This is a genomic window from uncultured Treponema sp. (assembly GCF_934725225.1).
Classification (GTDB): Bacteria; Spirochaetota; Spirochaetia; order Treponematales; family Treponemataceae; genus Treponema_D.
The window spans coordinates 1-57671 of the sequence record NZ_CAKVAM010000006.1; the positions used below are offsets into that span (position 1 = coordinate 1).

At 39.6% G+C, this 57671-nt stretch carries 51 protein-coding genes, 2 tRNA genes and 1 pseudogene (1 of these 54 running past the window's edge); 13 read left to right on the plus strand and 41 right to left on the minus strand.

Annotated elements, in window-relative coordinates; genetic code table 11:
* Positions 1-122 precede the first annotated feature (122 nt).
* On the plus strand, positions 123-539 hold the full coding sequence (locus tag Q0H92_RS09570) for an EamA family transporter (protein ID WP_296014771.1): 417 nt from the start codon (positions 123-125) through the stop codon (positions 537-539).
* Positions 540-553: 14 nt separating this feature from the next.
* On the opposite strand, the gene Q0H92_RS09575 is transcribed toward Q0H92_RS09570, so the two are convergent.
* From Q0H92_RS09575 to Q0H92_RS09615, 9 genes are all read right to left on the minus strand, one after another.
* Positions 554-1537, minus strand: coding sequence for an SAM-dependent methyltransferase (locus tag Q0H92_RS09575; protein WP_296014366.1), 984 nt, complete (start codon positions 1535-1537; stop codon positions 554-556).
* The gene (locus Q0H92_RS09580; RefSeq protein ID WP_295795937.1) at positions 1534-1923 is read right to left on the minus strand and encodes a PilZ domain-containing protein; all 390 of its coding nucleotides are present in this window, start codon (positions 1921-1923) and stop codon (positions 1534-1536) included. Before Q0H92_RS09580 ends, Q0H92_RS09575 begins: the two co-directional genes overlap by 4 nt.
* 1 nt (position 1924) lies before the next feature.
* The gene (gene ilvB, locus Q0H92_RS09585) at positions 1925-3658 is read right to left on the minus strand and encodes a biosynthetic-type acetolactate synthase large subunit (protein ID WP_296014367.1); all 1734 of its coding nucleotides are present in this window, start codon (positions 3656-3658) and stop codon (positions 1925-1927) included.
* 110 nt (positions 3659-3768) lie between these two features.
* Positions 3769-5460, minus strand: a complete 1692-nt coding sequence (gene ilvD / locus Q0H92_RS09590; protein ID WP_296014377.1) for a dihydroxy-acid dehydratase — start codon at positions 5458-5460, stop codon at positions 3769-3771.
* Between the two features lie 178 nt (positions 5461-5638).
* Positions 5639-6676, minus strand: a complete 1038-nt coding sequence (tsaD, locus tag Q0H92_RS09595) for a tRNA (adenosine(37)-N6)-threonylcarbamoyltransferase complex transferase subunit TsaD (protein WP_296014379.1) — start codon at positions 6674-6676, stop codon at positions 5639-5641.
* A 27-nt stretch (positions 6677-6703) separates the two neighbouring features.
* On the minus strand, positions 6704-7873 hold the full coding sequence (locus tag Q0H92_RS09600) for a divergent polysaccharide deacetylase family protein (protein ID WP_296014382.1): 1170 nt from the start codon (positions 7871-7873) through the stop codon (positions 6704-6706).
* Between the two features lie 28 nt (positions 7874-7901).
* Positions 7902-8855, minus strand: coding sequence for a ParB/RepB/Spo0J family partition protein (locus Q0H92_RS09605; RefSeq protein ID WP_296014384.1), 954 nt, complete (start codon positions 8853-8855; stop codon positions 7902-7904).
* On the minus strand, positions 8848-9603 hold the full coding sequence (locus Q0H92_RS09610) for a ParA family protein (protein WP_296014386.1): 756 nt from the start codon (positions 9601-9603) through the stop codon (positions 8848-8850). The genes Q0H92_RS09605 and Q0H92_RS09610 overlap by 8 nt, the downstream gene beginning before the upstream one ends.
* Before the next feature lie 84 nt (positions 9604-9687).
* Entirely contained in the window at positions 9688-11046 is a 1359-nt protein-coding gene (locus Q0H92_RS09615) for an MATE family efflux transporter (protein ID WP_296014388.1), read from the minus strand.
* A gap of 104 nt (positions 11047-11150) precedes the next feature.
* Between Q0H92_RS09615 and Q0H92_RS09620 the strand changes: the two genes are divergently transcribed.
* The 4 genes from Q0H92_RS09620 to Q0H92_RS09635 all read left to right on the plus strand — a co-directional run bounded on the left by Q0H92_RS09620 (position 11151) and on the right by Q0H92_RS09635 (position 16306).
* Positions 11151-12347 carry an SAM-dependent methyltransferase gene (locus Q0H92_RS09620; RefSeq protein WP_296014392.1) on the plus strand — a complete coding sequence of 399 codons (1197 nt, stop codon included), beginning with the start codon at positions 11151-11153 and terminating at the stop codon, positions 12345-12347.
* Between the two features lie 59 nt (positions 12348-12406).
* On the plus strand, positions 12407-14188 hold the full coding sequence (locus Q0H92_RS09625) for a phospho-sugar mutase (protein ID WP_294423283.1): 1782 nt from the start codon (positions 12407-12409) through the stop codon (positions 14186-14188).
* 62 nt (positions 14189-14250) lie between these two features.
* Positions 14251-14901: a 3'-5' exonuclease gene (locus Q0H92_RS09630; protein WP_296014397.1), complete on the plus strand. Its 651-nt coding sequence runs from the start codon at positions 14251-14253 to the stop codon at positions 14899-14901.
* A 49-nt stretch (positions 14902-14950) separates the two neighbouring features.
* A complete protein-coding gene (locus tag Q0H92_RS09635) occupies positions 14951-16306 on the plus strand; it encodes an MATE family efflux transporter (protein ID WP_296014401.1) in 1356 nt (451 codons plus the stop codon).
* A 26-nt stretch (positions 16307-16332) separates the two neighbouring features.
* Here the strand turns inward: Q0H92_RS09635 and Q0H92_RS09640 are convergent, their stop codons facing one another.
* From Q0H92_RS09640 to Q0H92_RS09655, 4 genes are read right to left on the minus strand one after another with little or no spacing between them, the layout of a single operon-like run.
* Complete coding sequence (locus Q0H92_RS09640) at positions 16333-17205, minus strand: LysM peptidoglycan-binding domain-containing protein (RefSeq protein WP_296014406.1); 873 nt, start codon at positions 17203-17205, stop codon at positions 16333-16335.
* A 47-nt stretch (positions 17206-17252) separates the two neighbouring features.
* The gene (gene dapB / locus Q0H92_RS09645) at positions 17253-18044 is read right to left on the minus strand and encodes a 4-hydroxy-tetrahydrodipicolinate reductase (RefSeq protein WP_296014410.1); all 792 of its coding nucleotides are present in this window, start codon (positions 18042-18044) and stop codon (positions 17253-17255) included.
* Positions 18045-18062: 18 nt separating this feature from the next.
* The gene (locus Q0H92_RS09650; protein WP_296014415.1) at positions 18063-19388 is read right to left on the minus strand and encodes an aspartate kinase; all 1326 of its coding nucleotides are present in this window, start codon (positions 19386-19388) and stop codon (positions 18063-18065) included.
* A gap of 14 nt (positions 19389-19402) precedes the next feature.
* A complete protein-coding gene (locus tag Q0H92_RS09655) occupies positions 19403-20722 on the minus strand; it encodes a DUF1015 domain-containing protein (RefSeq protein WP_296014417.1) in 1320 nt (439 codons plus the stop codon).
* A gap of 86 nt (positions 20723-20808) precedes the next feature.
* Here Q0H92_RS09655 and Q0H92_RS09660 point away from each other — a divergent pair, with 86 nt between their 5' ends.
* The gene (locus Q0H92_RS09660; RefSeq protein ID WP_296014421.1) at positions 20809-22242 is read left to right on the plus strand and encodes a hypothetical protein; all 1434 of its coding nucleotides are present in this window, start codon (positions 20809-20811) and stop codon (positions 22240-22242) included.
* A gap of 93 nt (positions 22243-22335) precedes the next feature.
* Here Q0H92_RS09660 and Q0H92_RS09665 read toward each other — a convergent pair whose 3' ends face one another.
* A complete protein-coding gene (locus Q0H92_RS09665) occupies positions 22336-22626 on the minus strand; it encodes an HPF/RaiA family ribosome-associated protein (protein WP_013702196.1) in 291 nt (96 codons plus the stop codon).
* Positions 22627-22808: 182 nt separating this feature from the next.
* On the opposite strand from Q0H92_RS09665, the gene Q0H92_RS09670 reads away from it, so the two are divergent.
* A complete protein-coding gene (locus tag Q0H92_RS09670) occupies positions 22809-23123 on the plus strand; it encodes a hypothetical protein (RefSeq protein ID WP_296014424.1) in 315 nt (104 codons plus the stop codon).
* Positions 23124-23201: 78 nt separating this feature from the next.
* Here Q0H92_RS09670 and Q0H92_RS09675 read toward each other — a convergent pair whose 3' ends face one another.
* The 6 genes and pseudogenes from Q0H92_RS09675 to earP all read right to left on the minus strand — a co-directional run bounded on the left by Q0H92_RS09675 (position 23202) and on the right by earP (position 29822).
* Positions 23202-24866 carry a Na/Pi cotransporter family protein gene (locus tag Q0H92_RS09675; RefSeq protein WP_296014426.1) on the minus strand — a complete coding sequence of 555 codons (1665 nt, stop codon included), beginning with the start codon at positions 24864-24866 and terminating at the stop codon, positions 23202-23204.
* A gap of 142 nt (positions 24867-25008) precedes the next feature.
* Positions 25009-25554, minus strand: coding sequence for an NlpC/P60 family protein (locus Q0H92_RS09680; RefSeq protein ID WP_296014429.1), 546 nt, complete (start codon positions 25552-25554; stop codon positions 25009-25011).
* Between the two features lie 187 nt (positions 25555-25741).
* Positions 25742-27610: pseudogene (locus Q0H92_RS09685) on the minus strand (phosphoenolpyruvate carboxykinase (GTP)); the annotation flags it as partial.
* 235 nt (positions 27611-27845) lie between these two features.
* Positions 27846-27920 (minus strand) — tRNA-Arg (locus tag Q0H92_RS09690).
* A 45-nt stretch (positions 27921-27965) separates the two neighbouring features.
* Complete coding sequence (efp, locus tag Q0H92_RS09695) at positions 27966-28538, minus strand: elongation factor P (protein ID WP_273465922.1); 573 nt, start codon at positions 28536-28538, stop codon at positions 27966-27968.
* Between the two features lie 93 nt (positions 28539-28631).
* Positions 28632-29822, minus strand: a complete 1191-nt coding sequence (earP, locus tag Q0H92_RS09700) for an elongation factor P maturation arginine rhamnosyltransferase EarP (protein ID WP_296014432.1) — start codon at positions 29820-29822, stop codon at positions 28632-28634.
* 97 nt (positions 29823-29919) lie between these two features.
* On the opposite strand from earP, the gene Q0H92_RS09705 reads away from it, so the two are divergent.
* Complete coding sequence (locus Q0H92_RS09705; RefSeq protein WP_296014436.1) at positions 29920-31485, plus strand: YifB family Mg chelatase-like AAA ATPase; 1566 nt, start codon at positions 29920-29922, stop codon at positions 31483-31485.
* 31 nt (positions 31486-31516) lie between these two features.
* On the opposite strand, the gene Q0H92_RS09710 is transcribed toward Q0H92_RS09705, so the two are convergent.
* A tRNA-Leu gene (locus Q0H92_RS09710) sits at positions 31517-31599 on the minus strand.
* Positions 31600-31798: 199 nt separating this feature from the next.
* On the opposite strand from Q0H92_RS09710, the gene Q0H92_RS09715 reads away from it, so the two are divergent.
* Entirely contained in the window at positions 31799-33361 is a 1563-nt protein-coding gene (locus tag Q0H92_RS09715; protein ID WP_296014439.1) for an ATP-dependent DNA helicase RecQ, read from the plus strand.
* 3 nt (positions 33362-33364) lie between these two features.
* Here Q0H92_RS09715 and Q0H92_RS09720 read toward each other — a convergent pair whose 3' ends face one another.
* The 13 genes from Q0H92_RS09720 to Q0H92_RS09780 all read right to left on the minus strand — a co-directional run bounded on the left by Q0H92_RS09720 (position 33365) and on the right by Q0H92_RS09780 (position 50142).
* Positions 33365-35053, minus strand: a complete 1689-nt coding sequence (locus Q0H92_RS09720) for a HEAT repeat domain-containing protein (RefSeq protein WP_296014443.1) — start codon at positions 35051-35053, stop codon at positions 33365-33367.
* Between the two features lie 34 nt (positions 35054-35087).
* The gene (tgt, locus tag Q0H92_RS09725; protein ID WP_296014447.1) at positions 35088-36224 is read right to left on the minus strand and encodes a tRNA guanosine(34) transglycosylase Tgt; all 1137 of its coding nucleotides are present in this window, start codon (positions 36222-36224) and stop codon (positions 35088-35090) included.
* A 24-nt stretch (positions 36225-36248) separates the two neighbouring features.
* The gene (locus tag Q0H92_RS09730; RefSeq protein WP_296014451.1) at positions 36249-37319 is read right to left on the minus strand and encodes an LptF/LptG family permease; all 1071 of its coding nucleotides are present in this window, start codon (positions 37317-37319) and stop codon (positions 36249-36251) included.
* Entirely contained in the window at positions 37316-38470 is a 1155-nt protein-coding gene (locus tag Q0H92_RS09735; RefSeq protein ID WP_296014455.1) for an LptF/LptG family permease, read from the minus strand. Before Q0H92_RS09735 ends, Q0H92_RS09730 begins: the two co-directional genes overlap by 4 nt.
* A 194-nt stretch (positions 38471-38664) precedes the next feature.
* On the minus strand, positions 38665-39108 hold the full coding sequence (gene dut / locus Q0H92_RS09740; protein ID WP_296014459.1) for a dUTP diphosphatase: 444 nt from the start codon (positions 39106-39108) through the stop codon (positions 38665-38667).
* A complete protein-coding gene (locus Q0H92_RS09745) occupies positions 39093-40379 on the minus strand; it encodes a pitrilysin family protein (RefSeq protein WP_296014464.1) in 1287 nt (428 codons plus the stop codon). The genes dut and Q0H92_RS09745 overlap by 16 nt, the downstream gene beginning before the upstream one ends.
* 104 nt (positions 40380-40483) lie before the next feature.
* Positions 40484-42574 (minus strand): polyribonucleotide nucleotidyltransferase, encoded by a 2091-nt coding sequence (pnp, locus tag Q0H92_RS09750; protein ID WP_296014467.1) that lies wholly within the window; start codon positions 42572-42574, stop codon positions 40484-40486.
* Positions 42575-42780: 206 nt separating this feature from the next.
* On the minus strand, positions 42781-43050 hold the full coding sequence (gene rpsO / locus Q0H92_RS09755) for a 30S ribosomal protein S15 (protein ID WP_013702212.1): 270 nt from the start codon (positions 43048-43050) through the stop codon (positions 42781-42783).
* A 163-nt stretch (positions 43051-43213) separates the two neighbouring features.
* On the minus strand, positions 43214-45067 hold the full coding sequence (truB, locus tag Q0H92_RS09760; protein WP_296014470.1) for a tRNA pseudouridine(55) synthase TruB: 1854 nt from the start codon (positions 45065-45067) through the stop codon (positions 43214-43216).
* The gene (gene rbfA / locus Q0H92_RS09765; protein ID WP_296014471.1) at positions 45045-45449 is read right to left on the minus strand and encodes a 30S ribosome-binding factor RbfA; all 405 of its coding nucleotides are present in this window, start codon (positions 45447-45449) and stop codon (positions 45045-45047) included. Before rbfA ends, truB begins: the two co-directional genes overlap by 23 nt.
* 11 nt (positions 45450-45460) lie before the next feature.
* Positions 45461-48190, minus strand: a complete 2730-nt coding sequence (gene infB / locus Q0H92_RS09770; RefSeq protein ID WP_296014473.1) for a translation initiation factor IF-2 — start codon at positions 48188-48190, stop codon at positions 45461-45463.
* A gap of 18 nt (positions 48191-48208) precedes the next feature.
* Entirely contained in the window at positions 48209-49663 is a 1455-nt protein-coding gene (gene nusA, locus Q0H92_RS09775) for a transcription termination factor NusA (protein ID WP_296014474.1), read from the minus strand.
* 11 nt (positions 49664-49674) lie between these two features.
* Entirely contained in the window at positions 49675-50142 is a 468-nt protein-coding gene (locus Q0H92_RS09780; RefSeq protein ID WP_296014475.1) for a ribosome maturation factor, read from the minus strand.
* Between the two features lie 207 nt (positions 50143-50349).
* Here Q0H92_RS09780 and cyaB point away from each other — a divergent pair, with 207 nt between their 5' ends.
* The 3 genes from cyaB to sppA are packed head-to-tail and all read left to right on the plus strand — an operon-like array spanning position 50350 to position 52687.
* Positions 50350-50937 (plus strand): class IV adenylate cyclase, encoded by a 588-nt coding sequence (gene cyaB / locus Q0H92_RS09785; RefSeq protein ID WP_296014476.1) that lies wholly within the window; start codon positions 50350-50352, stop codon positions 50935-50937.
* A 39-nt stretch (positions 50938-50976) separates the two neighbouring features.
* On the plus strand, positions 50977-51624 hold the full coding sequence (locus Q0H92_RS09790) for a DUF975 family protein (protein ID WP_296014477.1): 648 nt from the start codon (positions 50977-50979) through the stop codon (positions 51622-51624).
* 31 nt (positions 51625-51655) lie between these two features.
* Complete coding sequence (gene sppA, locus Q0H92_RS09795) at positions 51656-52687, plus strand: signal peptide peptidase SppA (protein ID WP_296014481.1); 1032 nt, start codon at positions 51656-51658, stop codon at positions 52685-52687.
* On the opposite strand, the gene Q0H92_RS09800 is transcribed toward sppA, so the two are convergent.
* From Q0H92_RS09800 to Q0H92_RS09830, 7 genes are all read right to left on the minus strand, one after another.
* A complete protein-coding gene (locus tag Q0H92_RS09800) occupies positions 52678-53256 on the minus strand; it encodes a regulatory protein RecX (protein ID WP_296014485.1) in 579 nt (192 codons plus the stop codon). The two genes, sppA and Q0H92_RS09800, sit on opposite strands and share 10 nt — an antisense overlap.
* Before the next feature lie 38 nt (positions 53257-53294).
* The gene (rpsI, locus tag Q0H92_RS09805; protein ID WP_295795612.1) at positions 53295-53687 is read right to left on the minus strand and encodes a 30S ribosomal protein S9; all 393 of its coding nucleotides are present in this window, start codon (positions 53685-53687) and stop codon (positions 53295-53297) included.
* Positions 53688-53701: 14 nt separating this feature from the next.
* Positions 53702-54130, minus strand: a complete 429-nt coding sequence (rplM, locus tag Q0H92_RS09810) for a 50S ribosomal protein L13 (RefSeq protein ID WP_013702223.1) — start codon at positions 54128-54130, stop codon at positions 53702-53704.
* Positions 54131-54318: 188 nt separating this feature from the next.
* Entirely contained in the window at positions 54319-54540 is a 222-nt protein-coding gene (locus Q0H92_RS09815) for a hypothetical protein (protein WP_296014489.1), read from the minus strand.
* Between the two features lie 198 nt (positions 54541-54738).
* Positions 54739-55275, minus strand: a complete 537-nt coding sequence (gene rbr / locus Q0H92_RS09820) for a rubrerythrin (RefSeq protein ID WP_288604332.1) — start codon at positions 55273-55275, stop codon at positions 54739-54741.
* Between the two features lie 108 nt (positions 55276-55383).
* Positions 55384-55716: an AzlD domain-containing protein gene (locus tag Q0H92_RS09825; protein WP_295795622.1), complete on the minus strand. Its 333-nt coding sequence runs from the start codon at positions 55714-55716 to the stop codon at positions 55384-55386.
* A complete protein-coding gene (locus Q0H92_RS09830) occupies positions 55713-56468 on the minus strand; it encodes an AzlC family ABC transporter permease (RefSeq protein WP_296014493.1) in 756 nt (251 codons plus the stop codon). The genes Q0H92_RS09825 and Q0H92_RS09830 overlap by 4 nt, the downstream gene beginning before the upstream one ends.
* Before the next feature lie 239 nt (positions 56469-56707).
* Here Q0H92_RS09830 and Q0H92_RS09835 point away from each other — a divergent pair, with 239 nt between their 5' ends.
* Positions 56708-57671, plus strand: partial view of an ABC transporter ATP-binding protein gene (locus Q0H92_RS09835; RefSeq protein WP_296014498.1) — the 5' portion only. Its footprint extends 227 nt past the window's final position; 964 of the gene's 1191 nt are visible here — the first part of the coding sequence; the start codon lies at positions 56708-56710; its stop codon lies beyond the right edge, outside the window.

Here is a 57671-nt window from a genome sequence, read left to right on the forward strand (position 1 = left end):
ACCCGCATAGCGGGTGGTTATCTGTGAAAATATTCCGCTTCGCTTCATATTTTCACCGGCTCACGAGCCGTAATAATATAAAAGAGATTGCTTTCAAAAGCAGTCTCTTTTTTTTAATGAAAATTATGTGGTTAATTTTTGCAATTTTATCTTCCGTATTTGCCGCGTTAACTTCAATTCTTGCAAAGATAGGAATTGACGGCGTAAACTCAAATCTTGCAACAGCAATAAGAACTGCGGTTGTTCTTGCGATGTCTTGGCTCATGGTGTTTGTAACTGGCGCGCAATCCGGCATTTCTGAAATAAACAAAAGAAGCTGGATGTTTTTAATTTTTTCAGGGCTTGCAACGGGAGCTTCCTGGCTATGCTATTACAAGGCGCTTCAAATCGGGGAAGCTTCAAAAGTTGTTCCAATCGACAAAATGAGTGTTGTGCTTACATTGATTCTTGCGTTTATTTTTCTGCATGAACAGTTCACGGCAAAGACACTGGCAGGCATGATTCTTTTGACCGCCGGAACAATTCTTATGATAAAATAATTTTCAAAATTTTTTCAGTCTTTCTGGCAGTGTATAAAAGTCAGCTCGTGCTTGTTGTAATTCAAATGCACAACTTTGCTGTCAGGAATTTCTTCAAACTTTGAAATCAGATTCCAGTCGGCTTTTCCTTGCATTTTTATTGTGCAAATCATTTTTTTAGTTTTTCCGCTTTCAAGCCACATTTTTATCCATTCAAGAAGACGCTCAGGATAGCAAATCACATCGCTGAAAACCCAGTCGAATTCTCCAAGTGATTCAGGCTTCAATGTAAAAGCGTCATGCGCCAAAAATTCCACAAGCGGATTTTTCATTAACGACGGAACAAGCTCGCTTCTGTCAACTGCAAAAACTTTTGCGCCTAAATTCACAAGAACATAAGTCCAGCCGCCGGGACACGCTCCAGCTTCAAAACACCTTGAAGAAGCAGAAGGAAGCCCGCAGCCAAAAATGCTGTCTGCAACAGAAAGGCTTTCCTGAATTTTTAAATACGCGCGGCTCGGAGGATTTTCGTGATCTTCTATAAATGAAATTTTTCCGGCAGGAAGCGGACTGGAAGTTTTTGCGGAAGCAATCATCATGTTTTTATCAAGCAAGCAAAAAAGTCCGATTTCTGATGCAGGAAGTTTTACAGGAAAATTTTTCGGCTTGAAATTTATATACGGAAGTTTTTCTTGAATCAATGCGGCTCTTCTAAAACAAGTTGAACTGCAAGAAGCCCAGGAACGTTGAATTTTTTTCAGTTCGCTGGCGGCTTCTCCAATTGAATCGAATTTCAAAATGAAAGGTTCAAGCATCGCGCTTCTGCAAAAGTAAGGAACTTTAAAAGTTCCGTCAGAATTTTTTACGTTGTAGTCAGGAATGTAAAGAAGTTCTCCGTAAGCAACAGCATTTTTCATAGAAACAGAAAAACGTTCTTTTAGCTCGTCTCTTAGAATTCCATCCATTTCTGGAAAAGGAAGAAACGCCGCGCCTGAAATTTTTTCTATTGAAGTGCTCATTTTACAAATTCCGCTTCTGGGGAAATAATCATGTCAGCAAGATCAGGATTTTCCTCGGAACTTTCCTGAAGGCTGTTTATAAAAGAAGCCAATGCAGGAGAATCCGGAGAACGCAAAATTTTAAATCCAATTTCAGTTTCACTTTCGTCTTCTTTTTTCCATTTTGGAACACAGACAAATTCAAGCGGACGTGAAAAATCCTGCCGAGAAAAAGTTATAAAAACAGTATACTCATCTTCCGTATCTACAAAGACAGGATTTGGAAAATGCGCACTGAATCCAGACATACTTATATCTTCAAGGACTCCGGGCAAGGCGCAGATACGTTCGCAATCAATGCGCCCAATTTCATTAAAACGCTCTTCCCCTCTGAGCTCCTTTTTCATATCAGTTCATATCCTCTTCGCTGAGTTTCATAATCATGTCGTAGATTGGTTTTCCGCCCGGAACCATAGGAAGAACCATTTCGTCAATGTCAACTTCAGCATCGATTACAGCCGGTTTTTTTGCATCAAAAGCTTCCTTGAAAACTTTTTCAAATTCCTTTGCATTGCTCGCCTTGTAACCTTTAATTCCGTAAGCATCGGCAAGCTTGCACCAGTCAGGTCCAAAGTCAAGAGTTGTCTGGCTGAATCTTTTTCCGTAGAAAAGACGCTGCCACATTCTTACATTTCCGAGCGCGTGATTGTTCACAACAATAATTACAATCGGAAGATTATAATGCTGAATTGTCGCAAGTTCGTTGCAGTTCATGCGGAATGAGCCATCGCCTGCAATATGAACAACGCAGTTATTTTTGTCCGCAAACTGAACTCCCATCGCAGCACCAGTTCCAAATCCCATTGTTCCAAGTCCGCCGGAAGTTATAAAAGTTCTAGGCTTTGTAAATGGATAAAACTGAGCAGTCCACATCTGATGCTGCCCAACTTCAGTTGTTATAAATGTATTTTCGCCTGCAATCTTGTTTATACATTCGCAGATAAATTTTGGATTTATAGAATGCTCTGGCTTTTTGTCGTAACATTCAGGATATTCTTTTTTCCACGCCTGAATTTGCTCAATCCATTTCTTGCGTTCTTTTTTTTCAACGGAAGGAATAAGGCGGTTAAGAATCTGCTTTAAATCTCCAACAAGAGATGTGTAAGCCGGAATATTTTTATTAATTTCCGCAGGGTCAATGTCAATGTGGACAACTTTTGCATTCTGCGCAAATTTAGAAGAATCCAAAATAACACGGTCGCTGAATCTTGAGCCAAGTGAAATCAAAAGGTCGCATTCTGTAACGCCCATATTGCTTGCTTTTGTTCCGTGCATTCCAATCATCCAAGTACATAGCGGATGATTTGCCGGGAACGATGAACGTGCCATGAGACTTTCACTTACAGGAATGTTCGCTTTTTCCGCAAGTTCCAGAAGTTCTTTTTCCGCGCCGCTTATTCCAATTCCGCCGCCAGCATAAATAAAAGGACGCTCCGAATTATTTATAAGCTCTGCAACTTTTTTTATGTTCTCTTCTGAAGGAATATTTATTTCAGCAATTCTTTTTAAATTTGAATGATTTTCTATAAGAATGTCGTTTCTTTCGTTTTCTTTTGAAAGCGGCTCAAATTCAACTTCCGCAGCAGTAACGTCTTTTAAAATATCAATCAGAACAGGACCGGGACGGCCAGTCTTTGCGATGAAAAATGCTTCACGGATAGTTTTTGCCAAATCCTTTACATCGCGAACCATGAAATTCTGCTTTGTAATCGGCATAGTTACGCCTGTAATGTCGATTTCCTGAAACGTGTCTTTTCCCAAAAGATTGTTTGGAACGTTGCAAGTTATTGCGACAATCGGGCTTGAATCCATGTACGCAGTTGCGATTCCTGTAACAAGATTTGTAGCACCCGGACCGCTTGTTGCCATGCACACTCCGACTCTTCCTGTTGCGCGCGCATACCCATCCGCGGCATGGGCAGCACCTTGTTCATGCGCAGTCAATATGTGATTTATTCTGCCTGAATTTTTATAAAGAGCGTCATAAATGTTAAGAATATTTCCGCCCGGATAACCAAAAACAGTATCAACTCCCTGCTCTATAAGGCATTCTATAACAACTTGTGAACCTGTAATTTTCATTTTTCAATATTCCTTTCTATTTTTTATTTACTGAAGAATTGCACCTTTGTCCGGCCGCAGCCTGCGGCTGCTTACCGAGTTTGCCATTCGGCAAACTCGCAGAACATTGGCTACTGTAGAATCGCTCCCTTATCGGCACTGGAAACAAGTTTAGCATAGCGTGCCAGGTAGCCGGTTTTTACTTTCGGCTCCGGGGCAATCCACTTTGCCTTGCGTGCGGCAAGCTCCTCGTCGCTTACTTCAAGATGGATTTTGTAGTTGTTTATGTCCAAAGTGATTTTGTCGCCTTCCTGAACAAGCGCAATCGGACCGCCGACAGCCGCTTCAGGCGAACAGTGTCCAAGAGAAGCGCCACGTGTAGCACCGCTGAATCGCCCATCGGTGATAAGCGCAACTTGCTTGTCCAAGCCCTGACCTGCAAGAGCCGCTGTAACCGCAAGCATCTCACGCATTCCAGGACCGCCTTTTGGACCTTCATAGCGGATTACAACAACATCGCCCGGCTTAATCTGGGATTTCTGGACAGCTTCCATTGCCTCGCTTTCATCGTTGAACACGCGCGCAGGTCCAGTGTGGTGCATAAGTTCTTTTGCGCAGGCTGAACGTTTTACAACTGTTCCGTTCGGGGCAAGATTTCCAAACAAAATTGCAATTCCGCCGTTGTCGCTGAACGGATTTTCAATCGGGCGAAGAATTTCAGGATTGCGGTTTTTAACGCCGGCAATATTTTCTGCGATTGTTTTTCCTGTGGCGGTAATCAAAGATGTATTTATAAGGTTCTTTTTTGCAAGTTCAGCCAAAACCGCCTGCACACCGCCCGCATCATCCAGCTCGCACATAAAAGTGTGCCCTGCAGGAGCCAAGTGGCAAAGATTTGGAGTCCGCTCAGAAATTTTATTAACCTCGTGCAAGTCAATGTCAATTCCAGCCTCGTGCGCAATAGCCGGAACGTGCAGCATTGTGTTGGAAGAGCAGCCGAGCGCCATGTCCGCAGTCAACGCATTGCGGAAATTTTCAGCCGTCATCATCTGTCGCGCGGTAATTCCTTTTTTATACAAATTCATAACAGCCATACCAGCGTGCTTTGCAAGCGCGATTCGTTCACCTGTTACGGCAGGAATTGTTCCGTTTCCAGGAAGTCCAAGCCCCAAAACTTCAGTAAGGCAGTTCATTGAGTTCGCGGTGAACATTCCAGAGCAAGCTCCGCAGCCCGGACAAGCGCGGTGCTCCATTTCCTTAAGCTGTTCCTCGGTGATTTTTCCAACAGCAAGACCGCCAACCGCCTCAAACATATCAGTAAGCGAAAGATTCTTGCCCGAATAAGGATTCGACTTGTCATTTCCAGGAAGATGTCCCGGCATCATCGGACCGCCAGAAACAAAAACGGTCGGCAAATCAAGGCGCGCGGCAGCCATCAGCATTCCCGGAACAATCTTGTCGCAGTTAGGAATCATAACAAGAGCGTCAAACTGGTGAGCCTTCGCAACACATTCAACACTGTCGGCAATAAGCTCGCGTGTTACAAGCGAATATTTCATTCCCTCGTGGCCCATCGCGATTCCATCACAAACGCCAATCGCAGGAAATTCAATCGGAGTTCCGCCAGCCATTCTAACGCCAGCCTTAACAGCCTCCGCAATCCGGTCAAGCTCAATGTGCCCCGGAATAAGTTCATTTTTTGCGCAGATAACACCAACCAGCGGCTGATCCAATTCCTCATCAGTATAACCAGAAGCATAAAAAAGAGAGCGGTGCGGCGCGCGGGCAACACCCTTACAAGCATTATCACTTTTTTTTGTCATAGTTGAACCTCGATATAAAAACTTCCTCTAAAAATCAAAAGTTTTAAAATGTACTTTCCTATAAAAAGAGCTTCAAAAGCCAGACGATTTTTGAAACTATTTTCCATTATACAAAAATATACGGATTTGTAAAAGTCAGAGCATTCTTAAAAAGGCAAACTGAATTTCAGCGCAAAAATTATCTTCGTCCAAAAGCCTCAAGATTTGCAAGTCCTCTTTTAAACTGCGGAATTCTTGCGCAAGCTGTTGTGTTCAGCGGACTTGTTTCGCCTCGCTTAAGAAAATGATACGCAACACCGGCAATCATCGCGCCATTGTCTCCGCATAATTTTAAAGGAGGAAAAATGCAGTTTATTTCTTTATGTTCAGCAAGCATTGCTCTAAGCCGTGAATTGGCAGCAACTCCGCCGCCAGCAACAACAGTTTTCAGCCCGGTATCTTCCACCGCCCTAAGCAATCTTGAAACCAAAGTTCTGCAAGCAGTTTCCTGAAAAGACGCCGCGATATTTTCAACTGATTTTTCAAAGCCTGAATTTAAAAACATATCAGCCTGATGAATTACAGCAGTTTTCAATCCGCTGAAAGAAACGTCATAACGATGATCGCCTTTGTCAAGTTTTGGAAGAGGGAAACTGAACGCATCTGGATTTCCGCTCTTAGCAAGCTTGTCAATTATAACTCCTCCCGGATAACCCAAGTCGTAATATTTTGCAACCTTGTCAAACGCTTCGCCAACGCTGTCATCAATTGTAGTTCCTAAAATTTCCAAATCGTCAAAGCCGTTCACTTTTGAAATAATGCTGTGTCCGCCGGAAACCAAAAGTCCAATGTACGGATAAGGAATATCATTTTCAAGATGAGCGGCATACATGTGGCCAAGCATGTGGTTAACAGCGATAAAAGGTTTGCCCGAAGCCCATGCCAAAGTTTTTCCAAAAGTAAGCCCGACCAAAAGCGCGCCCATAAGTCCCGGACGATTTGTAGCAGCAATAGCATCAACTTCATCAAGTGTCAAATGCGATTCCTCAAGGCTTTGTCGCACAACCGGAAGAATCCATTCAGCGTGCTTGCGGCTTGCAATTTCTGGAACAACGCCTTTGTAAATCTGATGAAACGGAATTTGAGTTGCAACAACATTGCTTAAAATTTTTCTGCCGTCTTCAACAATCGCGCAGGCAGTTTCATCACAAGAAGATTCTATTCCAAGAACTTTCATATATACTCCAATACATTCCAAGTAAAATTATTTTTGAATCTGCGACGGAAAAGCAAACTTGTATCCTTTTTGTTTTAAATACGGATACATATCGTTCAAAAGCTGCGGAAGAATCTTTGCAGATTTATCAACGTGGCCAATCATTATAACTTTTCCATTTTTATTTGCAATTCCAAGTCCGCGGTAAATTTGAGCAAGCATTTCATCTTTGGAAATTATATCATCAATAAAAACATCACGCTCAAGAATTTTCATGTCGCGTTCCAATGCGGCTTGAGGAGCTTTTGTCTGCGCGGAAGTTCTGGAATCCACAAAGAAAATTCCGTTGTCAAGAACCGCATCAAGAACCGCTCCAATTTTCATAACATCGCAAGTTATAAGGGAACCTTCATGGTTATTAAGCCCTTTTATCGGACCGATTTCCGCAATATTTTCTGAAACCTGCCTGTAAACTTCGCTCAAAGACATATCTGGCAAAATCGCGCCCTCTCCGGGATTAAGCTTTAAATTCTGGGCCTGCATTGGCTGATGAAGCATAAGTTCCTGTCCAGAATTTCTTACAATGACCGCACAATCTTTTGAATGTGCAAGTTTTGGAAGAACCGCAATCGCAATCGGAAAAGGAAGGCTCGTGTAAAGCTTTAAATTGTAAGTGTCGTATCCGCCGTCATCAATTATAAAAACAAGAGTCGCTCCGTTTTTTGCAGGCGGAATCGAATATTTTTCAACTTTTATTTCTTCAGTTTTTTTCGCAGGCGGATTTACAGAAGCAATTTTCGGCTCTTCTTTTTTCACTTCCGGCTTGGAAACTGGCTGAGGCTTTTTTTCTTCAGATTTTTTTTCAACTGGAATTTTTTTTATTTCAGGCTGAATCTCAACTGGCTTTTGAACAGCTTCTTTTTTTTCAGACTGAACTTTTTTCGGCTGATTTTTGCTTTCTGAAATTTTATTTTTTTCAGCAGGCTTGTTTTTTTGTTCCTGACGCAAAACTAGCTGCTCAACATTTGCAACTTTTGGCTGCTTCTCTTTTTTTGGAGACGAAAAAACAAAAGCCATGGAAAGAAAAACTGCGCACAAAAAAACAATCGACGCGGACAAAAGCATAACACTTTTGTTGTCAAGAATTATCTTTGGCTTCTTTTTGCGAGGAGTTCTTTTTTTTGCAGTTCTTTTACGACTTTGTTTTTTTGCAGACATTTTTTATCAAGAAATAATTTTTGCAAAACTACAAGTTTGCGTCCGGTACAATCAAGTTAAAAATGCGGTCCAAATCTTCAGAAGAAAAATAATTTATAGAAATTGTTCCCTTGCTGAATCCGCCTTTCAACTGAACTTTTGTTCCAAGCCGCTCAATCAGTTTTTGTTCAAGTGCCGCAAGATTCGGATCTTTTTTTTGCTCTGGTTTAAAATCAGTTTTTGCAGCCGAAGAAATTCCGCCTTTCATTTCCTTGGCAATATTTTCAGACTGCCTTACGGAAAGTCCCTGCCCGATTATTTTTCCAAAAAGAATCCGCTTGTCAGAATCATTTTCCAAGCTCAAAATAGCACGCGCGTGTCCAGAAGAAATTGAATCTGTAACAAGCGCTTTTTGAATATCCTCTGGAAGCTTTAAAAGCCGAAGGCAGTTCGCAACAGTCGATCTGTTTTTTCCAACACGCTCCGCAACCTGATCTTGCGTCAAATTTCCAAGCTCCATCAAATCATAATAAGCCTGGGCTTCTTCCAGCGCATTCAAATCTGTACGCTGAATATTTTCTATAAGTGCAACTTCAAGTTTCCTTTGCTCTGAATATTTTCTAAGCTGAACAGGAATTTTTGTAAGCCCTGCGGCTTTTGCTGCGCGAGTACGGCGTTCACCAGCAATGATAAAAAATGTTCCGTCGTTTGCATCTTCTATTATTACAGGCGAAAGAATTCCTTCCTTGCGCACTGACTCTGTAAGTTCCGCAAGTTTTTCATCATCAAAGTAAGTTCGCGGCTGACGAGGATTCGGTTTTAAAAGAGCCGGATCAACCCAAAGCGTTCCGTTTTCGTCGGAAGAAATTCCAGCTGGAAGATTTAAATTTACAGGAGACGCATTTTCCTTAAGCTGAACACCATTCTCAGAAATTTCCTCGGACAAATCAGCTTCCTGCATCAAGGCTCCAAGGCCTTTTCCTAATCCCTGATGTTTAGCCACGGCTGGTTACCTCTTCTGCAAGTCTCTGATAGCTTTTTGCGCCAACACAATTCGGATCATAAATGCAAATCGGCTCGCCATGGGAAGGAGCTTCTGAAAGTCTTACGTTGCGCGGAATAATCGTATTGAAAACAACATCCTTGAAATAGCTTTTTACCTGCATAACAACATCCTGCGCAAGACGAGTTCTTGAATCATACATCGTAAAAAATATTCCGCCGATTACAAGATTTTTATTTATGCTTTCCTGAACTTTTTTTACTGTCTGCAAAAGAAGAGTGATTCCTTCAAGCGCAAAATATTCACACTGCATCGGAACAAGAACAGCATCTGCGGCGGCAAGTCCGTTCAATGTAAGAATTCCAAGGGAAGGCGGACAGTCAATCAGAATGTAATCATATTTTTCACGGACAGGAGCAAGGGCGTTCTTTAAAAAGTACTCGCGGTTTTCCTGATCTACAAGCTCAATCGCCGCGCCAGACAAATCAATAGACGCGCTTATGACATCAAGATTTTTTACACCTGAATGCTTTATAGTTTCGTCAATAGTGGACTGCCCCGCAAGAAGCTCGTAAATGGTAGGCTTTTTTTTGCTGACTCCAACGCCGCTGGACATATTTCCCTGACTGTCAAAATCAACGAGCAGAACTTTTTTTCCGCCGACAGCAATATACGCCCCGATATTTATAGCAGATGTAGTCTTGCCAACGCCACCTTTCTGATTAACAAAAACAAATACCTTTCCCATGATTAAACCATTATAAATTATATAGTAATAATTTTCAATTAATATGCGCCAGTTTCAAACTTCCGCCAGAATTGAAAGAAAATTTTATTGCTGTGCTTTTAATGCAGAAACTGAAAACTTCCGCTTGTAAAGTCTTGCAAAGTAAAAAATTTCAGCCGCAGCGGTAATTGTCCAGGAAAATGCAAAAAGCAAATAAAGAGATTCAATTGTTTTAAAATATGCAAACACGGTGAAAATCCAGGCGATTCTAAAAACGCACGAGCCAAGAATAACAATTACAGTCGGAACGGAAGTCTGTCCAAGTCCGCGGGAAGCCGCAATTGTGCAATCCATAAATGCTGAAATGCAATAAGACCAAGCCATTATCGAAAGCCGCTTCATCCCAAGTTCTATAATCGCAGAATCTGAAATAAAAATCGAAATAAAATTTCTTCCAAAGACAAAAAGCAAAATTCCCAAGAACAATGCAAAACAGAATGAGCAGGCAAGACTTATAAAATAACTTTTTAAAACTCTGGATTTTTTTCCAGCGCCGTAATTCTGTCCTATGAAAGTTGAGCAAGCCACATAAAACGCGCTCATAATATTGTAAACGAGCGGATCTGAATTTGAAGCCGCGGAATTTGCAACAACCATAGAAGCGTCAAAAGAATTAACTCCAATCTGAATAAAAAGATTTGCAAATCCAAAAATCGCATTCTGCAGCCCGGCAGGAATTGCAATCTTCAAAAGGCGAACAAGCTTTGATTTGTTGACTTTAAGCTTGGAAAAGCGCAACGCAAGAGAATCAGTTTTTCTGTGCAGTTTTATAAAAACAAGAAATGCTGAAACATAAAGAGCTACAACGCTTGCAATTGCAACTCCAGCAATATCCATTTTAAAATGAATGACTAAAAGCAAATCCAGAACAACATTGAAAATTCCAGAAATAAAAAGAAAAAGCAAAGGCGACTTCGTATCTCCTTCCGCGCTAAGAATTCCATTTCCGAAATTATAAAAAGCAAGAGCAGGAAGCCCGACCATGTAAATTCTAAAATACAAAACCGCGCCTTCAATAAGAACCGGCTTTGTGCTCATCAAATTTAAAACGGAGCGGGAAAAAATTATTCCGGCAGCACCAACAAGAAATCCGGCAACAAGGCAAACAATCGCGGATGTATGAACAGTTTCGCAAATGTCCTTTTCATTTTTTGCGCCTATAAAAAAAGCCACAATAACGTTAACGGCAGAACCAAAACCAATAAGAATTCCAGTGCACAAAAAAACAAGAATTGTCGTAGAGCCAACCGAGCCAACAGAAGACGGATTTGCAAAGCGTCCCAAAACAGCAATATCAGTCATGTTGAAAAAAGTCTGGAGAAGATTTGTAAAAATGAGAGGCAAACTGAAAATTAAAATATTTTTAAAAAGCGAACCTTCAGAAAAATCTTTTTTAACTGTCATTTTTGTAACCCTTTCCGTAGAAATATATCACTTAGAATAAAAATGTAAAGTCATAAAAAAAATGCGCTATCCTCAAAAACAAATGTTTGTGCTAATATAAAAATATGATTTTAAGCGCAGTATTTTCAAAGCCGTCAAAAACTTGCCCGGAAATTTTTGGCAAGCCTTATATAAAAATTCGAATCTGGAAAAATCCGTCTCCTTCCGCAAAAAAGCAAAATGAATTTCAAGCTGAATTTTTTACGGAAAAGCAGGCATTCCAAAAAAGTTTCACTGCGGAACAAGCGCGGGAATTTATTGAAAAGCACGCAGGAACAGCTTTTAAAAACTGCATTGTAAAAACGGACACCGAAGAAATCACAACAATGGCAAACAAAAAAGGCGAAATAAAAGTTTTCAGAAAAGCTGCAAAAAATTTTTCAGCGGAACAAAAGTTTTCAAATAATTTCAACCGAATAAAAAATTATATTTTGCAAGAAGGAAATCCAGTTCCGTTTTTAGTTGAGCTTGGAGTTATGACAAAAGACGGAAAAGTAGTCGCGCAAAAATACGACAAGTTCCGGCAGATAAATAGATTCCTAGAATTTATAAATGACATAATTGAAAGCATTGAAAAGCTGAACGGAACTTCTTACACGCAAGAAAATCCGCTAAGAATTGTTGACTTCGGCTCAGGAAAATCTTATTTGACATTTGCAGTTTATTATTTTTTAACCGAGCTGAAAAAAATTCCCGTCTGCATAACAGGACTTGATTTAAAAGAAGATGTAATAAAAAACTGCGATTCACTTGCAAAAAAACTTGGATGCAAAAATCTTGAATTCAAAATTGGAAACATTGCGGATTATTCATCTGAAAAAAATCCGGACATAATAATCACACTTCACGCTTGCGACACAGCAACAGACTTCGCGCTCGACTATGCAGTTAAGCATAACGCAAAAGCAATTCTTTCTGTTCCTTGCTGCCAGCACGAAATAAACATCCAGCTTGAAAAACAAAAGGCCAAAGCAGAAAGTCCGTTCGCTTCAATTGAAAGATTTGGAATTCTACGTGAACGATTTGCCGCAATTGCAACTGATGCAATCCGAGCGGAACTTCTTGAGCAATACGGATACTCAGTTCAGGTTTTGGAATTCATCGACATGAGCCACACTCCAAAAAACATTTTAATCCGCGCTGTAAAAAAACAGTCAGACAATTTTAAACAAGAATCAAAAATCAGAATGAAAACTTTGCTTAATGAACTTGGCTGCAACCAAACATTGGGAAAACTTTTAAGCAAAGAATCAGAGCTATAGAAAAAAAAAATCAACTATGTTAGACTTAGTTAATTTTTAAATAAAAGGAAGCAGATATTATGGAAGAGAAAGAAATACTTGAAAGAGCTGCAAAATATATTGCAGAAGAAAAAGACGATTCTTTCCGCAAGGAAGTTGAAGATTTAGTTGCAAAAAAAGACATGGCTGAACTAGAAGACCGTTTCTATCAGAGCCTTGAATTTGGAACAGGCGGACTTCGCGGTGTAATGGGCGGCGGAACAAACCGCATGAACACACTCAACATTTCAAAAGCAACTCAAGGTCTTGCAAACTATTTAATCAAGGCATTTCCAGAAGAAGCAAAGAACGGCACATTGAGCGCATGTGTAGCTTATGACAGCCGCCACAACCACGATAAATTTTCTGACATCACTGCAAGAGTTTTTGCCGCAAACGGAATCAAAGCATATCTTTTCACTTCGCTTCGCCCTACTCCAGAACTTTCTTACGCAATCAGAATTCTTGGATGCAAAACTGGCGTTGTTGTAACTGCAAGCCACAATCCGCCTCAGTACAACGGCTACAAAGCTTACTGGGACGATGGCGCGCAGGTTGTTGAGCCGCATGACAAAGGAATCATCGATGAAGTCAACGCAGTAAAAGAAGTAAAGCTTATCGAAAAAGACGAAGCTGTAAAGGCAGGAAAAATCGTTTTAATCGACAAGGAAATCGATGACAAATTCCAGGCAATGATAAAGTCAAATCTTTATCGTCCTGAACTCATAAAAGAAAAAGCAAGCAGCGTAAAAGTTGTATACACTCCGCTCCACGGAACTGGCGCAATGCACGTTGAAAAAGTTCTTGGAGATCTTGGACTGAATGTAATCACAGTTCCAGAACAGCGCGAAGGAAACGGCGACTTCCCGACAGTAGAAAAGCCAAATCCAGAAGAAGCCCCAGCACTTAAAATGGCAGTTGAACTTGCAGAAAAAGAAAAAGCTGATGTTGTAATGGCAACAGATCCAGATGCAGACAGATTCGGAACTGCATTCCCAGACAAAAACGGAAAATACGTTCTTGTTTCAGGAAACCAGATGGGCGCGCTTCTTGCAGACTATGTTCTTCTTTCAAAAAAAGAATTCAACAAGATGCCTGAAAAACCAGTTCTTATCCGCTCAATCGTAACTTCACCTTTCGTTGATTCAATTGCAAAAAAATACAATGTGGCTGTAAAAGAATGTCTTACAGGCTTCAAGTGGATTGCTTATGATGAAGGCCAGATGGAAAAAGACGGAAGCGGAAACTACGTATTCGGACTTGAAGAAAGCTACGGTTATCTTGTAGAAACAGAAGTACGCGACAAGGACGGAATTTCAGCAGCGGCAATGTGCGCAGAAATGACTCTTTACTGGGCAAGCAAAGGGAAATCTCTTCTTGAACATTTGAACGATATGTACAAGGAATACGGACTTTTTGAAGACCGCGCAATCAGCAAATATTTCCCTGGAGTACAAGGTCCAAAAATCATGGGCGGAATCATGACAAAACTCCGCACAGAAGGACTGACTTCTCTCGGCGGAAAAAAAGTTGTAAAGATTCGCGACATCCAGCAGCAGGTTGCTTTTGATCCGGCAAATCCATCTGTAAAAGAAAGTCTTCCTTGGCCAAAGAGCAATGTTCTTCAGTTTGTTCTTGAAGGCGGAACAATTGTAAGCGCACGCCCAAGCGGAACAGAACCAAAGATTAAGTTCTACATCAACAGCACAGTTCCAGTTTCTGCAAAAACAGACGAAGCATTGGAAGAAGCAAAGAAAGCTGCCGACAAACTCTGCTCAGATATTTCAGAAGAAATAAACGCAGTTCTTAACGCAGCAGGCTGAATCTAAAAAAAACAATAATGGTATCCGTAATGATTTTTGCGGATGCCATTTTTTTTCAACTTATGGCATTTAAAATCTTCAACAGCTTTAGAAACCTCGCAAAAGAATTTTATTCAGGGAAAACTTTTGTGGCATTCGATACAGAAACCACAGGACTAAAAGCTGAAAAAGAATTCATAATAGAAATCGGTGCTGTAAAATTCAACTGCGACGGACTTATTGGAGAGCCATTCGATATTTTAATAAAGCCGCCAATAGAACTTCCGCAGTTTATAAAAGACCTCACTCACATCACAGACGAAATGATTTCATGCTGTCCGTGCGCAAAAGAAGCTGTCCCGCAGTTTTTAAGTTTTATCGGCGGAAAAGAAACAGTTCTTGTAGCGCACAATGCGCAGTTCGACTTAGGCTTTGTAAATTCAGAGCTAAAAAGATTCAGCCATCCAGAACTTCCAAACATTTGCATAGACACATTGAACGCCTCAAGATGGGCATATCCTGATTTCATAAAGGAGCAGGAAAAAGGTCAGTACAAACTTCAAAGCCTTGCAAAAAGATTCGGAATAGAAGCAAAAGCCGCCCACCGCGCAAACGACGACGCAAGATTATGCATGGAAATTTTCAAGCGGATAATAAGCGACACAATGGACAGACAGAAAAATTTTTCAATGAACAAAATCAAAAAAAATCTGATTCAGGCAGAATTATTCTAAAACAAAAATACTAATTGAAAAAAGAAACAATTTAATATAACATTGGCGAATGTCAGAAAATATCAAAGAAAACAAAATGGGCGTAATGCCTGTAACAAAGCTTCTTTTAAATATGTCATTGCCGATTATGCTTTCGATGCTGGTAATGGCATGCTACAACATTGTTGATAGTATTTTTGTTGCGCAGATAAATGAAAATGCGCTGACTGCAATATCACTTGCATTTCCTGTTCAAACACTGATGATTGCACTTTCAATAGGAACAGCAGTTGGTGTAAATGCGCTTCTAGCAATGAAGCTTGGACAAAAAGACAGCGATGCAGTAAACAAAATCGCCATGAACGGACTCTTCCTTTCAGTTTGCAGCTTTATTGCTTTTTTTATTCTCGGATTTCTTTTTACAAAACCTTATTTAAAAACACAGACTGCCGACGAACAGATTATTCAATTCGGAAGTGAATATTTAAAAATAATAACAATGGCATCGTTCGCGCTTTTTGTTTCAACAATGTCGGACAGACTTTTGCAGGCAACAGGAAGAACTTTTTACACGATGATAACGCAGCTTGTTGGAGCAATCACAAACATAATTCTTGACCCGCTTATGATTTTTGGAATCGGACCTTTTCCTAAAATGGGAATGGCAGGCGCGGCTTGGGCAACAGTCATCGGACAAATTTTTTCCGCAATAGTTTCGCTTTATTTCAATCTGAAAAAAAATCCTGACATACATTTTAAACTAAAAGGATTCAAGCCGGACTCTCTGATAATCGGCCAGATTTATAAAATCGGAATTCCTTCAATTCTTCTTCAGTCTATAAATTCTGTTACAACTTACGGAATGAATTTAATCCTTGGAACTTTTTCCGCAACGGCAATCGCAGTCTACGGAGTTTATTTTAAACTGAACAGCTTTATCTTTATGCCGGTGTTCGGACTTACAACTGGAATGGTTCCGATTGTCTCGTACAACTACGGAGCAGGAAACGCAGAACGAATCAAGAAAACTGTAAAGTCAACAATTTCAATTGCGGTTTCAATTATGATATTTGGCATTGTAATTTTTGAACTTTTCCCAGCGGAACTTTTGATGCTTTTTAAAGCAAACGAACACATGCTTGGAATTGGATGCACGGCAATGAGAATTATCGCGCCAAGTTTTATCGGAGCGGCAATCGCAATTACGCTAGGCTCAACTTTTCAAGCTTTAGGAAAATCTTTTTTAAGCATGACGGTTTCTTTTGTAAGGCAGCTGGTCATTTTGCTTCCTGTGGCATATTTTCTTTCGCGCAGTGGAAAACTTGAAAATGTTTGGTTCTGCTTTCTCGTTGCGGAAGTTTTTGCAATCAGTCTTTCTTCATTTTTTATGTGCAGAATAAAAAAGACAATGCTCGACAAAATTTAATTTCAAAAGGCGACCGGCAAACAAAGCTAGCCTCTTGGAGCTTTCGCAGGATCAATAGGATTTGACTTTTGAAAAACCATCAGACAAACCTGAGTTGTACCTTTTATGCTGTCTGTTCCCGCAGTTCCCAAAGAATCGCCAAACACAACATAATCGCCTTTGCGGACTTTGATAGAGCCAAGTCCTGAATAAACATAGATGTGTCCGGTTTTCGCCTGAACAAAAACAACCTGCCCGTAGCCTCTGTAGTTTCCAACATACATAACGGTTCCGGCGCGGATTGCAGTTACACTTTCATTTTTTTGCGCGCTAAGCTGAACACCGCTGACTTTTCCGTTCATGTAAGTTACCGTCGGATTTTTTACAGGCCAAGTCAAACTTGAGTCGCCTTTTTTCTCAGAATATTTGCGCGGATCACTTGAAGGCAAGCTAGGAAGAGATGCCGAAGTATCAACAATCGTAACAGGAATTTTCAGACGCTGCCCGGCCTTTAAAACTGTATCGGAATCAAGATTGTTCAAAGCCTTAAGCTCTTCAACAGAAATTCCGTTTACTTTTGCAATTCTATAAAAAGTGTCGCCTTTTTGAACTGTGTATGTGTCAAATTTTCTTTCTGCGCTAGACGGATTTTTTGCAGGTGAAGTTGGAGGCGAAGAATTTTTTTCAGTGTTTTTTTCTGGAATCGAAAGTTTCTGTCCAACTTTTAAAACATCATTTACAGTAAGATTGTTTATAGAACAAAGCTGATCTACAGAAATTCCATATTTGCGGCTGATTGAATAATAAGTTTCTCCTTTTTCAACTGTATGAGTTTCTGCAAAAGAAAAACAGACAGTCAAAAAAAGAATTGAAAGAAACAAAATATTTTTTCTATATTCAAATTTTTTAGTCATAATCATACCGTTAGTTTATCGGCTGATTTATGAAAAAAAATTACCTTAAAGTTTTAAAACAATTCAGGGAAAACATCGTTCATGCCGTACAATGCGCCGGGTTTCAGTTTTCCTTCTTTCAGCATGGAAGAAAGATTTTCCAAAGCGTGAACTGCTCCGTTTGCAAATCCCTTGCGGCTTCTTGCTGTGTGAGTAATTTCAATTGTATCAGCTTCGCAGTCAAAGAAAACTTTGTGCGTTCCCGGCACTGAACCGCATCTTGTGGAAGAAACGTGAAGCTGATTAGGCAAAGGCTTTTCCTTGAATTCATTTGTTACAATTGAATTTTTTCTTTTGAATTCAGAAAGCAGATGATTTGCAATTTCAATCGCAGTTCCAGAAGGACTGTCAGCTTTTTGATTATGGTGCATTTCCCAAATCGCAGCGTCATACTCAGAAAATTTATTTGCAAGGCGAGCGGCATCTTCTACAATTTTATAAAGAATATTAACGCCAATGGAAAAATTCGCGCTTGTCATAATTGTTCCGCCGCATTTTTCAGCAAGAGAAGCAACTTCATCTTTTTTGTCATTCCAGCCTGTAGTTCCAACAACCATAGGAATTTTTAAGGGAAGAAGCGACTTAATATTTTCAAGAACAGAAGTTGGATGAGTAAACTCAATTATTCCATCCGCGCCGCTAGACACAACTGCATCTGCAAGAGCTTTGCTGTCTCCTGCGGAAATTTTCACTTTGGCATCTGGCGCAAAAACATCGATTGTAGAAACAACAGAATGACCAAACGACAATGCGGACTGCTCAAGCATGTGCCCCATTTTTCCATATCCAACCAATGCAATTTTCATTTTTAATCCTCCCAAAAATTAAGCAAAAAGAACTGAATGAATCGCTTCAACAGTTTTGTCCGCCTGACTTGTATCCACAAGCATGCTTATGTTGACTTTGCTTGCGCCTTGGCTTATCATCTGAACATTTATTCCTTCTTTTGAAAGTCCGTCAAATGCCTTTGCAATAATCACGCTGGATCTTGAAGCGTCGCAAATTATTGTAACAATCGCCTTGCCAGTTTTTACGTTGACATCAGCCACGCGCTTTAAATCTTCAATAAGCCCTGTCAAATCCGCTTTTCCATCAACAGTCAAACTGACAGAAACTTCGGAAGTCGCAATCACGTCAATGCTGATATTCCATTTTAAAAACTGATTGAAAATATGCGCAAGAAATCCGGCGGCTCCAAGCATTCGGCTAGACTGAATATCTATGAGCGTTACATTTTTTACTTTTGTAATCGCAGTTACAAGCGGACGAGTTCCTGTATGCTCTTCAACAATAAGAGTGCCGCGGCTTTTTATGTTGTAGCTGTTTTTTACGCGGACAGGAGTTCCAGTTTTTCTGCAAGGAATCATGCTACGCGGATGAAGAACCTGACTTCCGAACATTGCAAGCTCCTGCGCTTCCTCGTAAGTTACTTCGTCAACAGGACGGGCTTCTTTTACAATGCGAGGATCTGTTGTCATAATTCCGTCAACATCTTTCCAAGTCTGAATTTCTTTTGCCTTCATTGCCGCGCCAATCATCGTTGCGCTCAAATCGCTTCCGCCGCGACCCAAAGTTGTTATGATACCGTTTTTATCTTTGGCAATGAAACCAGTTACTATAGGAATTTCATTTGAAGTTCCGTTTTTGTATCCATCAAGATGCTTCGGAATATTTTCCCAAACTTCATCCAAAAGTTCAGCCGCCATATAATTTGAATCGCTCACAAATCCAATGTCCCAGGAATCAAACGCTTTCGATTCAGTTCCAAGAGAACAAAGGTAAGCTGACATCATGCGCACGGACATACGTTCGCCAAAAGACACAAGATAATCTCTGGTGCGTTTTGTAAGTTCATGCAACATGCTTATTCCAGTAAGAAGCGTTTTCAATTCGCCAAGCAATTCTTTTATTTCCGGAACAGAAACGTCAAGCTGTTTTTCTGTTTCAATATGAAGCTTTTCAATTTTTTCAATGTCAACAGTTCCCTTCACTGCCATGTCAGCAGCTTCAAGAAGATGATCTGTTGTGTCTCCCATTGCGCTTAAAACAACAACAGGACGCTCATCTTTATATGCCTGAATTATTTCGGCTACATGTTTAATGCGGTCAGCGTTTGCAACTGAGCTTCCGCCAAATTTCATTACAATCATAGCAACGATTATACTTAAGGATTAACTGAAAGTCTATCGGCTGAAAAAAGTTTTCGGCATTCAAGATAGAACCGTTTTTCGCTTGCTTCTCCCATGCTGAAACTTTTTCTAGGCAAAGGTCCGCGACTAGAAATTGTTTCAAAGAACGAATCTTTTGCAATCGGAGGAAGAAGAATTGCAACTGCATTTTTTTGCGCGCCAAGCCTGAAAACTTCTTCATTTCCGTGAATATAGTCAATTTCAATTTCTTTGTTGCATGAAATAAATTCATCAAGCAACGGCTGAAGACGGCTAATTGCAAGTTCCTGAATTTTTGTTTTTATTCTGAAATATTTTTGCTTTTCATTTTCTTTAAAAACAAAACCAAAATCTGCCTTGGAACTTTTTACATTTTTTTCCAAAACATTTTCACTTGTTTCTTCTGCAAGCTCGCCGTCAAGTTTTTCATTTAAAAAAGAAATCAGTTTGGAAGCATCGCAATTAAAAAGAACACGGTGAATCGGCTCAAAGGTCAAACCAGAATCATAAATGTTTACAATTTCAACAAGAGCATAGCGCGCATTTAAATCTGGCGAATCAGAATTTTTGCATTCGTCCCAAACAGCTTTTGCAGTCGCCAAAGAATGGTTTCCGTCTCCAACAGCAAACAAAAAAGAATTTCCGTCGCTGTCAGAATTTTGCTTTTTTAATTTTTCAAGCGCAGAAGAAATTTTTTCAAAGGTTTCTTTTGATTTTACAGCCCAGCCTGAAATGTGGCCGGCATTCATCATCAAGTCTCCGTCATAAACCGGCGGATTTTTTTTAGCTTCAATGCCAGCTTCTTCCACAAGGCAATGTTCAGAATCGTTCACCAGAAGCATAATGTGCGGAAGCTCAAGCGGCGCATCTTTTCTGATTTCTTTTCGAACAGGAATTCTTTCTGGAATTGTAGCTTCCGTAGCGCGGATTAAACTTTTTGAAAACGGCTTCCATTCATAAGTTTCCAAATCAATCGCAGCAACAAGACCGTGGCGAATTCTTCCATAGCAAGTTTTTCGCTCAACATAAATAAATTCTTTTTCAGGCGAATCAAAAATATTTTCATCAAGATATTTTTTCATTGTCTGGCGGATTTTTTTTATCCGCTCATTTTTATCTGAAGAAGAAAGAAAAATTTCCGGCAAAATCAAATTCAAAGTTGAAGGAGAACTGCCGACAATTTCCTCTGCTTTTTTCCAATAATCAAAATCCTGCGTATACTGATCGCACGCCACAACGCACCAAGTTTTTAAATCCTTTTTTCGAGGCAAAAGAATTTCCGGGATTTGTATTCCAAACTGCTCAAAATTTTCCATAAAAAAATTATATAGATATTTTTCAATTTTAGCCATAAGAGAAAACGAAAATTGAATTTTCTAAAAATTGCAATTATAATTAAGCAATGGCAGGATTAGAATTTCAGCAAAGGCAGATTCAGTCTCAAATTCAAATAATGAGCCAAAAGCAAATTCAGGCTTTAAAACTTTTAGCCATGAACTCAAAAGATTTGACTGAAGAAATTTACAAAGCTACGGAAGAAAATCCTGCGCTAATCATAACAAAAGGCAAATCAAACTGGGACGGAACAAAAATATCATCAGCAACTGCAAGCGGCGAAGAAGCAAGCGAAAATTTTCAGGCGGCACTTGAGGCAAAAGCTGATGACCGGGAATCTTTGCAGGAACATCTTTTGTCCCAGCTGAACACAATGCGTCTTGGCGCAACTGAAAAAATTTTATGCGAAAAACTCATTTACAATCTTGATGCAAAAGGATTTTATATTCTTGCTCCAGTTTCGCTTCTTGACAAAAAAGACAAACTGCAAACGCCGGGGCTTTTGGAAAAATGCATTGAAATTGTAAGGCAGTTTGAACCTTGCGGAGTGTGCGTTGCAAACACAGAAGAAAGTCTGCTTGTGCAGGCAAAGCAAAAAGAAAATGCGCCGCCTCTTGCAATTTTTATTTTGGACGGAAAACTAAAATTCCTTGATCCGCCGCGTCCTGAAAAAGTTCTCCAGAAAATTCAAGAATATTTTTTAGAACAAAAAAAACTTTTTGCAAATTCACAAAATGAAAAATACAAAAACTTAAATCCTACGATTCAAGATGTGGAAAAGGCAATTGATTTTATACGGACGCTTGATCCTTTTCCTGCGCGGAATTTCAGCACAAAAGAAATTCATTTTATTTCTCCAGATGTTTATGTGGAAAAAATTCAGGAAGATTTTCAAGAAAATCAGATTGAAGACAACATTGTTACAAGCGGAAAAAATTCTTGGAATGTACGGCTTGCAAAGGACAACTTTCCGCAAGTTTCCATTAACCCGGAATTTTTAAAACTTGCAAAAAACAATGCAAAAAATTCTTCATCAATAAAAACTGAAATCAAAAAAGCAAAAGATTTTTTAGACATTTTGGAATTCAGGCAAAGCACACTTTTAAAGGCTTGCATCGAAATTGTGCGGATTCAAACTGATTTTTTTCTGCACGGACAAGGCAACTTAGTTCCTTTAAGGCAGCAGGATATTGCGGACAAACTTAAAGTCCACGAAACAACAATTTCACGAATGGCAAACAGCAAATTTCTTCAATGTGAATGGGGACTTTTTGACATAAAATATTTTTTCACAAACGCTGCAAGTCAAAAAAACAAAAGCATAAGCCAAGACAAAGCAATGTCGGAACTAAAAAAAATCCTGAGCTCTTCCGCCGGGAAAAAAATGAGCGACCAAAAACTTTCAGAGGAACTGGAAAAATCTGGAATAAAAATTGCACGCAGAACAGTTGCAAAATACAGAAGCAAACTCAGCATAGAATCTTCGTACAACAGGCAATAAAAAAGGCTGCCCTTTTTAGACAGCCCGAATTGTTTTAAAGTTCAGATAAAAAAATTATTTTTTGAAAGAAAGATTACTTCTTTGAAGAAAAAATTATTTTTTCTCTTGGACCTTATCTTTTTCTTTCTTGATTTTTGTATCAAGAACATCCATCATTTTGTTGAGCGCAGCTGCAAAGTCAAAATCATCGCCTGTAACATGAGCATTGCCGCCCCATCTAAAGTTAACAGTTGTATCAAAGTAAAATTTTTTGTCTTCCTTTACGTGCATAATCAAGTCAACGATAAGATTTTCAGCGTAGCTTATGCGTTCCAGTTTTTTGTTGATAAGAGCTGTCTGGTCTGAATCCAAAGTAAAGCCCTGTGCAGATATTGATTTTGTCATAGTTTTTCTCCTAATAAATATATTTAAATTCGCAGCAAACTGCCGCCGCAATCTTTTTAAGATTACACTAATATTATACTACGGAATATTCCAAAAAGCAAAGAAAAGTTTTTTATAAAAAAATGCTTGACAGAATCCCGGGGGGGGTACAATATAATATCCTATTTTTTCTGGAGGTAAATATGAAAAAAGGAGTAGGTTTATTGTTGTCTATGCTGATTTTGGCGGCAACATTAACAGGTTGCATTTCTATGACACCGCTTAGTGATGCAGGAGCTTTTCCGGGTGATGCGCAAAGCTATGAAGTTCTTGGACGCGTAGAAGTAAAATCTTCAGCCACAAATTCTGGCTACAGCAAGCTTTATGCAGAAGCAAAGAAAAAGTATCCAGAATGCGATGACGTTGTAAATGTAAAAGTTGACACAACAAAAACAGTGTTCCTTATTTTTACATTCAACAGTTACAATATGAGCGGAATTGCTATCAGCTATAAATAACTAAAATTATTTATAGTAAACTGGCTGTCAAAAAGTACATAATGAAGTACGCTTCAAAAAACTTTTTGGCAGTTTTTTTTATTTTGTAAGAGCAAGCTGTTCTGCGATGTTAAAGCAGCGGTCGCCAATTTTTTCTATCTGGCGCACCAAATCCATGTACAAAAGCTCGGCCTTTACATCTGCACCGTCTTCAAGCCGTTTGCGTGCTATTTTTTTCAAAGCTTTGCGTTCTGCGTCAATCTGAGATTCAAGTTCATTCGCAAAATCAAGCTGTTCCTTTGAAAGAGCCTTGTTAATATTTTTATAGATAAACTGAAGCAATTGCCGCGCAAGTTCAAGATAAGGAATCAAACGGTCAAAATCTTCCTTTTTAAATACGTAATGTTTTTCTGTTATTCGCTTTAGGTAAACGCCAATGCTCAGGCAGTCATCAGACATAGATTCAAGCTCGCCAGTAATCGAAATCATCACATTGATATTTTCACGGAGCTTGTCATCAATATCAAGCTGGGCACATTTTAAAAGATACTTTGTAAGCTGTTCCTGCATCTGGTCAAGGTAATCTTCTTCCCGCACAAGATTATCGTAATGGTCCACAACAAATCGCCCGGACAAATCAGTAAGTCCGTACTGAAGCCTGTCAAACATCTGCACAGAAATATCAGCCATCCGTCGTACTTCCATTTGCGCTGAAACAACAGGAATTGTAGGAGACTCATGCGCGGCGCGTTCAGGAAATTCAAACTTATATATAGAAGGAAGCGAAGCCTTGTCGTCTTTTATAATAAGATGCGTAAGCTTGCAAAGCGGATTTACAAACGGCATAAAGAAAACAGAGCCGATTATGTTAAACATCGAATGAAGCATCGCTATGTGCATTGTAATATTTTCTGTAACAGTTCCCGGAACAATTAAATCCACAAGCTGCGTAAAAGGCTTTATAAAAATCAAGGCGACAATTGCAGTTACAGAATTGAACAAAACATGGACAAGCATTGTGCGCTTTGCATTTGCATTTGCCCCAAACGAAGCCATAATGGAATCTATAGTCGAGCCTACGTTGCTTCCGATTATAATTGCCGCGGAAAATTCCCAAGTAAGAATCTGGTTGTACGCCATCGTAATTACAATCGCCGTCATAGCGGACGAAGAATGAATCATCGCAGTAACAAAAATTCCGATTAAAAAAGCAATAAGATAGCTTAAAGTTCCTTTGTCCTGCAAAGCCGGAAGAAAATTCATTGCGCCTGAATTAAGCGAAATCGTGCTTGAAAGCCACTGCAACGCAATAAAAAGAATTCCAAATCCCATAATGGCTTGTCCAAGCCCCGGATTTTTAATTTTCTTTATGATTGTAAAAAGATAGCCAATGCCAAAAAGCGGAATCGCAAATGCTGAAATTTCAAAGTTAAAGCCGAATATCGCGACAATCCAAGCCGTTATCGTTGTTCCGACATTTGCGCCCAGAATCACGGCAATCGATTTGCTTAGCTCAATAAGCCCGGCGTTTACAAAAGAAACAACCATGACAGTTGTAGCCCCGGAAGACTGAATTATCATAGTCAAAAAACAGCCTGTAAAAAATCCGGTAAATCGGTTTCCCGTCATAAGATGAAGAGCAGCCTGAAGTTTGTCTCCCGCAGACTTCTGGATTCCATCGCTCATCATTTTCATTCCAAAAAGAAGAAAACAAAGACTGCCAAAAAACTGAAGGAATATAGACAATATGCTCGAAATGCTCATAAGCCGATTATACAGAAAAACACCACGAATTTAAAGCAAAAAGTTGAAGCTGTTCGAATGATTTCAAACTGAAAGAATAATTACGTTACAAAAAAAATCCCGCCAGAAAAATGCCGACGAGATTTAAAAAATTTATTTTACATCAGTACTGGATCTTCATCACGCCGAACGACTTAAAGTGCGAATCACTGGCGGCGTAATATCGGCAAGTAACACCGCTGATGTCGTCTTTTTCCGTGCTGTCGATAAAATAGACATTTCCGTTTTCCATGCGGTCAAAAAGCGCGATATGCGACACATTGGAAGAATCAGCCTCGCCCATGAAAATCAAGTCGCCCTGCCGCATTTGCTCCAGCGCAACATGGGACGAAGCGTTTTCGCACATATAAGATGCCGTCATATCCGAAGCAAGCAAAGAATATTTTGTATCGACCATTGCGTATTTGTAGCACATCACGACAAGCCCCGAGCAATCTATGGCAATCGCAGAGCGCACAGGAGCCTGACCGCCCAGCTCGTAAACCGTATCAGAATCTTTGTACAGCTCGGCAAAACGGAACGCGCGCGAGACAATTTCCTCAGGACAGTCTATTTCAGTAGTATCATCGGAATCATTGTTGAAATTGCAGGAAACAAACAGAATGGCGAAACAGAACAAAAAAGGAGCAAATAAAAATTTGCTTTTCACTTCTACCCCCCCCATGTATAGTATTTCATGGGGCTGATAAAATTAAGATTTGAATAAGTGCATTATACCACGAAATGCATGAATTGCAATGATAAAATAAAAAGTAAATGAAACAAAAAATCCCGCCAGAAAAAATTCCAGCGGGATAAACTTACCTAGTTTGCCTTTCGGCAAACTAGCGCAGCTGTTATGCTTTATTCAAGCGAGCCTCGAGGTCATCCAAGCAAGCGGACAATTCTTTTGGAAGATGTTTGCCGAACTTTGGATAGTGGTTTTCGCGGATGTCTTTACATTCCTTGAGCCAGCCTTCCTTGTCAACTGCTGTGATTGCTGGAATCTGTGCTTTGTAAACGTCTGCAAGACCGTCAAGGTTGAGAGCACCGTCTTTTGGCATGAATCCGATTGGTGTGTCAACGTAGTTGTCTTTTCCGTCGCAGCGGTCAAAAATCCATGCAAGAACGCGGCTGTTGTCGCCGTATCCTGGCCACATGAATCCTCCTGGAAGCTCCTTGTTGTCTTCGTCCTTGCGGAACCAGTTAACATAGAAAATCTTAGGAAGCTTGTCTTCTTCACCGCGTTTAGCAGCTGCAGCCCCTACGTCAATCCAGTGCTGGAAGTAGTCGCCCATGTTGTATCCGCAGAATGGAAGAATTGCGAACGGGTCGCGGCGGATTTTTCCAACCTGAGAAGCATCGATTGTAGAAGCGGCAGTGATTTCTGAACCTACGATAGATCCAAGGAATACACCGTGGTTCCAGTTGCGGCTCTGGTGTACAAGTGGAACTGTTGAAGGGCGACGTCCACCGAACAAGATTGCGCTGATTGGTACACCTTCTGGAGATTCCCAGTCAGAAGCGATACAAGGGCACTGTTTTGCAGGTGCTGTAAAGCGTGCGTTCGGATGAGCGAATTCTTCACCCTTAGGAGATTTGTCTTTTGGAAGAGCATCGCGTACGTTGCCTTTCCAGTCAACAAGCTTGCCCTTTGCAGGATAACCGATTCCTTCCCACCAAACGTCTCCGTCTTCTGTAAGAGCACAGTTTGTGAAGATTGTGTTCTTTGAAGCAGCTTCAAGAGCGTTCTTGTTAGATTCAGCGGATGTTCCTGGTGCAACACCGAAGAAACCTGCCTCTGGGTTGATAGCGTAAAGACGACCATCTTTTCCGAATTTCATCCAGGCAATATCATCGCCGACTGTTTCAACTTTCCAGCCAGGGATTGTAGGAATAAGCATTGCAAGGTTTGTTTTTCCACAAGCAGAAGGGAATGCGCCAGTAACGTATTTAACTTCTCCTTCAGGGTTTGTGAGCTTAAGGATAAGCATATGCTCAGCAAGCCAGCCTTCTTCGCGTGCGATTACAGTTGCAATGCGGAGAGCGAAACATTTCTTTCCAAGAAGAGCGTTTCCGCCGTATCCAGAACCGTAAGACCAGATAAGGCGTTCTTCTGGGAACTGGCTGATGTATTTGTGTTCAACATCTGCGCAAGGCCAAACACCGTTGTCTTTTTCGCCGTTGTTTAGCGGTTTTCCGACTGAGTGAAGACATGGAACAAAGTCTCCGTCCGTGCCGAAATATTCCCAAACTTTTTCGCCTGCGCGTGTCATGATGTCCATGTTGAGAACAACGTATTCAGAGTCTGTAAGCTCAATTCCGTATTTTGCGATCGGCGAGCCAAGAGGTCCCATGCAGAACGGAATAACGTACATCGTGCGTCCGTGCATACAGCCTTTGTAAAGACCTTTCATTGTAGCCTTGAGCTCTTTAGGATCAATCCAGTGGTTTGTAGGACCGGCATCCTCTTCCTTTACAGAAGAAATGAATGTGCGTGACTCAACACGTGCAACATCACTTGGAAGCGAGCGGAAAAGGAAGCTGTTAGGCTTTTTTGTAAGCGGAGTTGCAAGGCCTGCATCAACGCATTTTTTCATAAGGCGGTCATATTCGGCTGTAGAACCATCGCAAACAACAACATTGTCCGGCTCACACATCTTAACACATTCTTCAATCCATGCCTTGATTTTGGCATGCTTGATGTCATTAACTGTCATTCGATTACTCCTATGCTTAGAGTCAGAATTGAAATAGCTTTAAGCCTTCTGATTCCATATAGAATAAATATACTTTTTTTTCTGATGATTTTCAATAGACGAAGCAAAAAGAAGTTCATATCAATCTTTCAAAATCTATAATTTTTTCTTATCAATTGAATTTCAGTGAAATTCAGCAAAAGCATGATTTAAAACAAAAAAAGGCAGCGTAAAACTGCCTTGAATCTTAAAAGTGTAACTTTGACCCTCGCGGGGTTCGAACTCGCTACCTACAGCTTAGGAGGCTGTCGCTCTATCCATAGTGAGCTAGGGGGTCATGGCTTTCCAAAGGAAAGAAAAACAATCCTTTGGAAAAACAAATTTATTTGTCTTTTGCTCTTTCTACAAATGAACCGTCTCTTGTGTCGATTACGATTTTATCATCTGTGTTGCAGAACAAAGGAACTCTTACTTCCATTCCTGTATCGAGAGTTGCAGGCTTCAAAGATTTTCCAGAAGTATCGCCTTTGATTCCTGGCTCGCAGTATGTGATTACGCGCACAACGTTAATAGGAAGTTTTACGCCAACCGGCTTTCCTTCATAATATGTGATTGTTACATCGTAGTCATCATCAGGAGAAATGTATCCAGCGTTGTCTCCCAAATCTTCCTTTGAAAGCATAACATCTTCGTAAGTTTCCTGATCCATAAAGTGAAAATCATCACCGTCGATATAAGAAAGCTTTACATTTTTTTCTACAAGGTCAACATCGTCAAATTTTTCACCAGCATCAAGACCCAAATCCTGAGTTCCGCCTGTAACAATATTTTTTACACGAAGCTTTACTGTAATTCCCTGACGTCCGGCTTTCTGACCAAGCATTTTCTGAACAATAAAAGGAGAGCCTTCAAACATAAAAGCTGTTCCAACTTTAATTTCGTTTGTTGATAACATAATAAACTTCCTTGATTATAAACTTGCTATTCGATTATATATGAACTGAAATAAAATTGCAACATTTCAAAATGCGGGCAAAACAAATTTGATTTAGCGCGGAATTTTCGTTTCAAGAAATTTCAAAAGATTTTCAGCAAGATTTCCGTTCTTTAAAATTTCATCGGAAAATTTTTTAAATTCCGGTTTTAACTTTTCAGAATTTTTCAGCAAGGAAAGAATTTCATTTTTCATTTCTGAATTTATTTTTTCATTTTCTGACGGAAGTTTTTTTTCTTCAAGAATTTCCAAAGCTTCTGGGCAGCAAGCAGCTTCAAAATTTCGATTGTACAAAAAAGAAAATTTTTCAATCTGCGGAATTTTTATTTTTTGCAAAAACACGTTCAGTTTTACAATGTGAAATTCTTCTTCCTGCGGATAAATGTTCCATATAAACGGATTTCCCAAAAGACAACATCGGCTGAACGAATCTTCCCCGCGCACAAAAGAAAAATCCATAAGCGACAAAAAAGCGTCCCAAACTTCCTGCTGCATAAACGGAAGACAGACAAAATCAACTTTAAATTTTTCCAAGGAAATTTTTGCTGAATCTGCTCCAGCACCGGGCGCAACAAAAACAAGAACTTTTTTTGAAACTGAAAATTCTTTTATCGCGGAAGCTAAAAAATCAAAATTCTTTGGATAAGAAAAAATCAGAATTTTAAATGAATCAGAAAAATTTTCTGAAAAAATTTTTTTATCAAGATTTTGTTTTACAAGATTCAAGGCATAATTTTTTTCAGAAAGACAACGCATAAAATTTTTGTCCAAAATCAAGCCGCCAGTTTTTTTTGTAAAGCCCGGCATGAAATTTATTTTTTTTATTTTTGCAGAACGTGTGCCGCTTTTTAATAGATGAAAATCATCAGCCCAAGATTCAGCTGTCAAATATTCAACGTTCACAATCTGAACATTCAAATTAAACTGAGGCGAAAATAAAATTTCTTCAAGCCATTCCGGGCGGCCGCATTGAAAACATTCCAAAATAAATTCCGGCGGATTCTCTGAAAATTCTTTTTTGCAAAGCTCATTGTCGTTCCAGTCAAAAATTTTCCATCCGCAGAATTCCTGAAACGACTTCGCCGAATCTATGCCTTTTGAAATTTTTGCAAACGAATCAAGGTTGCTTACAACAAGCCGAATTTCAAGATTTTTTTTCAACTCGGAAAGCGCGCGGCACAAACGAAAAACAACTCCGATGTCGCCAAAATTATCAACGACTTTGCACAAAACTGTAATTTCCATAGAAAAACATTCTATCAAATTTTTTTGATTTGCGGCATTTTTTTTATTTTTTCCATAATAAAGTTTTTAATTCTTGAATTTTTTATTTGGAGCAAACATGAAAATTTTTTGTTTTTCGCCTTTTGGCTACGAAGGAAATCTTGTTACAGTTGAAGTTGATTTGCGCCGCGGAATTCCTACCGTTGACATAGTCGGGCTTGCGGACAATGCGGTAAAAGAATCGCGAGAAAGAATGAAAAGCGCAATTATAAATTCCGGGCTTTTGTTTCCGCCTGAACGAGTTCTTATAAGTCTTTCTCCTGCCGATTTGAAAAAAGAGGGAGCCGGTTTTGACCTTGCGATTGCTCTTGCAGTTTTGTCAGCAAAAGAAAACTTAGAAAATGAAAATTCTGCATTTCAAACAGAACCGATTCTTGTGATTGGCGAGCTTGAACTGAACGGAAACATACGGCCTGTAAAAGCCATTCATGCGGCAGCGGCAACTGCTTATGCAAGCGGAATAAGATATTGCATCGTTCCTGCTGCGAATGCGGAAGAAGCAAGGGAAATCCGCACAATGAAAATTTTTGGCGCAGAAAATTTGACAGAAGCTTTCAATGCGTTAAAAAATCCAGAATCATTTTCTGATTATAAAACTTCGCACGTTGAAGAAAAAAACGGAAGCGCAATAAAAGATGCAGTTGAAATAAATGGAATTCTTTTTCCGCCGGAAGAATTTGAGTTTAAAGAAATTTGCGGGCAACAAGAACTTGTGAGAGGTTTGCAAATCGCCGCGGCAGGAAAACACAACTTGCTCGCGTTCGGTCCTCCCGGCTGCGGAAAAACACTTTCGCTTCAAAGATTTCCTGCGCTAGTTCCATTGCTCACAAAAGAAGAAAGTCAAAGCGTAACCCGGATTTATTCGATTGCAGGAATTCTTCAGGCTGGAGCAAGAATAATAAAAAAAGCTCCGTTCAGGCAACCGCACCAGACGTCTACAATAGAAGGAATGTGCGGCGGCGGAATCCATTGCAGCCCAGGAGAAATTTCACTTGCGCACAACGGAACTCTTTTCTTAGACGAAGCTGCGGAATTCAGAACATCAGTTCTTCAGATTTTAAGAGTTCCGCTTGAAACAGGAAGCATAACTTTAAGCAGAGCCGGACGCTCCACAATTTTCCCATCAAATTTTCAGCTTTTGATGTCAATGAATCCGTGCCCCTGCGGAAACTACGGCTCAAAAGAAAAACTTTGCTTATGCTCTGCCCGCTCAGTCGAACAATACTGGAAAAAAATTTCCGCGCCGCTTTTGGACAGAATCGACTTAAGCATTCAAGTTGAAAAAGTTTCAATAGAAAATTCAAATTCATCGCAAAGCATTTCAACATCAGAATTGCGGAAAGAAATCGCGGCGGCAATAAAAATTCAGCGCAAACGTGGAAAAAGAAATTCAAGGCTTTCTCCATCGGAAATAAAAGAATTTTGCCAGATGAATTCGGAAGCAAAAAAAATTTTAGACGAGGCAACTGAAGCTTACGAGTTTTCGCCAAGATCCGTTTCTAGCTGCATAAAAATTGCAAGGACAATTTCAGACATGAAAGAAGAAAATGTAATTGGAAAAGATTCAATGGAAGAAGCTGTGAAATTTAAAAAGCCAGCAGGCGCAATGAATCTTTTGGCATAAAAAAAGACCGAAATGAATTCGGTCTAAAAGATACCGGCTCAGAGACTTGAACTCTGACACGCTCGCGCGCAAAAGATTTTGAGTCTTTCGTGTCTACCATTCCACCAAGCCGGCAAGTGATAAATACTATATCAAAAAATAAAAATAAAATCAAGAGGAACTTTTAAACTCGTCTGGCTTTTGCAACTCTCTCAAGAGAAAAATGGAGGTTTTATTTTTGGAATCATTTTTGTATAATCATTTGTATGAATCTATAAAAAACATTTCATTTCAATTCGTATTGCAAAATTCATTATTTTTTCAGGAACCATCTATGGAATACACATTATTCGACAGAACACCGGAAGATATTTTAAAATCAGTTTTTGGCTATGAATCATTCAGACCGATGCAAAGAAAAATAATTCAAAATGTTTTGGACGGACGCGACACGCTTGCTGTCATGCCGACTGGAGGCGGAAAATCTTTATGCTATGAAATTCCGGCTCTTATTCTTCCGGGAATTACAGTCGTTGTTTCGCCGTTAATCGCATTAATGCAAGATCAAGTGGCGCAACTTGAATCCTACGGAATTTCTGCCGTCTGTTTAAATTCGTCTCTTGAAAGAAACTATTATCAAAAATGCTGCGAAAAAATTTTATCAGGAAAAATCAAGCTTCTTTATGTTTCGCCGGAAGGATTGAATTCAGGCAGAATGATTCGGCTGCTTCAGGAATCAAAAAGTTCTGTTGACTGCATTGCAATCGACGAGGCTCACTGCATAAGCGAATGGGGACACGATTTCCGCCCGGACTACATGGAAATAACTCATATAAGAAATCAGTTTCCAAAATCAGTTTTTCTTGCGCTCACGGCAACTGCGACAAAGCAAGTTCAGGCTGATATTATAAAAAATCTTCGGATGGAAAATCCTGAAATATTTATGGCAAGTTTCAACAGACCGAATCTTTTTCTTCAAGTAATAAAAAAAGACAAGCCGATAGAACAAGTTCTGAACTTCATAGAAAATCATCCGAATCAAAGCGGAATAATTTACTGTTTTTCAAGGAAGCAAGTTGATTTAGTCGCGCAAGAATTGCACATAAATGGAATAAAAGCATTGAGCTATCACGCAGGACTTAACGATGCGCAACGGGCAAAAAATCAGCAGGATTTTATTTCTGACAAAGCTGACATTATGGTTGCAACAGTCGCATTCGGAATGGGAATTAATAAACCTGACGTTCGCTTTGTAATTCACTTTGATATGCCAAAATCCATAGAGCAATATTATCAGGAAATCGGGCGGGCAGGACGCGATGGACTAGAAGCTGAAGCCTTGCTTTTATACAGCGCAGGAGACATTCACAAAATCAGATATTTTTTTAAAGACAATTTTGATTCCGCTAAATCAGAAAATCTTTTGCAAGGAATGATAAACTACTGCGAAAATTCTGTTTGCAGGCGGCAATCACTTTTGTCTTACTTTGGGGAAAGCTATTCAGATGCAAGACAAGATTGTGTTTCTTCAGAAAACTGCTGCGATATATGCGCAACGAAAAAAATAAATTACAATCAGCCGCGCGCAATTCTTCATAAAAAAATTCAAAGTTTTCCAAAGCCATCAAAAAAATCTACAGGCGAACTTTTTGTTTCTGACACTTTAAAAAGCAATGAAAAAATTTTATCAGAAAAAATACGAAGCTGGAGAAAAAAGGCAGCAGAAGAATTAAACGTTCCGCCTTATGTTATTTTTGGAGACAAAACACTTTTTGACATTGCGCAAAAGAAGCCATCAAACATAAAAGAACTTACAAGCTGCTACGGAATAGGAGAAATCAAAGCTGAAAAATTTGGGTACTTCATCTTGAAAATAATAAAAGAAAATGCGCAGTGATTTTTAAGATTGCTCTAAAATCCGTTTTGCTTTTTTTGCATTTGCATTTTTCTTTTTTGCTCCAAACTGATAGCCTTTAGGCTTTTCTTTTTCCTCTGTCAAATTTTCTTCTTCGGCATCTTTTGCAATTTCTTCAACGGCGGATTTTACGCTTGGGTATCTTCCTTTTGCCCAAATATCAAGACCAGTGCCCTGAGTCGCAACGTCATCGCTTGCAATATATTCCGCGCAAATATCAGCGAATTCAGAACGGTCATATTTTGCAAATTCTTTTCCCAACGCATAACGCAAATTTTTCTGAATGTCGCTCTTCAATGCTGAACGCGCAAGCTCTATAACTTCTTTTGTTCCAGCATGATTATATTCAAGCAACGCCGCAGAAACTTTTGCTTTTGTAGCATCTCCAATTTTCTTGTCTTTTAAAACACTGATTAAATAATCGTTTCCGTCAGAAGTATTTAAATCCGCAATCACGGAATAACATTTTTCCTTTACCTGCTTCTGCTCATCTTTGTCTTTGCATCTGAAAATCAAAAAAGGAACAGCCTTGTCAATTCTATTTTTTCCAACTGCGGAAACTGCTTCGAGCCGGACTTTGTACTGGGAATCGCGCAACGCCTGTGTAATCAAATCCGAAGATTTTTTGTCATTGAAATATGAAATTCCTTTTATAACATAAGTTCGAAGATTCGGATCACTTGACTCAAACAATTCCACAAGAATATCTTCTGACTCTGGATTTTCCATTGCGCCAATTGCTTCCGCAGCATACATTCTGACAAAAGTATTTTCGTTTTCGTCTTTTGCAATTTCTGAAATTTTCTGCCAAGTTTCAACAGCCTTGATTCTTCCAAGAACACGCATCAAGGCTTGCCGCTGGGAAACATTCAAATCATCACGGTCAAGATAATCCGCAAGAAAAAGCGCCTCTTCTTTTCCGCCTGTTTCACCCAATGCAGAAAGCGCGCCTGTAAAATACGCGTCCTCCTCTTTGTCAACCAAATCAACAAGTCCCGGATTCGCATCTTTTATGTCAGCTTCGGAAACATATTTAAAGCATTTTTCAACAATTGAATTTTTTTCATCGTAAGGATCATTTATAATTTCAACCGCGTAAGAAGCGAGGCAAGGGTCTTTTAATTTTGTGAAATACTCAAGAATTTTTTCTTTTACAGCAACACTTTTTGTTTCTTGAAACAAATCATAAATTCCGTCAACAAAACGATTGTCCTGATTTTTTGTAAGCTCATCAATCAGTTCTGTAATCTGACCTTCAAGTCCATATTTTAAAATGTCATTGCAGTTTTTTTCATAATCCTTGGAACGGTCAACATAATTTTTTGAAGTGTCATGTTTTTTGGGACGAGCATCTGCCGGATAAATTTTTTCTCTTGTATATTTAAATTTTATATTCTCTGAAGGTTGGCTTCCGGAAATTGCATCGTAAGTTTCTGTTTTTGGCTCATCTTGAATTTCTGAAGTTTCATTTTCAGAAAGAGAAACATCTGGAATTTCTGTTTCAACATTTTGCGAAGTTTCTTCCGAAACAATTTCATCTGGCGCAGAATTTTCTGTTTGAGATTTTTCAGATTCAGACAAAATATTTTCAATAACTTCTGGCGTGGAAGATTCCTGAGACCAAGCAAAAGTAAAAATCAATGAAACAGCAGCGAGCAAAAATTTTCTCTTCATTTTTTCTCCAGACAAATCATTTTAATTATCGGCATCAAAGCTCATTTGAATGAAAATTATCCAAGAAATTTTTTTTGTATTCTTCAAATTTGTCGTTTTCGATTGCTGTGCGAATTTCTAAAATCATATTGTGCAAAAAATAAAGGTTGTGGTAGCTTGCCAGCATAGAAGAAAGAATTTCCTGCTCGCGGAAAATATGCCGCAAATACGCACGCGAATAAGTTTTGCAGACTTTGCAATTGCATTCAGAATCAAGCACAGAAAAATCACGTTCAAATCTTTTTTGCTTGATTGAAAGCATTCCTTTGTGATGAAAATAAAGTCCATGCCGGGCAATGCGCGTAGGCTGAACACAATCAAACATATCAATTCCATTTGAAACTGCGTCAAGAATATATTCAGGAGTTCCAATTCCCATAACGTAACGAGGCTTGTCTTTTGAAAGAAACTGAACTGTGTATTTCAACTTTTCAGCAAAAACATCCGCAGGCTCGCCAACGCTCAATCCGCCGATTGCAAGTCCCAGAGTTCCGAGAGAATCCACAAATTCCGCGCTTTCTTTTCTAAGGTCATCAAAAAAATTTCCTTGAACAATCGGAAACAAAATTCCTTTGTAGCCATTTTCAGAATGAAGCTTCCATTCTTTTAGCGCGCGAACAGCCCAGTCAGAAGACAAACGGAAAGCTCGTTCAGCCTCGCGTCTTTCAACGCCATATCCAGAGCAAACATCAAGCTGCATTTGAATGTCGCTGTTAAGTTTTACTTGAGTTTGAACAACATTTTCTGGAGTAAAAAAATGCTTGCTTCCATCAATTGTGCTTCTAAAGGCAACTCCTTCATTTTCAATTTTCCGAAGATTTGAAAGGGACCATACTTGAAATCCGCCGGAATCTGTTAGAAAATTTTTGTTCCATTTTGTAAATCCGTGAAGTCCGCCAGCTTCAGAAACAATGTCAGCGCCGGGACGAAGATAAAGATGATAAGTGTTTGCAAGAATAATTTCAAAGCCGATTTCTTCCAAATCATCTTTGGTCAAAGCCTTTACAGTTCCCTTTGTTCCAACCGGCATAAAAACAGGAGTCTGAACATCTCCGTGCGCCAAGTGAACAACTCCAGTCCGCGCGCAGGAATTTTTATCTTCATGGTGAATTTCAAAAAAATTTTCTATCATAACATTTTTCCTCATTTTCAATTTTTAAGTTTTAGCATATTTCAACAAAACACAGCTGACAATTATAAAAAGCACAACCGGACTCCAGGCTCCAAACAAAGGCGGAATAGCCTGAAACTTTGCCATAAGCATCGTAACCATTTGAAGAACATAAAACAAAACAACTGCCGTTATGCTCATTGCAAGGCTTACAAGCAAAACATTTTTACGAGTTTTTCCGCTAAGTCCAATCGCTAAAAAAACAACAATAAAAACGACAAAAGGAAACGAATATTTTTTATAATAAACAGATTTTTCTTCTGCGCTTGGAAGCCCTGCTTTTTCAAGATGCTCTATATATTCTCTGGCTTCTTTCGTGTTCACCTGTTCAACAGAAATTGTATTGTTCCTAAAAGTTTCTGGAGGTTCCAAAAGACGTGCCTCTAATCTTTTTTCCAAATCGCAAGTTAAAAAATTTCCGTCTTGAAATTTATATTCCACTGCATTTTCAAGCTTCCAAGAATTGTTTTTCCAAAAAGCTTTTTGAGCATAAACAAGCGCATCGGGCTTTTTTTCTTCAGTTCTAAACAGAACATAAAGTTTGGAAAGAGATTCCGCTTTGTTGTTGAAAAAATCCGCCTTATAAATTACGTTTCCGCCTTCAGCCATAATCACAATCTTGCTGTTGTTCAAAGATTTTTCCTTCGACAAAACTGATTCCTGCAGCTGTGTTTTTTTTGAAAATGTCGGAACAACAATATTGTCCTCAAAAATAAAAAGTGCAAAACTCATTGCAACAGCAACGGCAAGCAACGGAACTGAAAATTTAAAAAGTGAAATTCCAGATGCAAAAACCGCAAGCAATTCATTTCGCGCATAAAAATCACTGAGCATATAGGCAGTCGCAAAAAGCATTGCAATCGGAACTGCATACCAAACGGCTTTTGGAATATAATAAACAAGAATCAAAGCGACATCGCGCGACGAAACATTTTTTGAAATATAATTCCACAGATTCATAAACAAATCTGTGAGGCAAAGAACAAGAACAAAAAACATGACCGCGCCAATAAAAACTGGAAAGAAACGCTTGAGCATATAAAAAACAAGTTTCATTTTTTCTTGAGCCTTATGTAAAGAATAATTCCTAAAATTCCTATTACAAAATTAGGAGTCCACATCATCCAAAATCCGTTGTAGCCTCCGCGGATTCCAAACATTTGACCGATTATTGTTGCTGACCAGTAAAGAACTGAAAGTATTATTCCGAATATAAGTCCGAGTGTCTGCCCATCTTTTTTTCCGAAAATCAATGCAAGAGGAAAAGCTAACAGGGCGAAGAAAAATGATCCAAAAGGAACTGAAAATTTTTTATTGTATTCAAGTATAAAAGTGTTCAATCTTTTTTTCGTTGAAGAATTTTCCTGCTTCATTTTTTTTATTCGCTTTATCAAATCCCACGATGTCATTTCACGAGGCGAAGTTCCGTTGCTAGAAGAAATAATAGAATCTTCAAAAATGTTCAGCCGCAGTTTTTCAGCTGAAATAGATTCATAGTTTTCAGTTTCTGATTTGTCGAGGCTCAAGACAATCGGGCTGTTCATATCAAGCTGCATAATTACGCCCGGAGTTGAAGATTTTTTCACGTCGGAATTTTCAGCCATTATAATCCGCTGAACGCCGTCTTTTTCCGAATCGAACAAAACAATATCAGAAACATTATTTTTGTTTACATTTCCAATCACCAAAGTTGAATCATTCATTCTTTTTATTGACTTTGATTCAAGCTCAATAGCAGGATTTGACACAATAATTTGTTTGAAAAGCCGGTTATATTTTAAGGTTCCAATCGGAAGAAAATAGTCATTCATAATAAAACTAAAAACTGAAATCAAAAGTCCCATTGCCAAAACAGATTTTAAAATCAAACTGTAACGCTGACCACTTGCCCGGAAAATTAAAATTTCATTGTCGGTAACAAGTCTGCCAAGGCACATCAAAAATCCAACAAGAGTCGCAAACGGCGCAGACTGGGAAATAACATTCGGCAAACAATACAAAATCAGTTTTAAAACAGAATTTACTGGAACTCGTTTTTTTAAAATAGTTTCAGCAAGCAAAAGAATTTGATTTACAAAAAACACAACAAAGAAAAAAACAAAGCAAATTAAAAAGTAAAGCAAAAGTTCTTTTGCAATGTAGCGGACTAAAATATTTGATTTTACAGAATTCAGCTTGAAAATTTTCTTTGCAAAAAAAGCCTGCATTTTTACACAATCAGTTTTTCTTCCAATTGAAAATCCAGCTGTGTAAATTTTTCTTTGTAAATCAAAGTGTTTTAGTTTTTTAAATTTCCGTTTAAAAAAAAGAAAACAAAAAGCAATCTGTTTTCTAGCAAAAACAATCGCTGAGTCTATTTTATTGTAAACAAATTCAAAAATTTTTTTTGCCAACATCAAGATTAGACACCAGTGCTTCCGAAGCCTCCAGCTCCACGCAAAGTTTCAGAAATAGAATTTACAGAAATAAAATTCGCTGTTGTAAATGGAGAGATTACAATCTGGGCAATTCTATCTCCGCTGTTCACGATAAAATCTTCCTGCCCAAAATTAGCAAGAATAATTTTAAGCTCACCGCGATAATCGCTGTCAATAGTTCCAGGCGAATTTAAAACAGTAACGCCATTTTTTAAAGCAAGTCCGCTTCTTGGACGAACCTGAATTTCATAGCCAGACGGAATTTCAAAACTCAAGCCTGTAGGAATCAAAGCGCGCTCGCCTTTCTTAATAACAATCGGAGAATCCAGCAAAGCGCAAACATCAGCACCGGCGGAACCTTCAGTTTTATAAGCCGGCACAACAGCGTTTTTTTGCGCAACAATTTTCAAATCTATTTTTTCCAACATAATATTTCCTTTTTTTGTTTTGAAGAAAGCGCAGGTCCGTAAACAAGCGAAGATTTTTTTTCTTCATTTAAAAGATTTTTTATGAAGCCGATTATATCATTTTTTTCAGCCGAACGTATACTATTCAGAATTTCTTCAGTTTCGTAAAGCGGAAATCCCATCGAATAAAAATTCCAAAGCCGTTGCATCAAAAACGCAGTTCTAGTTTCCCCAAGAATTTCCGAGCCGCACAAACGCTCTTTTGAAATTTCAATTTCTTCATCTGAAATTTGGTTTTCAACAAAGCCTGAAATTTCTTCTGAAAGCTTTTTATAAACTTCAGCCGCTTTTGTTTTTTCACAAACAGCATAAGCGCACCAAAGCCCTGCGTTTTCATAAGTCGTGTAAAAACTTCCAACTGAATAGCAAAGTCCGGATTTTTCACGAAGCGAAGAAAAAAGCCGGCTGCTCATAGTTTCTCCGGCGGCGGAATTAAAAATCAAAAGTGAAATGTAATCTTTAAAAGAAAGATTTGATGAAAGCGGATACAAAGAAAAAATTTGCGTCTGATTAAATTTGGCTTTTAAAATCCGATTTTCTGTGTTCCAGACAACTTTCTCTGAAAAATGAAGATGCTTAAAAAATTCCTGTGAAGGCTTGTGCTGCGGAAGTTTCTGCAAAGTTTCAACAAGAATATCTTCAAAAATTTTTCCGCAAACAATTACAACAAGCTCGCCTTCCGCAAAATATTTTTTATACCATTCAACCATCTGCTCCCGCGTAATCGAATCAACATCGTCGGAAGTTCCAGTTATCGCAAGGCTAATTTTTTGATTCGGCCAGACACAAGACGCAACTTCATCCATTGCAGAATCATCAGGATCATCCAAAACAGCAAGAATTTCACTTTGAACAACGCCGCGCTCTTTTTCCATTTCTTCAGGCGGAAAAGTACAGTTCGAACTCAAATCGCAAAGAGTTTCCAAAGCCGTTTTATAGTTTTCAAAATTTTCAGAAGGAACAGTGCAGTAAACGCCTACATTTTCGCGCTCGGTAAAAGCATTAAAAATTCCGCCCATTCTGTCAAAAATAAGCGATATGTCCCGGTTCGATTTTGTTTTTGTTCCTTTAAAAATCATGTGCTCGGTAAAATGGCTGATTCCATGCTCACCTTCATTTTCAAATCGGCTTCCAACTGAAAAGTAAAAACCGAATGTTGTAACTTTTGAATTTGCAACTGGCTGAGTGATAAGCGTTATGTTATTTAAAAGATTTTGTTTTTTTGCGAGCATAAAATGATTTTAGCAAATTTCAAAAAGTTTTGCATCAGATTGAAATTTCACAAAAAAAATCCGCCTGCAAATTACAGACGGATTCAGTTCAAAGTTAAATAAACTTATTTGCTTTCAATTGCATCAATGTAGCTCAAATTCAAGCGGCCCATCTTGTCAACTTCAAGCAGCTTTACAGGAACAACCTGACCTTCCTTGAGAACATCGCTTACTTTTTCAACACGGTTTCTTGAAAGTTTTGAAATGTGGCAAAGTCCTTCTTTTCCCGGAAGAATTTCTATAAAAGCGCCAAAGTCCATAATGCGCTTTACAGTTCCCTGATAAATTGTGCCTGGCTCTGGATCTTCGCAGATTCCCTTGATAGCGGCTTTTGCAGCGTCAGTTGAAACTCCGGATTTTCCGTAAATTGTAACAGTTCCGTCATCTTCAGTATTGATTGTAACATTGTACTGCTGGCAAAGAGCTTTTACATTTTTTCCGCCCGGTCCAATCAAAGCACCGATTTTATCAACAGCGATTTTCATTGTTTCAATTTTTGGAGCGTAAGGACTGATTGGCTGAGGTTTGCTGATGCATTTTTCCATTATGTCAAGAATGTGGTTGCGTCCGCGTTTTGCCTGTTCAAGAGCGCGTCTCATAATATCCATGGAAACGCCGGCGATTTTTATATCCATCTGGAATCCTGTAATTCCATCGCGAGTTCCGGCAACTTTAAAGTCCATATCACCAAGGTGATCTTCTTCTCCCAAAATATCAGAGAGAATTGCGTATTTCTTATACTGAGGTCCGTCAGTGATAAGTCCCATCGCAATTCCGGCAACCATTTTTTTCATCGGAACACCAGCAGCAAGCAAAGACAAACATCCGCCACAAGTTGAAGCCTGAGAAGAAGAACCATTAGACTCCATGATTTCAGAAACGACACGGATTGTATAAGGAAATTCGCTTCTCGAAGGAATCATCGGAGCCAAAGAACGGCGTGCAAGATTTCCGTGTCCAATTTCACGGCGGCCAGTTGTAAGCTTTCCAACTTCACCAACTGAATACGGAGGGAAATTGTAATGAAGAATAAAGTTTTCACTTCTGTCGCCTTCAATGTCATCATAAACCTGCTCGTCCATTGCAGTTCCCAAAGTTGTTACAGCCAATGACTGAGTTTCGCCACGAGTAAACAAAGCTGAACCGTGAGGACGCGGAAGAACATTTACTTCACAAGTAATCGGACGAATATCTTCTGTGCCGCGGCCGTCAATGCGAAGACCTTTTTCAAGGATGCTTGAGCGGAGCAAATCATACTGAATGTCATCAAACAAAGCGTTGAACAGTTTCGCCTGAATTTCATCTTCAAGCTGCTCTGAATATTTTTCCGCAATCTTAGCTTTTACAGCCTTTACAGCATTTCCGCGCGCCATTTTTCCTTTCTGGAAACAAGCTTCCTGCATAAGAGGAATTGCCTCGGCTTTGATTGCATCTGCGTTTTCAAGTTTAACATCAAGAGGTGCAAGCGGAAGTTTTTCTTTTCCGGCAAGCTTTACAAGCTCTTCCTGAAGCAAGCACATATCGGTAATAAATCCCTGCGCCTTTTCCAAAGCTCCAAGCATAACTTCCTCTGAAACTTCGTTTGCGCCACCTTCAACCATTGTAAATCCGTCTTTAGTTCCGGCAACAACAATTTCAAGCTGAATTTTTTCCATCTGCTCATAAGTCGGATTCAAAATGTACTCGCCATTCAAATATCCAACGCGAACGCCTGCAACAGGTCCGTGGAAAGGAATGTCAGAAATAGAAACAGCCGCGCTCGAAGCAAGAACTGCAAGAATGTCTGGAGGATTCACGCCGTCAATAGAAACACAAGTCGGAACAATCTGAATTTCACGGCCGAAAGATGTTTCAAAAAGAGGACGCATTGGGCGGTCAATAAGACGGCTTACAAGAATTTCCTTGTCTTTTGGACGGCCTTCACGTTTTACAAATCCGCCCGGAATTTTTCCTGCGGCATAAAATTTTTCGTTGTACTCAACTGTTACAGGAACAAAGTCAAGTCCTTCTTTTGCTTCACTTGAAGCGCAGACAGTTGCAATTACAGCAGTTCCGCCAATCTGCGCATAAACACAGCCGTTTGCCTGCTTTCCGATTTTTCCAGTTTCAAGAATAAGTTCCTGATCGCCAATTTTTCTGGTTACTCTTTGTATCATAAAAGTTTCCTAAATGTGCTTTTTATGAACTTCTGATTATCCACAGATTACATCGATTCCCAATTTATAGAAATCCATATAATCGGTGGACTGATTCTTATCAGAATATTCAAAGGGAAATTCTTTTGAATCCACCTTAAAAAAACAACGGCAGTAAATCCATTTTTGAATTCATCTGCCGTCATCATCCAATTTTTTCTGCCAAATTACTTGCGGATTCCAAGCTCTTTTATAAGAGAGCGGTAGCCTTCAAGATTTGTGCGTTTAAGATATTTCAAAAGCTTGCGGCGAGCACCAACAACTTTTAAAAGACCACGCTGTGCGCAAGTGTCTTTCGGGAAAGTTTTGCAGTGAGCTGTAAGCTCTTTAATGCGCTCTGTCATCAAAGCAATCTGAACATTTGAGTTTCCAGTGTCGCTTGCGTTTGCTCCAAATTTTGAAACAATTGACGCTGTTGTTTCTTTTGTAAGTGCCATTTCTTACTCCTAATAAATTTTTATTTTCAGTCCTTCGATTTTTACAGGGAACAAAAGTGGCGCTTTGTATTCCAAGCAAAATCACAACGGAATGAACTCTTTACATTTTACTGATATAGAAAGAAAAGTCAATGTTAAGCCGCGCGGCAAACTTTTCTGCGAATCAGCAAAATTTTATCTCGGCTGTTTTTTCTGCAATTCCAGAAGTCGGAAGCGCAATCCTAAGATTTTCGTTTTCAATTTCAAGAGTTGTGTGAAAAACATTTCCGTCGGAATCAAGCGCGGCAACTTTATAAATTCCGTTCTTTGGCAAAACCTGATTTTTTTCATTGTGGAATTCAAAAATTGAATTTTCATTTCCGGCTGATTTTTCTTTCAATGAAATTCCGCGGACATCCAAAGCAAACGGACGCAAAAGCATTTTCTGCGCGCATATAAAATTTCCTGCAAGAATTTCTTTTTTTATGCGGCTTGAACTGATTTTTTCATCTTCAAAAAAAACGTAATCTTGTCTGCAAAGCTCAAAATTTTTTTCATGTGAAATTTTTTCAAGTTCTTCCATATTAAGCAAGCCTTTGTAGCCGCACTTAAAATCGCTTCCTTCAACAAGAAATTTCATTCCACAAACTGAAATCAAAGTTTCAATAAAATCTTCTCCTTCAATTTTTGAAAAATCCTGCGTGAAGTCAATCACAACCGCAAAGTCAAGCCCAAGCTCTTTGAAAAATTCCAGACGCTGCTCAAGAGTAAAAATTGAACCAGTTCCGTCATTTTTTATCTGCGAAGAAAAAGTTATAATTCCTGAAACAAAATTCTTTTGAGCAACAGCAGTTTTTATAAGCGCAACATGACCTGCATGAATAGCTTCAAAACTTCCAATTGTAAGAGCGCAGCCTTTTGATTTCCATTCAACCGGAAAATTCAAACTGCAAAATTCATTCCAAGAAAAAACTTTGAATTCTTTTTTTTCAGGCGGAACAACAAAACCGTAAGAAAGTTTTGCGTCTTTATTTTTACAGATTATTCCGGCGAAATTTCCAGACGAATAAAAAACGGCGATTTCATTTTCAACATTTCCGCAGCTTGCAATGTCAAACATTTTCTGCGAAAGCGGGCGGCCATTCAAATATGACTTTTCAAATTCAGGCTTTAAAATATCGCAGCTAAAGCCGCAAAGAGATGCCAGTTTCTGCGTAAAAAGCAAAAAGTGATTTCTTATGTCTTGAATTTTTTCAGCTGAATCTTCACGGCGTTTTTTTATTTTCTGTTCAAACGGAAGATGAATTTTTTCTTTTTCCTTTTGAAAATAAAGCGCGTTTTGAATTCCGTTTTCAATTGAAAATTCTTTCAGCTCGCCAAAGCACGCCGCATCTTTTAATTCAAACGGTCCGACTTTAGTCCGCCTCAAAGCGCATAAATGGGCGCAAGTTCCAAGGCTAGCGGCAATGTCTCTTGCAAGCGCGCGGATGTAAGTTCCTTTTGAGCAGACAATTTCAAGAAGCGCATAAGAGCAAGCGTCATTTTCTGAAGGCTCTTTAAAATCAAGAAGTTCATTTTTGTAAACAAAAACTTGCCTGCTTTCAAGATGAATTTCGTTTCCACCGCGAACAAGATCACTTGCGCGTTTTCCGTCAACATGAAGCGCAGAATAAACAGGCGGCACTTGAAGAACTGCTCCGGTAAATTTTTTCAGCGAAGCTTCAATTTGCTCTTTGGAAGCTGCCGCGCCAGTTTTTACAACATCGCCAGTCGGATCAAGAGTGTCAGTTTCTTTTCCGAAGCAAACAACCGCCTGATAAGTTTTTGTAAATGAAGTTATATGAGGAACAAGATGCGTAAGATTTCCAGACAAAACAACGAGCAAGCCTTCCGCAAAAGAATCCAAAGTTCCCGTGTGCCCGACTTTCTCAGTTTTCAAGGCATGCTTTATGCTCCAAAGAGACGAAAAACTTGTAATTCCCGGAGTCTTCGCGTAAAGCATAACCCCGGAAACTTTATTCTTGTTCTTCTCTGGCATTTTGCTCATTCTGGCTGATTTCAATTTGCCTAGATTCATTTTCCAGCGCGTTAAGTTTTTGAACCATTTTATAGCCTTCTTTCATGCTGAAATCTGCTACAAAAGTAAGTTTTGGAAATCTATAGATTGAAACTTTTTTTGCAATTGTAGACTGGATAAATCCAGCCGCGCTCTGCAAGCCTTTTACTCCGCGCTCAACAGAAGCATCATCCAAAAAAGACGAAACATAGACTTTCGCACATGACAAATCTTTTACAACTTCCACGCGGTTAATTGTAAGAAATTCATTCACACGCGGATCTTTTACTTCGTGGCGCATTATAAGAGTGGCGATTTCTTCCCTAAGCTGGTTTCCCAGCCTGTCCATTCTATACTGTCCCATTGCAAATCCTTTTATTCAGCGAAATCCTCAGCAGCGGCATTTTTCTTTTCAGCTTCTGCCTGTTCATCTGCCAAAGTTTTTCCGAGCTTGCGTTTAACTTCGATTGTCTCAAAAGCTTCAAGCTGGTCTCCAATCTGAAGATCCTGCCAGTTTTCAATTCCGATACCGCATTCAAATCCGTCTTTGACTTCCTTTGCATCGTCCTTGAATCTTTTAAGAGAAGCAATTTTTCCAGTGTAAATAACAACGCCATCGCGGATAACGTTTACGCTGCAAGTTTTTTTGATAACACCATCTGTAACGTAGCATCCTGCAATAACGCCAACCTTTGGAACTTTGAAAGTGTTGCGAACTTCCGCAGTTCCTGTTGTTTCGTCTTTTGTGTCAGGCTGAAGCATTCCTTCCATAGCCTGCTGAATTTCTTCAACACACTTGTAGATAATGTTATACTTGCGGATTTCAACTTTTTCCTGTTCAGCCAAAGCTTTTGCCTTTGGAGTCGGGCGGACATTGAATCCGATAATAATCGCATTTTCATCAGCGGCAGCCAAAGTAACATCGCTTTCGTTGATTGCGCCTGCGCTTGAATGAATAACAACAAGCCTGAGTTCCTTTGTGCTGAGTTTTTCAAGAGAAGTTTTAAGAGCTTCCGCAGAACCTTGCAAATCAGCCTTGATGATAACCTTGAATTCTTTGACTTCGCTAGCTTCAATTGTTGAATACAAATTGTCGAGCGTAACTTTCTTGACTGCCTTTGCATCTTCAAAGCGTTTAAGCTCCTGGCGTTTTGCGGCAAATGCGCGCGCATCTTTTTCAGTTTCTGTAACCTGAATAGGATCTCCGGCATTCGGCATAGCTTCAAGTCCAAGAACTTCCACCGGCATTGAAGGAGTCGCCTCTTGAATTTTTTGTCCACGGTCATTGAAAATCGCACGAACGCGTCCTGAATAAATTCCTGCAACCAAAGGATCGCCAATGTGCAAAGTTCCACGCTGAACAACAACAGAAGCAACAACACCGCGTCCTTGGTCTGTACGGCTTTCAATAACTTTTCCTTCAGCGCGGCAATCATACTGCGCCTTAAGCTCAAGAACTTCAGCCTGAATAAGAATCGCATCCAGCAAGTCATCAATTCCCTGATGTTTCAATGCTGAAATATTTACATACTGAGTGTCGCCGCCCCAAGCTTCAGGAGTAAGTCCAAGCTCGGAAAGCTGCGTCATAACTTTTTCAGGATTTGCGTCCGGCTTATCAATTTTGTTGACCGCAACAATAATTGGAACCTTCGCATCTTTTGCGTGGTTTATAGCTTCCATTGTCTGAGGCATAACGCCATCGTCAGCCGCGACAACAAGAACAACAATATCTGTAATCTGTGCACCGCGGGCGCGCATCATTGTAAACGCTTCGTGTCCCGGAGTATCAAGGAAAGTAATTACGCCCTTCGGAGTTGAAACCTGATAAGCACCGATTTTCTGCGTAATTCCACCAGCCTCTCCAGCGGCAACATCAGCATTGCGGATTGCATCAAGAGTTTTTGTTTTTCCGTGGTCAACGTGTCCCATGACTGTAACAATCGGAGGACGAGTGCGCTCGCCTTCAGAACTTCCCTTGTCGCTTTCAATAACAGTTTCATCGTAAAGGCTTACAAGGTGAACCTGACAGTTGTATTCAGAAGCAAGAATTGTCGCCGTGTCAGAATCGATGGACTGGTTGATTGTAACCATCATTCCCATCGACATAAGCTTGCCGATAATTTCGCTTGCCTTAAGATTCATTTTGCGGGCAAGATCTGAAACGGAAATTGTCTCCATGATTTCAATTTTCTCTGGAACAACGCTTGCCGGAGTTGAATCATGCTTTTTGTTCTGATAAAGCTCTTCCTCGTCAAAGAAATCTTCTTTATCTTTTCTATTATAAACTTGTTTTTTGCCCTTGAACTGTTTTTTAGCCGGAGCTTTGTTTCCTGCAATCGCTGAAGGATCTGCAAATCCGCCTGGACGAGGACCGCCAAATCCCGGACGACCTGCTCCACCAGCAAATCCTCCCGGCCCGCGATTAAAGCCGCCTGGACCACGATTAAATCCGCCCGGCTGTCCGTTTCTGTTGAATCCTCCCGGTCCGCGATTAAAGCCGCCGCCAGTTCCATTTCTATTGAAGCCTCCCGGTCCACGGTTAAATCCGCCAGGCTGTCCGTTTCTGTTGAAGCCGCCATTTGGATTTCCACGGAAAGAGCCATTGCGGTTTCCAAAATTTGACCCCTGCGGATTTCCGCGGTTAAAGTTATTTTGTCTTTCGCGGTTCTGGTAGCTTTCTCTAGCCTGACTTCCAGTAAATCCGCCGTCTCTGCGTCCATTTCCATTATTTGAATAACGGTTTCTTCCGCCACTCAAATTTCCTGCCTTAACATTCGGACGAACATTCGGAAATTCCAAAGTCTGAACCTGCGGCTTTGCAGGCTGGGCAACAGGAGCAACTGGCTTTTTTTCTTCCGCCGCAACAGTTTTTTCCTGAGAAACAGGAACTTCAGTTTTTGCATCCTCAGCTTTAACAGATGAATCAGGAGTCTTTTTAGACACTACGTGAATTCTTTTTTTCTGTTCTTGTTTTGCCGCCTCTGCAGAAGGAGATTTTCTTTTTATAACAATCTTCCGCTTTGGGCTGGCTTCCCCTGCAGGATGAGAGTCCTGTACATGCTTATTTAAAACTACGCCTGTCTTTTTCTCTGATTCATCTGCCATACTGTATCCTATTACCTCTTACTCTTCTTCAAATGAGAATTCAACACCGCATTTCGGACATCTTGTCATATCCGGTGTAATTTTTTCACCGCACTCAGGACAGAAATATTCTTCTTCTGAATCTTCCTCTGCTGAATCTGCTGCCTGCTGCGGTTCTTCCTCATCTTCAAACTCAACGTTTTCATTTATAATTGAATAAACTTCATCAAGCTGCTCTTTTGTTACGCCGTCAAGTCCATTCAACGCTCCGCTTTCATAAGACGAAACGAAAACTTCTATATCATCGTAGCCGGCTTCCTTAAGAATTTCCGCAACACGCTGGTCAACGCCCGGAAGCTGAGCAACTGTAAGAATTTCCTCGTAAGATTCATTTTCTGAACCGCCAAAGAGCTCTTCCGCCGCCCTTCTTGTGTCATTTTCAACAAGATCTTCGTCTGTAACCATAGCTTCGGTTTTTACATCGATTGACCAGTTGCAAAGACGATTTGCAAGGCGAACATTCAAGCCCTGTTTTCCAATCGCAATAGAAAAGTTTTCATCGGAAACGACCGCAAGCGCCTCTCTTTTTTCAGCATCTTTAATCACAACATGCTTTACTTCAGCAGGTGAAAGCGCATTTTTTATAAATACATGAGGATCTTCATCATAGCGCAAAACATCGATTTTTTCGCCTTCAAGTTCGCGGATTACATTCTGAATGCGAACGCCTTTCAAGCCAACGCAAGCGCCAACAGGATCAACATCGATTTTGTTTGAAGCCACAGCAATTTTTGTTCTGTAACCAGGCTCGCGCGAAATGCTTTTTACAACAATCGTATTATCCTGAATTTCAGGAACTTCAAGCTCAAGAATGCTTTTTACAAAATTTTCATCTGTACGGCTAAGCACAACCTGAATTCCAGAAGGAACTTTTTTTACATCTTTTACCAAAGCCCTGATTCTGTCGTTCTTTTCATAAACTTCACGCGGACTCTGATATTTTACAGGAAGCACGCCTTCAACTTTTCCAAGCTCAACATAAATATTTCCTTTATGCTCGCGCTGGTAATATCCGATTATAATCTGCCCGATTTTTTCCTTGTATTCGTCAAGAAGCTTTTTACTTGAATTTTCATTCAAATCCTTGTGAGCTTCCTGTTTTCCAACTGAAACCGCGCCGCGTTCAAAATCACGTTTCGGGTCAAGCGGAATATCAAGAGTATCATGAATCACAGCTTCTGGAGCAAGCTTCTGCGCCTCTTCAAGTTCAATTTCAATAACAGGATCATAAACTCCGTCAACAACAGTTTTGCGCGCATAGACATTCACATCCGACATATCGTCTGCAAATTTTACAATGCAGTTGTCGTAGCCTTTTCCGAATGATTTTTGATACGCCGCAAGAATCATTCTTTCTATAGTCTGCTTAATTGAAGATTCATCAATTCCTTTTTCTGCAGAAAGCGCACGGATTGCATCTGCCATTTCTGACATAACAAGCCCCCTTATAAATGTAAAAATTTTGCTTTAGCAATATCAGCATAGGCAACAGACTTTTCGCCGCCGCCTTCTATTTCCAATGTAACTTGATTTTTATCCGAAGATTTTATTTTTCCGCAAACCCAGTCATTCACGTTTTTATCCCAGACGCGGACTTCTCTTCCTGTAAAAATCTCAAATTCAGCCGCATTTCTCAAAGTGCGTTCAATTCCCGGCGAACACATTTCCATAGAAATATCGTCTTCATTTTTTCCGAGGATTTTAACCATTTCTGAAAACAACGCGCGATGTGCTTTTGCGCAATCTGAAACACCGATGTCTTTTTTGGAATCCGCCGAAGCTATGACAGCGGAAATATTTACTTTGCCATTCTGCGGAACAACATGAAGTTCCACCAGCTTAAAACCTTCCGCAGACATCACAGCGGAACACTCATTAAAATACGGAATATTCTCGAAAGAACTATACTCCAAGTCAAACCTCTAAAAAAACACGCTTAAAAAAAGCATTTCAGACTAAAAAAAAAGAGCCTTTGTTGCGGCTCAATTTTCAAGGATAATCAAAATGTATAAAGATATTATCATTTTAAATCAACATTGTCAACAAACAAAATCGCATTCTGCAAAAACTTCTAAAATAAATTCTTTTCTATTTGAAGATAAATGTGTTAAAATAATCCGATGAATGAAATTGAAATCAAAGCGCACGTTTACAAAAAAGACGAGCTTATAAGAAAGTTAAATTCTTTTGCTGAATTCAAGCAGGAAGTTTTGCGCGACGACACTTACTACGAAAGCCCGCTGAATCCAAAAATCAAAATCAGAATCCGAAAAGAAAAATGCGGAAAAAAAACTCGCAGCATTCTAACTTACAAGCGGAAAGAAATCAAAAGCGCAGCCGAAAATTCCAGCACAGAATTAAATGAAGAACTTGAAACTGAAATTTTATCTTCCGAGCCGCTGGAGCAATTTTTTTGCGATGCAGGATTTAAAGTCGCGCTGAAAAAAAACAAGGAAGTTCTGGACTGGGAACTGGAACTTCCATCTTCAATTGAAAACACAAAACTTAAAGCGACTCTTGAACTTTGCAATGTTCCGCCGCTCGGTTACTTTCTTGAAATAGAAATTCTTTCGCCGTCAAAAAAAGACGAAGATGTAAAAAAAGTTCAGCAAATTTTATTTGAGCTTCTTGAAAAATGCGGAATCGAAAAATCCTGCATAGAAGAAAAATATTATTCAGAACTTCTTTCGCAAATTGCAAAAAAATAATTAAATTATATATAATAGAAAACATTATAGGAGAATTTTATGTTTGAACGAATTAATTACAAAAATCAGGCACGCGAGCAGCTAAAAGGAAAATTAAAAACTCCAATAATTGCGTTTGCTGTAACGGCGGCAATCACTGCAATGGCGGCGGGACTTCCGCAGGAAAATCTGGACGGCACAGTTGGACTTATTTCATTTTTGCTAATCAGCTTTATAAACAGCGTTTCATTTTTTGCATTTTTAAGAATTTTCATTCAGATTCACAACACAAAAGCCAAGGCTGAATTTTCAGATTTTATAAACAGTTTTTCGCATTTTGCAAAGGCATTCCTCGGATTTCTTTGGTTTTATTTGTGGGTCGGACTTTGGAGCTTGCTTTTCTTTTTTCCGGGAATTGTAAAAGCATTTTCGTACTCACAGATGTTTTTTGTTCTGGCGGAAAATCCAAAAATTTCAGTTTCAAAAGCCATGAACATAAGCAAAGTTCTTACGCGAAACCACAAAGGCGATTTGTTTATTATGTCACTGAGTTTTTTGGGCTGGGAATTTCTTTCGATGCTTACACTTTTCATTCTTCAAATTTGGGTCAAGCCTTACGAAGCAATGTCATTTACAAACGCATATTACGCGCTGAAAGAAGAAGCGTTCAGGACAGGCTCGCTTACGCCGGCGGATTTTGAAGCATAACTAAAAGTTATTTTTTATTGGAGAAAAAAAAATGAAAATAAAATTTTCAAAAGAAAATTATTCAAAAAAAGGGCTTGCAGTTTTTGCCTGCACAATTATTCTTGCAGCCACAATTTTTATTTTTAACACAGCAAGTTCCGCTTTGAACAAAAATGCAAAAAGCACAACTTCCGCAGTTTCAAATTCAGATTCAAAAATCAAAGACAAGCTGCTCGGAAAAAAAGAAAATAAATTTCCGAAGAACGAATACATCGCAAAACTTTTTATAAAAGGCGTGATTTCCGAAGCAAACGATTCGTACAACCAAGAATGGATTTTGTCCACAATAAAAGATTTGCAGGAAGACACGAACAACCGCGGAATTGTCCTTGTGATAAATTCTCCGGGCGGCGGAGTTTATCAGGCTGATGAAGTTTTCCTTGCGCTTGAAAAATACAAAAAAGAAACCGAACGTCCGGTTTACGCATACTTCACTTCTCTTGCGGCGAGCGGCGGATATTACGTTGGATGTGCCGCTGACTACATAATGGCGAACAGAAATTCTCTCACAGGAAGCATCGGCGTTATCGCAGGTCAGTTTACAGATTTAACCGGGCTAATGGAAAAATGGGGAATCAAGTCAACGACAATCCACGCAGGGCGCAACAAACTCATGGGAAATTTCAACGAGCCAATGACGCAAGAACAGCGGGAAATAATGCAGTCAATCGCAGATGAATGTTACGAGCAGTTCACGGACATTGTCGCAGAAAGCCGCGGACTTTCAAAAGAAGAAGTCTACAAACTTGCGGACGGAAGAATCTACACAGCATCGCAGGCAAAGGAAGCGTCCCTCATAAATTCAATAGGAACTTTAGACGAGCTTATTGAAACAATGCAGCGAAAAGAATTCGACTTTGCTGAATACGAAACTGCGGATTTTTCGTATCAAAAAGAAGACAGCATTTACAGCCTGATTATGGGAAGCGCAAAAGAATTCAAAAAAGCTTCATTGGGAATTCCTGACGCTGTAATGGAAGTTTTAGAGCCGCAGATTGAATTTCCGGCTTATTATTACAAGTAGGAATCTTCCTCTGAAACAACAATTCCAATTTGCTTTAGAGTAAAGCCTTTCTGAACAAGAGAGGCTTTTATTTTGTCCAAGTCATTTTTAAACAACCGGCATTTTTTATAAGCGCGGCGGCAAATTTCAAGTTCGTCTTTTTCTGAAAAAAATTCATCAAGAGCTTTTTTTGAAGCCACTCGGTCAACGCCTCTGGATGCAAGTTCAGCCGCAAGCCGAATTCTTCCTTCAGCATGGTCGATTGAACGGCTTCTTAGCCAAGCACCGGCAAACCTTTCATCGCTTAAGTTTCCGCACTGCTCAAGATAATCCAAGGCTTTTTTTACAGCTGATTTTTCAATTCCCTTTTTTAAAAACTTTCGTTCAAGTCCGGCACGGCAATGTTCGGCGCGCGCAAGATATGTCATTGCGGCAAATTCCGCGCCATAAACAACCGCCGCATTCAGCAAATCCGAAGCTTCTTCATCAGAAAATTCCGCTCCAGCAAAAAGATTTTCTTCGGATAAAAGAGAAAGATAACATGAACGCAAAAAAAATGCAGACCCAACAGAAGGCGTAATTTCGTACACTCCTGTAAAAGTCTGCTGTATTTGGCGAATAACCAATTTTAGCGTTTGCTGAACTGGAATCTGCGGCGAGCACCACGCTGACCGTACTTCTTACGCTCAACCATACGAGAGTCGCGTGTAAGATAGCCGTTTGCCTTAAGAGAAGGACGTGCATCTGGATCTACTTGAGTCAAAGCACGAGAAACTCCATGCAAGCAAGCTGCAGCCTGACCATTAAGTCCGCCACCGCAAACATTGATAAGAATATCATATTTGTTTACGTTTGATGTAACCAAAAGCGGCTGAATTACAAGACGAGCCTGTGATTCTGTTGCAAAATAGTCTTTTATATCTTTTCCGTTAACAACAATTTTTCCTGAACCTTCGCGCATAAAAACACGAGCAGTTGCAGTTTTTCTTCTTCCTGTACCGATAGCTAAATTCTTAATCACGATATGCTCCTATTTTAAACTTCAAGAGGTTTTGGGTTCTGAGCTGCATGAGGATGCTCTGGACCTTCGTAAATCTTAAGGTTTCCGATAATTTTGCGTCCAAGGCGGTTATGAGGAAGCATTCCCCAAATTGTTCTCTTCAAAGGCTCTGTAGGATGTTTTTCAATAAGAGTATTGAATGAATAAGAGCGCAAACCACGTACATAACCTGTATAATGGCGATAAAGCATATTGTCAGCTTTTTTGCCTGTAACCTGAATTTTTTCAGCATTAACGATTACAACAAAATCACCACACATAGAGTTCGGTGTATAAGAAGCTTTGTGCTTTCCACGGAGAACAGAAGCAGCTTTTGCAGCTACGCGTCCCAAAGTTTTTCCAGATGCATCGATGACATACCAGTCATTTTTTACATCTTCATTTTTAGCAAAATAAGTTTTCATGTATATACCTTTCTAAATAAAACATTACGCTTTCCGCTTTGCATCTAGCTTCAAACGTTTGCAGGCAATGAGCAGTTGCCAACAATATATACGGGGTAAAAAAATATACCATGTTTTCAGTTTTTTAGTCAATTAAATTCAAGAAATTCAACTGTAAAAACTGAAAATATTTGCGCTGAATAAGAAAATTATTTCTTTTCTATTGATTTAGCGGCGTTTTCTTCTTTTTTTGCTTCCTTTTTATCTTTTATATCAGCAAAACCTATAAAAACTGAAATGAGTCCGCAGAATGCCGCAAAACACGGAGCAAATCCTTTCAAAAATGAAATAATGTCAGAAGACCAGTTCAAGCCAAGGCAAGAAAACACGCAAAATCCAATCAGAACAATTCCAATCAACAATGAAACCATAAAATACTCCAATAAAAGTCGATATTTTTTAGCCGCTCTTGCAAAAACAAAAACGGCATTTATGCAAATGCTAACAAGGCTGTCATTGCCGTGCTTGACACTGCGATGTTTGCATAGCAAACTCGGTTAGCAATCTTGCCAGCGGATTATCGGGTCAAGCCCGATAATGACACTAAAATTTAAAACTCTAAATTGAACCTAATAATTTTCAGCTTTTACTTCAAAATAGCTTTGCGGATGGGCGCAAACAGGACAAATGTCGGGCGCTTTTTTTCCTACGCAGATATGTCCGCAGTTTGAGCATTGCCAGATAACGTCTCCGTCCTTGCTGAAAACGCATTCATTTGTAACGTTGTCCAAAAGCTTGCGGTAACGCTCTTCGTGTGTTTTTTCAATCGCAGCGACACCTTCAAATTTCTGGGCAATATCGATAAATCCTTCTTCACGCGCTGTCTTGGCAAACGAAGAATACATATCTGTCCACTCGTAATTTTCGCCTTCCGCGGCATCCTTTAAATTTTCCGCAGTGCTTTTTATTCCGCCGTTAAGATACTTGTACCAAAGCTTCGCGTGCTCCTTTTCATTTTCAGCAGTTTCCTCGAAAATTTTTGCAATCTGCACGAATCCGTCTTTGCGGGCCTTGCTTGCGAAAAATGTATACTTGTTGCGAGCCTGAGATTCACCTGCAAAAGCCGTCTTAAGATTTTCTTCAGTTTTTGAACCTTTCAATTCCATGATTTACCTCCAGTACAAACACAGCCACGAAAATAAAAATTTCCTATTATATAAATTATAATCAATTATTTGCACAATTGCCATTCAAACAGAAAATTTTTTAAGTTTTCACATAATTCTGGACAAAACCATGAAAATCACAGTGCTTGAAAAAATGCTCACCATGGAATTTTTGAATGCAAGGTGAATTACAACAGTCGCCACGGAAGCTGCCAAATGCGGAATTCCAAAAGGAGAACTCAAAAAACTTGTGTCCTTGAAGCAATAAACGACCAAAACCGCCATAATTAAAGACGGCGTGTATTTTTCAATAAAGCGGATTATCGCAGGCGGATTTTTTCTGCTGAAGGCAATAAACGGAAGCAAGCGAGTTCCATAAATAACTGCCCCGGAAACAAAAATAGCTGCCAAAGCCATCAGAAGGCTGTAAGATTCTTTCATGCCAATTCCTCCGATTTAGAATTTGAAAGAATTTTTTCTTTTGCAAAAAATGACGGGCCTCTTACCAAAAGCATAACTCCAAGAGCCGCGCAAATTGAAACCCAGATTATATTCGACGAGCCAAAAACGCCGGTTTTATAAAGCGCAACGGAAATTACAGCGGCAATTCCGCCAGCCAAGGCAGGCACACAATCCTTTGAAGATTTCAGCTGCTCAATCAAAAGAACTATAAAAAGCGAAGTGAGCGCAAAATCGACTCCGTTTAAAAATTTTCCAAGTCCGTAGCGATCCATAACAGTGTAAGCCACAGCGCCAATAAGACTTCCCAAGCACCAGTAGCTTTGATCCAGCGCGGAAACAATCGCATAAAACGAAATTTTATTCACACGAGGCGGAACTTCAATTCCCTGAACAAGCGCAAAAGTTTCGTCTGTAATTGCAAAAATAAGATAATGCTTTTTTCCGCCGGCATTTTTATATTTTGAAATAAGTGAAAGTCCGTAGAAAATATGGCGGATGCTAAGCAAAAACTGAACAAGAATTATTTCAGCAAAAGAAGCTCCCGAAGCAAGCTGACCGACTATAAAATATTGCCCGGAACCAGTATACATAATAAGCCCCGAAAGAACGGCAAGCCACCAAGGATAGCCCGCGTTCGCAAGCAGCATTCCGAATCCGATTCCAATTGCAATATATCCAAAAAACACAGGCGCGGTTATTTTCAGTGCCTGGGCAAAAACATAGCGGTTCATAATGAGCAAGTATAATAGCAATAAAGATAAATAGGTTCAACAGCATAAAATTTCAACTTTCTACAATAAATTCCGCAAAAATGCGCAAAAAGTTTTTTTATAAATTTCCACTTATTTTTTCAAAAATTATTGACTTTTTTACGTATTAAATACAAATTAAGCCTTAGACTTTAAAGTCTATCAGAGCCTTGTTTTGCCAGACAAAAGGCTTTTATCACTCAGGAAGGAGTTGTACCCTAGTGAACGGAAGTACAGTTTCTATTAACAGCGTGTCCAAGCATTTTGGTTCGTTCCATGCGCTTGACGACATCAGCATTACAATTAAGCAGGGGGAATTTTTTTCTCTGCTTGGACCGTCCGGCTGTGGAAAGACAACACTTCTCCGCATTATCGCAGGATTTGAATTTCCTGATGAAGGCGCAGTTCTTTTTGATGACAAGAATGTTGTGCCTCTTCCGCCTAACAAACGCCAAAGCAATACAGTTTTCCAAAGCTACGCGCTTTTTCCGCATCTTTCAGTTTATGAGAATGTCGCATTTCCGCTTCGCTTAAAAAAGATTGACAAAAAAACAATCGACGAAAAAGTAAAGGAATACTTGCATCTTGTTCAGCTTGACCAGCACATTTATAAAAAGCCGAATCAGCTTTCCGGCGGACAAAGACAGCGTGTGGCAATTGCAAGGGCGCTCATAAACGAACCGAAAGTTTTACTCCTTGACGAGCCTCTTTCTGCGCTTGATGCAAAGTTGCGCGCAAATCTTTTGGTTGACCTTGACGCGTTGCACGACAAAATCGGAATCACATTCATTTACGTTACCCATGACCAAAGCGAAGCACTTGCCGTAAGCGACAGAATCGCTGTAATGAATCAGGGAAAAGTTCTTCAGGTTGGAACGCCATTTGAAATTTACGAAAGCCCTGCGACACAATTTGTAGCGCAATTTATAGGCGAGACAAACCTTTTTGAAAGCACAGTTGTTTCCTGCGAGCCTCACAAGAATTCCAAGGGAGAAGATGAATTCAATGTAACTCTGAATACTCCAGTTCTTGGACTTCAGGCAAAGCTCAAGGGCGAAACTCAGGCGATGCGCGAAGAAGACAAAAATATTCTTGTTACAGACTATGATCACACAGATCCGGGGCAGAAAGTCTGCTTTACAATCCGCCCGGAAAAAATCCGCATAACGCTTGAAGAGCCGAATG

Excerpts from the sequence above, each read along its gene's own strand:
- Q0H92_RS09575 (WP_296014366.1), bottom strand. The coding sequence starts at position 1,537 with ATGAGCACTTCAATAGAAAAAATTTCAGGCGCGGCGTTTCTTCCTTTT.
- Q0H92_RS09580 (WP_295795937.1), bottom strand. The coding sequence starts at position 1,923 with ATGAAAAAGGAGCTCAGAGGGGAAGAGCGTTTTAATGAAATTGGGCGC.
- ilvB (WP_296014367.1), bottom strand. The coding sequence starts at position 3,658 with ATGAAAATTACAGGTTCACAAGTTGTTATAGAATGCCTTATAGAGCAG.
- ilvD (WP_296014377.1), bottom strand. The coding sequence starts at position 5,460 with ATGACAAAAAAAAGTGATAATGCTTGTAAGGGTGTTGCCCGCGCGCCG.
- tsaD (WP_296014379.1), bottom strand. The coding sequence starts at position 6,676 with ATGAAAGTTCTTGGAATAGAATCTTCTTGTGATGAAACTGCCTGCGCG.
- Q0H92_RS09600 (WP_296014382.1), bottom strand. The coding sequence starts at position 7,873 with ATGTCTGCAAAAAAACAAAGTCGTAAAAGAACTGCAAAAAAAAGAACT.
- Q0H92_RS09610 (WP_296014386.1), bottom strand. The coding sequence starts at position 9,603 with ATGGGAAAGGTATTTGTTTTTGTTAATCAGAAAGGTGGCGTTGGCAAG.
- Q0H92_RS09615 (WP_296014388.1), bottom strand. The coding sequence starts at position 11,046 with ATGACAGTTAAAAAAGATTTTTCTGAAGGTTCGCTTTTTAAAAATATT.
- Q0H92_RS09620 (WP_296014392.1), top strand. The coding sequence starts at position 11,151 with ATGATTTTAAGCGCAGTATTTTCAAAGCCGTCAAAAACTTGCCCGGAA.
- Q0H92_RS09625 (WP_294423283.1), top strand. The coding sequence starts at position 12,407 with ATGGAAGAGAAAGAAATACTTGAAAGAGCTGCAAAATATATTGCAGAA.
- Q0H92_RS09630 (WP_296014397.1), top strand. The coding sequence starts at position 14,251 with ATGGCATTTAAAATCTTCAACAGCTTTAGAAACCTCGCAAAAGAATTT.
- Q0H92_RS09635 (WP_296014401.1), top strand. The coding sequence starts at position 14,951 with ATGTCAGAAAATATCAAAGAAAACAAAATGGGCGTAATGCCTGTAACA.
- Q0H92_RS09640 (WP_296014406.1), bottom strand. The coding sequence starts at position 17,205 with ATGATTATGACTAAAAAATTTGAATATAGAAAAAATATTTTGTTTCTT.
- dapB (WP_296014410.1), bottom strand. The coding sequence starts at position 18,044 with ATGAAAATTGCATTGGTTGGATATGGAAAAATGGGGCACATGCTTGAG.
- Q0H92_RS09650 (WP_296014415.1), bottom strand. The coding sequence starts at position 19,388 with ATGATTGTAATGAAATTTGGCGGAAGCTCAGTTGCAAACGCTGACCGC.
- Q0H92_RS09655 (WP_296014417.1), bottom strand. The coding sequence starts at position 20,722 with ATGGAAAATTTTGAGCAGTTTGGAATACAAATCCCGGAAATTCTTTTG.
- Q0H92_RS09660 (WP_296014421.1), top strand. The coding sequence starts at position 20,809 with ATGGCAGGATTAGAATTTCAGCAAAGGCAGATTCAGTCTCAAATTCAA.
- Q0H92_RS09665 (WP_013702196.1), bottom strand. The coding sequence starts at position 22,626 with ATGACAAAATCAATATCTGCACAGGGCTTTACTTTGGATTCAGACCAG.
- Q0H92_RS09670 (WP_296014424.1), top strand. The coding sequence starts at position 22,809 with ATGAAAAAAGGAGTAGGTTTATTGTTGTCTATGCTGATTTTGGCGGCA.
- Q0H92_RS09675 (WP_296014426.1), bottom strand. The coding sequence starts at position 24,866 with ATGAGCATTTCGAGCATATTGTCTATATTCCTTCAGTTTTTTGGCAGT.
- efp (WP_273465922.1), bottom strand. The coding sequence starts at position 28,538 with ATGTTATCAACAAACGAAATTAAAGTTGGAACAGCTTTTATGTTTGAA.
- earP (WP_296014432.1), bottom strand. The coding sequence starts at position 29,822 with ATGGAAATTACAGTTTTGTGCAAAGTCGTTGATAATTTTGGCGACATC.
- Q0H92_RS09705 (WP_296014436.1), top strand. The coding sequence starts at position 29,920 with ATGAAAATTTTTTGTTTTTCGCCTTTTGGCTACGAAGGAAATCTTGTT.
- Q0H92_RS09715 (WP_296014439.1), top strand. The coding sequence starts at position 31,799 with ATGGAATACACATTATTCGACAGAACACCGGAAGATATTTTAAAATCA.
- Q0H92_RS09720 (WP_296014443.1), bottom strand. The coding sequence starts at position 35,053 with ATGAAGAGAAAATTTTTGCTCGCTGCTGTTTCATTGATTTTTACTTTT.
- tgt (WP_296014447.1), bottom strand. The coding sequence starts at position 36,224 with ATGATAGAAAATTTTTTTGAAATTCACCATGAAGATAAAAATTCCTGC.
- Q0H92_RS09730 (WP_296014451.1), bottom strand. The coding sequence starts at position 37,319 with ATGAAACTTGTTTTTTATATGCTCAAGCGTTTCTTTCCAGTTTTTATT.
- Q0H92_RS09735 (WP_296014455.1), bottom strand. The coding sequence starts at position 38,470 with ATGCAGGCTTTTTTTGCAAAGAAAATTTTCAAGCTGAATTCTGTAAAA.
- dut (WP_296014459.1), bottom strand. The coding sequence starts at position 39,108 with ATGTTGGAAAAAATAGATTTGAAAATTGTTGCGCAAAAAAACGCTGTT.
- Q0H92_RS09745 (WP_296014464.1), bottom strand. The coding sequence starts at position 40,379 with ATGCTCGCAAAAAAACAAAATCTTTTAAATAACATAACGCTTATCACT.
- pnp (WP_296014467.1), bottom strand. The coding sequence starts at position 42,574 with ATGATACAAAGAGTAACCAGAAAAATTGGCGATCAGGAACTTATTCTT.
- rpsO (WP_013702212.1), bottom strand. The coding sequence starts at position 43,050 with ATGGCACTTACAAAAGAAACAACAGCGTCAATTGTTTCAAAATTTGGA.
- truB (WP_296014470.1), bottom strand. The coding sequence starts at position 45,067 with ATGCCAGAGAAGAACAAGAATAAAGTTTCCGGGGTTATGCTTTACGCG.
- rbfA (WP_296014471.1), bottom strand. The coding sequence starts at position 45,449 with ATGGGACAGTATAGAATGGACAGGCTGGGAAACCAGCTTAGGGAAGAA.
- infB (WP_296014473.1), bottom strand. The coding sequence starts at position 48,190 with ATGGCAGATGAATCAGAGAAAAAGACAGGCGTAGTTTTAAATAAGCAT.
- nusA (WP_296014474.1), bottom strand. The coding sequence starts at position 49,663 with ATGTCAGAAATGGCAGATGCAATCCGTGCGCTTTCTGCAGAAAAAGGA.
- cyaB (WP_296014476.1), top strand. The coding sequence starts at position 50,350 with ATGAATGAAATTGAAATCAAAGCGCACGTTTACAAAAAAGACGAGCTT.
- Q0H92_RS09790 (WP_296014477.1), top strand. The coding sequence starts at position 50,977 with ATGTTTGAACGAATTAATTACAAAAATCAGGCACGCGAGCAGCTAAAA.
- sppA (WP_296014481.1), top strand. The coding sequence starts at position 51,656 with ATGAAAATAAAATTTTCAAAAGAAAATTATTCAAAAAAAGGGCTTGCA.
- rplM (WP_013702223.1), bottom strand. The coding sequence starts at position 54,130 with ATGAAAACTTATTTTGCTAAAAATGAAGATGTAAAAAATGACTGGTAT.
- Q0H92_RS09815 (WP_296014489.1), bottom strand. The coding sequence starts at position 54,540 with ATGGTTTCATTGTTGATTGGAATTGTTCTGATTGGATTTTGCGTGTTT.
- rbr (WP_288604332.1), bottom strand. The coding sequence starts at position 55,275 with ATGGAATTGAAAGGTTCAAAAACTGAAGAAAATCTTAAGACGGCTTTT.
- Q0H92_RS09825 (WP_295795622.1), bottom strand. The coding sequence starts at position 55,716 with ATGAAAGAATCTTACAGCCTTCTGATGGCTTTGGCAGCTATTTTTGTT.
- Q0H92_RS09830 (WP_296014493.1), bottom strand. The coding sequence starts at position 56,468 with ATGAACCGCTATGTTTTTGCCCAGGCACTGAAAATAACCGCGCCTGTG.